Below are 57671 nucleotides of genomic sequence, written 5' to 3' on the forward strand. Positions count from 1 at the left end.
CGGGTGAGAGGCGGAACTCGCGCGGGTGAAGGGCTCGTGCAAGACTCGGGGACATGGAGTACCTGATCGTCGGTGCCGTATGCGCCGCAGGACTTGTCATCCCCGCCGTTCTCGGGATGACGTCGCCGCACCGCCGCCGCCGGTCTTCTCCTCCCGGCCGTTGACGATCGCACGGGAGCGGTGTCCCGTGGGGCCACCGGTTCCTGAGAACTCGCGACCGCTCGATCTCACCGCATCGGTCTGCTGGAGGCGCTTTATGCTCCGGGTGCGTCTCAGAACCCGGGTTCGCTGTCGTCGCGGGGCAGGCCGCGCACCTGCAACTCGTTGAGGGCCTGCGCGAGTTTTCGCGACGAGGCGTCGAGGACGGTGTGATAGCCGAGCCGCTTCGCCTCTGACGCGCGCTGAGCGGCCTGCGTGACGTTGCGGATCTCGCCCGTGAGGGTGAGCTCGCCGATCGCCGCGAGGCGCTTCGACACCTTGCGGTTCTTCACCGCGTTGGCCACCGCGATCGCGATCGCGAGGTCGGCCGCGGGTTCGACCAGGCGCACCCCGCCGACGGTGGAAACGTAGACGTCGCGATCCGAGAGCGTCAGGCCCATTCGGCTCTCGAGCACGGCGAGCACCATCGCGACGCGCGAGGAATCGACGCCGTTGACGATGCGGCGCGGGTTGGGCGCCGTCTGCCGCACGGCGAGGGCCTGGATCTCGACGGGCAGAGCGCGCCGCCCCTCCATCGCGATCGTGACGCACGTGCCGGGTTCGGGCTCACCGTGGCCGAGGAACAGCGCGCTCGGGTCGGCGACCTCGGCGATACCCGTGCCCGTCATGTCGAAGCACCCGACCTCGTCGGTGGGGCCGAAGCGGTTCTTGAGTGCTCGCACGAAGCGGAGCGAGGTCTGCCGGTCGCCCTCGAAGTGGCAGACGACGTCGACCAGGTGCTCGAGGATGCGGGGCCCCGCGATCGACCCGTCTTTCGTGACGTGGCCGACGAGGATGACGGGGAGGCCTCGTTCTTTCGCCACACGGATGAGGGCGGACGCCACCTCGCGCACCTGGGCGGGCTGACCCGCCGCGCCGTCGCTGTGGGCCGACGACACCGTTTGCACGGAGTCGACGATCAGCAGTCCCGGCTCGACCTGGTCGATGTGCCCGAGGATCGTGGCGAGATCGGTCTCGGCCGCGAGGAAGAGCTCGTCGTGCAGGGCCCCGGTGCGCTCGGCGCGCAGCCGTACCTGCGCCGCAGACTCCTCTCCGCTGGCGTAGAGCACGCGCCGACCCGCGCGGGCGCTCTGGGCGGCGACCTCGAGCAGCAGCGTGGACTTGCCGACGCCCGGCTCCCCACTCAGAAGGATTGCCGCGCCCGGCACGATGCCGCCGCCCAGCACCCGGTCGAACTCGCCCACTCCGCTCGTGCGGCGTGGGGCGTCTTGCGTGTCGATCTCGGTGATCCGGCGCGCGGCGCGGGCGGCCCCGGGAGCGACGGGCGTGATCGACCGCACGATCCCGGTCTGTTCCGCGGCCTCGACGACCGTGCCCCACGACTGGCACTCGCCGCAGCGCCCGACCCACTTCAGCGTCGTCCACCCGCACTCGGTGCAGCGGTACGGGGCAGGGGCTGCAGCGGGACGTCGGGATGCCATGTGCTCAGGCTACGCGGGGCCTCCGACATCGCCGCGCCGGGTCGCGGCATGCGGTGGTCGCACGTCCGGCCGGGGTCCCGGCATCCGGGATCTGCCCCGCCGGTGCGCAGCCCGAGGCCACGCATAAACGCGATCCACGCGCATAAACACGTGCAGAACGCGTTTATGCGACTCGATCGCGTTTATGCGTGAGACGGAGGCGATCGACGCACGTACGCCGGGTGGGCCCGCGCTGAACCCACGGGGTCGACCGGTGGTCAGTCGCGGAGCGACCCCGCGACGGTTGTCAGAGCGTCGGCGGAGCGGCGCAGCAGCGTCAGCTCGGCGTCGGAGAACGGCGTGCCCGGGAGGGGAACCGCTCCGCGCGCCGAGACGATCGAGGGCACCGACAGGGCCATGCCGTCGACGCCGTGGAAGCCCTGCAGCACCGTACTGACCGGCAGGATCGCGTGCTCGTCGCGCAGGATGGCCTCGACGATCCGGGCGCTCGACAGGCCGATCGCGTAGTTGGTCGCGCCCTTGCCCTTGATGACCTTGTACGCGGCGTCGCGGACGTCGACGGCGATCGCGTCCAGTTGCTCGCGATCGAAGCGTGTGCCGTCGGGGAGATCGAACTCGGTGATCGGCACGGAGCCGATCGTGGCCGTCGACCACAGCGGAAACTCGGTGTCGCCGTGCTCGCCGACGATCCAGGCGTGCACGCTCGAGGTGGCGACCCCGGCGCGCTGCGCGAGTTTCCAGCGCAGGCGCGAGGTGTCGAGCACGGTGCCCGAGGCGAAGATGCGGCGGCTGGGCAGGCCCGTGGCCTCTTGAGCCAGGACCGTGAGCACGTCGCACGGGTTGGTCACGATCACGTAGATCGCGTGCGGGGCGACGTCGAGCAGCTTCGGCATCATGTCGCGGATGATCGCGGCGTTGGTCGCGGCGAGCTCGGTGCGCGTCTGGCCCGGGTTCTGCTTCGCGCCCGCCGTGATGACGACGACGTGCGAGCCCGCGGCCACCGAGACGTCGCTTCCGCCCGTGATATCGCTCGAACCGGTGAACTGCGTGCCGTGGGCCAGATCGAGCACCTCGGCCTCGACCTTCTCGGCCGCGATGTCGTAGAGCGCGACATGCCGCGCCGACCCGCGGATCAGGGCGGCGTACGCGACGCTCGCGCCCACGCTCCCGGCCCCGACGACCGTCAGCTTCGAGTTCTCGATCACGCTCATGGCTCGATCCTGGCAGCGGGGGAGGGCGGCTTCCAGCGTGGTCGTTCGACGGTGGACGAACGGATGCCAGGGGTCGAGGGCTGCGCCATGCGCGACGTGCGAGGGCGCGGGGCCGGCGGGTTGCGGCGCTCCCGTGCGGTCGCAGTGGTGCGTGCCGAACTCCGGAGTCTTCGGACACCGGCGACCGCGCGTGGCGGTGTCGCGGGAGAGCGACGCCGTTTCTCCGGACTGCGGCGACACCTCCCCGATCCCATCCGGCCATCGACCAGGCAGCCGATTCGCGGCATCCTGAAGTGTGTCGTAAGCTATTCGGCGGTGACGTGTCCGAGCGGCCGAAGGTGCAACACTCGAAATGTTGTGTAGGTTCACCCCTACCGTGGGTTCAAATCCCACCGTCACCGCCACCACGAAGGCCCCGAATCCCGCGGAAGCGCGGGGGTTCGGGGCCTTCGTCTTGGGGGATCAATCGTTTGCGGTAGCCGGACCGAGAAAACCGCCCCGCCATCGTCGACGGCCGCCTCCGCATCTCCGTTAGATAAGGCCTGCGGTGTCCCGGAATTGGTGCCCTGGTGCAGCCGGTGTCGCGGGATTGGTGGAGAGGTTCCTGTCGATGCCCTTGCCGACTGCATGGGAGTGACCGGCGGAAACTCTCCCGGACCGCGCCCGTCGAGTAGCCGCCTTGTTTTGGGGGACTGGCGCAACATGAAAGCGACCGACCTCTGCTGGACACCCCTCGACTACGGTAGCGACGCGCCCATCTTCTGGGACTTCAACGGCGGATGGTGATCTCATGAGTAGACGGCTTACCCAGGCGAATGTCCTCGCGATCGGCTGGGTCAGCCTCTTTGTCGGCGTCAGCATCCCGGCGGCCGCCTCCGTGGCCGCGATCCGACTGTTCCGGAACCTCCCCTGTTTTGCAGGTGTCCAGTGGACGTTCGCGCCGCTCGTGATTGGATGCGAACCCGTCGGCGACCTACGCACGGATTTTGGATGGATTGCCACGGCTGTTTGTCTCGCCGCGATGGTGACCTCGGTCGGTATTGCCGCGACCTCGGTGGCGAGATGGGTCCGCTCCAGGTCGAGGCGTGATGCCCTTTTGTCTCTGCCGTTCGCCGGCACGGTTGCGGCGGTTGTCCTCATCACAGCATTCGTTCTGGCGAGTAACCCGGACGAGGCCACCAGCTCACGCGGCGCGTGGATCACGCTGTCGTCTTTGACAGCGTTCGGTACGGCCATGCTTTTCGGCCTGACCTCAGCGGTCGTCGTACTTCTCGCGTCCGCCCGGGCAACCCGTGTCCCCCGGGCCCGGAGAACGCCGTACGCGATTTCGCACCTCACACTGCCCCTCATGTCGACGCATGGACGACCAATCAGAAGGGGCGGCCCAGCTGCGCCTGGCGGGCCTTTCCGACGCGGAAGCGCTCGCTGATCTGAGATTCGAGTGGATCAGCCGGGAAGGAGCCCGACAAAGGACGAGCACAACAGCTTCACTCGGCGATTCTCGCGATGGTGGCGCGAAGAACAGACGCGGTGCGTGACCGCCCTGGCTGAGGTCGACGGGCAGCTGGTCCGCGCGGCGTGGTTGCTGCTCCACGAGCGCGTCCCGAACCCGTCCCACTTCACTCGCGCTACCGGCGATCTCCAGAGTGTCTACGTGCGACCGCCGTTTCGACGCGCCGGTATGAACCTGCACCTCGAACTCACACTCCCGAGCACTGCGCTCTGATCGCATGAAGAACGTCGGAATAGTCACCGTCTCACCGACGACTCCCTTTCGATCCGACTCACACCTCCCGAACCCTCGTTGCCCTCCGCGCAACCGGGGGTTCGTCCTTCTCGCCGCGGGGTCAGGCGAGTGGCGGGCCGATCACGGCGTCCGTCGCGGCTTTGGTGGGTGCGAGGATGACCGCATCACCGGTGAAGAGAAACGTCTGGCTGTAGCGGCCGTCGATCTTGTACGTCAGGTAGGTCCCGCGCGGGCCGTCCTCTGTGAACCAGGCGCTGTCGTTGGCCGTGTACAGAGCGACCAAATCGTTCCAGTCCTTTTCCGACGCCGGTGACCAGTCGTAGGAGTCGTCGGAACCCTGGCTGGACACGCAGTCAGCCCCCCGCGCCAGCACGGGCATTGGCGGGAGCTTGATTGCTCCCTCGGGCAACACCCGCGAGACCAGTGTCAGATCGGATGACGGATCCGTGATGTTCCCGCAGGTCGCCGGTATGCGAGTGGAAACGGGAGCGGTCAGACGCTCGTCTGCATGGGCAGAGGTCGTCGGGGGACTGGTGGGCTGCGCGGGGGAGTCGGTCGGGGAAGGCGCTGGCGACGACGCGGTGTCTGCGGCCGGGCGGGATGTCGCCACGCACCCGGTTGCTCCCAGGGCGGTGACGGCCATGAGTGCGAGTGCAGCCACCGAGTTAGTGACCCGAGAAGGAGACGTGCTCACGGGTGTCACCATATCCACGTCGATCCTGAGTTCTCGAACGTCTCCGGTCCACTCCTGTCGAACCCTCGTTGCCCTCTGGGCGGCGGGGGTTCCGCTTTTCCGTCGCCAGCGCCGCAGCTCACCGCTCTCGCGCGGTTGTTCCGATCGCGATCGAGGGTGGGGTGTCGAGATGTCGGGTGTCTGAGTCAGTTGCGCGGGAGAGGCGCAGAGTCGACTACTCGCCCACGCCCCGATTGAGCGAGAAACGCTTGATCGTCCCTAAGCGCGAGCAGTGTGTAATCGGTGCCGAAAGTGTCGAGCGTGCGCTCGATCAGCTCCCGGGGATAGGGCGGCAACAGCCCGTCGGCGTGCGGGATCACAACCTGATCGACCAGACCGAGACCATCGAACGTCGTCAACGCGGGGCCATCGGCGGGGTCATCCATGAGCGACGCCGGGGTTAAGTCGGGACCGGCGACCATTGCCCCTGCGCTGACGCCGACGTACGGCAGGCCAGCTCGCACGTGACCGGTCAGGACCTCCCCATTCCCCGTCGTCTGTAGCGCCTCCAGTAGAGCGAAAGTGCTCCCGCTCGCCACGTACACAGCGTCGAGGTCGGACAACACCCGATCGAGCTCGTCCGAGCCCATGCCGCGCACGGTGATTCGACTCAGCTCGTGGCCGAGGCGTGCGAGCGCGTCACGCTCGGCCGCGACGAAGGGCGCGTCGGCGAAGAGCGCTTGTGCGTCGTCCACGTACCCGATTCGGAGCGGACGTTGCGGGGTTCCGACCGCTTCTTCGAGGAAGGCTGAGAGGGCTCCGATGTGCCACGAGAGCAAAAGGATGTTCACACAATCAGACTAAGCAGGACCCCCGACATGACCGACCGGCGCCGCAGCTCGATGCTCTCTCGAGGTCGTTCCGATACGCCGCCGACACCAGCTCCCAGCCGCCCCATCGGCACCATGCGCAGGGCCTGCGACCTGTGCCGTGCAGGCAGCGTCACCGGCACCAACCACAACACGATCGCCACCGTCGCCGTAACGCACGTCCCAACGCCACGATCACCCACCGCCGTGAACACCCACGGCGACGTCAAGCCCGCTGGCGAAGGCCCCCACCATCAAACGTCATCGCACACGCGGCCATATGGCCACTGGACGTCGCTGTCACGACGTCAAACTGCCGCACCAGAGCTCGTGCGGCGCAAGACCGAACGGTTTCATGTCCCTTCGCATCGTCAGTCCGGCGTCGTCGAGGGTCGATGCCTCAGCGCGCGGAGACCTTCTTATTGAGCGTCCCGAGCAGACTCATGCCACCTAACCGTGCTTCTGCTGATCAATGTATTTCTTTGCCGCCGCGAGGTACCGATCCTTTTCTGCTTTTTCATCATTCAGGGTGACTTGGTTCGCTGAGATAAGTGGAACCTGGAAAGAAGCGACAATATCTCCTGCCGTCTGGGTGACGCGTAGGTCGTTGTTGCAGCGAGCCTCGATGCCCGACAATTGAATGATTCGTTCGGGGGGATCGCCGTTCTCGAGTGCGGTCTGCGACTCAACGGAGATCCAATCGGTCTCGCTATCCATCGCGGTAAGACCGTTTGCCGTCAGGCATTCTGACCACTTGTCGCGGATCGCGCCCCACTCCGCTGTTCGTGTCGCCGCTCGCATCGCGGTGGTGCCGAGCTTCTGGGCCAAGCTGTCGAACATCGCGTCCTGGGTAGGAACGAAGTCGGCCGAATCGGGGTCGCTCTCGGCCTCTGCGTTGCACGCAGCAACCTCCTGTGACCATCTCTCACCCCCGGCGTCTTCGTCTGCTTGGAACGTTTCGGCTACAGGATCGGGTGGCCGCATCAGTCCCCACGTCTGAGCTCCGGGCTCGAACCAGACGCCGAAGTTCCTGTCATCCAGTGGGGGACCCGGGTCGACGCGGCCTGCGCGGAACGGCATGGAACGCGCGTTCATGCAGGTTTCGATGCGCAGGAACAGGGCTTGATTGAGTACGCCGATGTCGGATGCTGACGCGGACAGATCGTACTGAGAGAGCGGAAAGACGATGTGCCCGGTGCGCTCGTCCAGGCTTACCTGAGCCGTCGTGTCGCGTTCCAGGCTGGTGGGCGACCCGCCCTGTGGGGTTGGGGTGCACGCGACAATCACGCACCCCAACCCCACAAGAGCAAGCCCTTTGAAGAGCTGCTTCATCGGTTGCTTACGGCTTGACGGCGCTGATGCGGTCGCTCCAGGTCTCGCCGAAGTTCAGGCCGGTGTTCACGGCGCGCAGATCGTTGTAGCTGCCGTTGAGGCGGACGGTGCGGCCGGCGCACCCGTTGTTCTCGCAGTAGGTGGCCCACCCCGTGTTGCGGATCGAAGACGCCTTGTCGGAGTAGGTGAGGTTGCCATTGCTGAGGGTCTCGAGGTACTTGCCGTAGTTGATGTCATCGTAGAACTGCGCGGCAGATGCTGCTTGCGCACTCGTCATCAGCAGGCCAACCCCCAGGCCAGCTGTGACAACGATCTTGGTCAATTTCTTCATCGCGATTTCCTATTCTTCGGACATAGCGAGGCGAGCCCCCACACATGCTGAGTGTTTCGCAGGAGGTCATTGTGTGCAATAGCTGATTGATTTTGATAGTTGTTGCGATGCATGCTTTGAAAAGCATCAAATGTATGAGGGTGGATCTGTTGATCAGACCCTCGAACACGGGGCTGCGTGGTCACCCATTCGGTGACGATCGGCGGGTCGTGGAGGGTATCGCTTACCGGTTCCGGACCGGTATCCCGTGGCGTGATCTGCCGCGCGAACAGTTCGGCCCATGGCAGACGGTGTGGAAGAGACATCGCCGGTATGCCGGCGATGGCACCTGGGATCGCGTGCTGACACGGATCCTCGCTGAGGCCGATTCTGCCGGGAAGATTGACTGGGCGGTGTCGATCGACGCGACGATCGCGCGTGCGCGCCAGCACGCGACGAACACGACCCGTCCCGAGCAAGACACAGGGGGCGGGATCGACTCACAAGAATCTGCCCTGGCACGAGGTTGAACCGCCTGGTCATGGCATCGGCCGCTCCCGCGGCGGGCAGACCACGAAGATCCATCAGGCCGTTGACGGACATGGCCGACCGCTTGCGATGATCGTCACCGGCGGGCAGCGCAATGACGGTGCGGTGCTGGGTGCGGTGCTGGCGGAGATCCACGTTCCCCGACTTGGTCGTGGCCGGCCACGCACCCGCCCGGATGCCGTACTCGCTGACCGCGCGTACGCGACCGGCGTGATCCGCAATGAACTGCGCCATCGCGGGATCAAGGCCGTGATCCCCGACAAACGCGACCAAGCTGCCGCCCGCAAACGGCGAGGCAGCAAAGGCGGGAGACCAACCGGCCTCGATGTCGAGGCCTACAAGGGTCGCAACGTCGTCGAGCGGTTCTTCGCCCTCGCCAAGCAATGGCGCGGCATCGCCACACGGTTCGACAAACTCGCGATCACTTACCGTGCTGGGATTGCTCTCTGCGCCGTCCTGACCTGGCTACGTTCATAACGATTGATCACGCTACGGCGAGTACGCGGTGAGGAATCCATCCTTCACGTCCGTCAGCGTTCCGGCACCAGGACCAGCCGCTTTCTGAGTCATCCACGAGGACATCGACGTCTTCTCCCAACCTGGCCGGTAGCTCGGTGGTGTCGTATCCGAGACGAACAGTGCCGACCGAGCCGTCGATATCGAGGTGACGCGCCGGCACCCATCCCGTGCCCTGGGCCGCTGTCACGAACACGAAAGCGGGCCATTCCGTGTCCCGGTCTCCTATCTGAACGGCGTCGCCGGGAACGATCACGAGTGGGGCCCGATCTGGAATCTCATGATCGGCGGTCAACACACATCTCACAGCGTCAATCCTCCCATCAGAGCCGACCCACGCAGCCTATGGGAGACACGCCCTAGCACCTCGACAAGATTGGGTGTCAATAGTGTGAAGGGGGAGAATGACATGAAGTTTTCGCTTCGTCATAGGGCTGACCAGCGGTGACGCGGCGGTAACCGTTTCACTTCTCAGGGCGCGATTCGACCACGGTGCGCTGAGCTGCAACCGGCACGTCCGGGCGTGCGACTCGATCCGCCCGAAGCTGGTGCGTCACACGGTGCTCCGGGAAGACGCGAAGATGGCGGCTCCGAGGGGGCACGCTGTTCTCGGGAGGGGGCTTCTTCGAAGCGGACCGTCACTCGTCGACGAAATGGATGGCCAGATCATCACGTTGCGACAGCGCCCCGAGGCGCCCGGAAGCCGACCGCGAAACCGCCAGGATCTGTAGGCCGTCCAATGCCTCCAGTGGACGGTAATCCTCGACGGGGGTGCCGGCCACGCCCACGGTGACCAGACCCTCGAGGGACCGGAGCGGGCTGAGGTCGGCGACCTTCGTCCCGTTCAGCCACAGCTTCTGGAGGCGTCGGAGTGGACGGAGCGGTTCGATGTCCACGACCGGCGTGTCGCCGAGTTCGAGAACCGTGAGCGCTCGCAGCCCCGATAGCGGGCGGAGGTCAGCCACGCGTGTATCGCTCAACCACAGCTCTTCCAGAGCCCCAAGGCCTGCGAGTGGACGGAGATCGACGACATCCGTGCCGTCCAGTCCCAGGTGTCGGAGAGCGCGAAAGCGCTCGATGCCATCCAGCATCGTCACCTCATCGACGACGATCTCACTCACGCTCCCCGCACCCGCTCCCGGGGGTAATTGGCGCAGATGCTGCCGCACCGCAGCCCGGAGCCCCGCGTCCCTTAGCGATTCCACCTCATCGATCACCCGATCATCCTCCCGCGCCCGCCGGCGGACAGCGACCGGTGGGAACGGCGACGCCCTCGCACGTGTCCCCCAAATGGGGGACAAGGGTGATAGCTTTGACGACGGCTTCACCGTCCGGACCTGCCCCCAATGCACCCCATCCGGGCGGTGAGGTCTCGAACGAAGACGTGGGCGCGGCGCGATCCCGCGCGTGGGTCGACATCGCCGCGGGAACGCGCGTGACGCGACAGCCGTGGTGTGCGGGACGACTCCCCATCTCGGTCGTCATCTCCCGCGCCGACGACCTCGATCCGAGCCGTCGCCCGCGGGGCGAATCGCGCCAGTGGTTCGATGCGCCACCACACGTCTCATCGTGGTGTCCACGGGATGGGCGGGCCGCGCCACCGCCGCGGCACGCAGGGGGGCGTGTTCCGCGGGTTCACCGTCAGGGTATTCTCGAGAGGCGGTCTGCGACCTCCTCGCCGGGACGGGACGCGACAGGCCACCCTTCGGAGAACCACCCCGCCAGGAGAACAGATGGACCGGCTCGTCTATCAAGAGCGACGCATCTCCGACACCGAAAACCGGATGCCCTCGCCCCTTCGCTTCATCGAACGAGTGATGGACGACGCCAGCGGTGCCCGTGGGCTCCCTCTTGGTCCGGCCGGCGTATGACCGATCCTCAACGCCCGACGCAGGCGACGATCGCCGAGTGGGCCGCGCGCTTCGTGGCCAGGGGCGTTCCCGCGCTCGGCGAACCGCTCGTGCTTCCCCAGGACGATGACGAGAACGGCGACGCGTTCATCGTCCTCATCCACCTGCGGCACGCGCCCGCTGCCATCTACCTCCAGCTCGACGAAAGCGGGCGGTGGGTGGCCACCCTCACCGAGCGCCCCAGCGATCTCACGGGCACGTCCCTCGACCTCATCGCCCTCGGCGCCGAAGTCGAAGCGGCGGGTCAGCTGTGCGCCTACCTGCAGGAACGGACCGACGCTCACCTGGCGCCGTCCCCCTGATCGTCGGACCGCGTCGCTGCGCTGCGGACCTCGCCGATACCGCTGATCCCGTCGCGCGCCCGGGCAGGCGCCCGCGGTGCCTCGCGCGGACGCAACCGGAGCGCGTCGACGGCAGCTCGTTACGGAGCCGTGCCGACGACCCGATAGTAGGGCTGGACCCTCCGCGTCACCCCGATGGTGCGCGAAGCCGCTGACCCGCGACGTCCACGCCCCCGTTCCGATCGGAGCTGCAGCATGACCGTCCCCGCCGCCCACGAGTACCGCACCTACCCCGTCGTGACTCTTCCGGTGTTCGACCTCCGAACGGGGGATGTGGTGGTCGGTACGGATTCCGAGGTCGTCGGGATCGATGCCGAGAGCCCGTGGACGCGCCGCATCTCCGAGCGGCATCCCTCGGGGCAGATCACCCGATTCGCCTACGACTGCGCGGACGAGCTCACGGTGTATCGAAAGCCGCCAGCCGAATCCGCCGCCGACTCGGGCGCGGAGAGCGCTCCCGGCACGAGGACCGGGCGCCCCGCCGGCATCCGCTGCCCGCACTGCGGGAACGTGAGCGCCTTCGCGGTCCAGCTCACCGTGAACGTGGTGCTCGACGGCGACCTCGACGTCATCGGCTCCCCGCAGGCCTCGTCCGATCAGTGTTCCGCCCGCCTCACCGGCCCCGGGGACGGGTTCCGCGGAGACGAGCCCGTGCAGTGCCAGCAAGACCGAGGCGGGTGCGGACACCGAGGCAGCGTCGAGCAGTTCCGCGTCCGCGCGGAGGATTCCGCCGTCGAGTAGCCGGCCACGGAGGAGTCCGCCCCGGCCTGGATACGCTCGACCGATGGACGAGGACGCGCCGCCGACAAAGAAGCCGCGGGAGATCCTCCGCCATCCGGCTTTCGCGTTCTTCTGGACCGCGACGACGCTCCGCGCGTTCGGGTCGACGATCGCCGGGGTCGCCTTCCAGGTGCTCATCGTCACGGTGATCGCGGCGACGCCGGCACAGGTCGGCATCCTGAACGCCCTCAGCGTCGTTCCGTACCTGTTCCTCGGCCTGGTCGTGGGCGCGTGGATGGACCGCGGAAGACGGCAGCGGACGCTGGTGGTCACGACGATCGGGCGGGCGCTGGTGCTCGCCGTCGTCCCCATCCTCGTGCTGACGGGCGTGCTCGATTTCTGGTCGGTGGCGGCGATCACCCTCGCGCTCGGCGTGCTCACCCTGTTCGGGGACTCCGCAGCGCAGCCGCTGCTCCCGCGGCTCGTGCCGAGATCGTCGCTCCCGGCAGCGAATGCGCGGCTCGGCCAGAGCCAGACCGTGGCTCAGACGGCGGGGCCGGCGATCGGCGGTGCCCTTCTCGCGATCGTCGGGGCGCCGATCCTGTTCGTGGTCGACGCCGTCATCGCCGCGATCGCCGCGGTGCTGCAGTCGCGGATCTCGGTGTCCGAGGCGAAGGCTCCGCCGCGGGCCGCCGGCCGGCACGTGGGGCATGAGATCGCGCAGGGCATGCGCTACACCTATCGGCATCCGAGGCTGCGTCCGCTCGCGATCTCGATCCACGTGTGGTTCCTCGGCAACAGCATCGTGGCGACGGCATTCGTCGTCTTCGCGCTGCGCGAGCTCGCCCTGCCCGCGTGGGCGTACGGGGTTGCCCTGGCGCTCGGGGGAGTCGGCGGTTTCGTGGGGGCGGTGGTCGCCCCGGGCCTCGGCGTTCGGCTGGGAGCGGGCCGGGCGATCCTGCTCGGACGCGTTCTCGTCGTGCTGCCCTGGGCCGTTCTGGCCTTCGTCCCGCTCAGGCCCGACAGTGGCATCGGGGTGATCCTCGCCGTCGTCGCGGCCGCGCAGTTCGTCTACGGCCTCGCGATGGGGATCGAGGATACGAACGACATCTCTTACCGACAGTCCGTCGCGCCGGATCGCATCCAGGGTCGGATGAACTCGACCATCCGCACCGTGAACCGCAGTGTCTTCTTCGTCGGCGCATTGCTGGCGGGCGTGCTCATGACCTCGCTCGGCCTTCCGGTGACGCTCGGGATCGGTGCGGGGCTGTTCGTCCTCGCCGCGCTGGTCATCGCCCTCTCACCGCTGCGCGGAGCGCGCCACGATAGCTCTTCGCGCAGCTGAGAACCGCGCACGCGCGCTCGGGCGGATCACACCCGCGGCTGCTGCTGCGTGATGCAGTGGATGCCGCCCCCGCGGTCGAAGATGGGGCGCGAGTCGACCGTGATCACGCGACGACCCGGGTAGGCCTGGGCGATGATCTCGCGCGCCCGCGCGTCGGCTGCGTCGTCGCCGAAGCCGCACAACACGACCCCGTCGTTGGTGACGAGGTGGTTGATGTAACTCCAGTCGAGCCACCCCTCGTCATCACGCAGAGCGGAAGGAGCGGGGATGCCGGTGATGGCGACGCTGCGGCCCCGCTCGGCGAACGCGGTCTCGAGCTCGCTCCGTACGAGGCGCGACACCTCGAAGTCGGGGTGGGAGGCGTCCGTCTGCTCGTGGATGAGGACGTGCTCGGGCGAGGCGAAGGTGGCGACGATGTCGACGTGCCCGTTGGTGCCGAGGTCGTCGTAATCGCGGGTCAGGCCGCGCGAGAGCCAGATGGCATCCGTCGCTCCGATCGTTCGGGCCATTTCGGCCTCGACGCGGGTGCGGTCGGCGAAGGGGTTGCGACGGGGGTCGAGCTGCACGGTCTCGGTGAGAAGGACCGTGCCGGTGCCGTCGACGTGGAGCCCGCCGCCCTCGGCGACGAGGAGAGAGTCGACGCGCTCGGCTCCCGCGTGCTCGGCGACGACGCGGGCGATACCGGCGGACTTCTGCCATTCGGCCCAGTCGGGTGCGCCCCATCCGTTGAAGATCCAATCGACGGCGCCGAGGACGCCCGGGCGGTCGGGGTCGACGACGAAGGTGGGCCCCACGTCGCGCATCCAGAACTCGTCGAGCGGGGCTTCGACGATCTCGATGTCGGCGGAGAGCATGCGTCGGGCCCGAGCCATCTCGGTGGGGTCGACGACCATCGTCACCGGCTCGAACTGTTGCACGGCGTGCGCGACGTCGGTCCAGGCCCGGTAACCCTGCTCGCGGAATTCCGCGCCCACTCCGAGGGTGATGCCTTCGCGGGGGAACGCCATCCAGGTGCGCTCGTGCGGGGCGGATTCTGCGGGCATGCGCCACATGGCGTGCTCCTTCCGGGGTCGGGTGGGTCAGTAACCGGTGGTGAGGACGCGATCGAGGGCATCGACGAAGACGTCGACCGAGGCGCGCGTGACGACGAGGGGCGGTTTGATCTTCAGCACGTTCTGGTGATCGCCGGTGGGTTGCATGATCACGCCGAGTTCGAGCAAGCGATCGCAGATCGCCGCGGTCTCGGTGGTCGCGGGTTCGAGCGTCTCGCGGTCGCGCACGAACTCGACGCCCAGATACAGTCCCGAGCCGTGCACGGTGCCGATGAGGTCGTGCTTCTTCCCGAGCTCTTCGAGGCGTCGCTTGAGGTGTGCGCCGACGACCCGCGCGTTCTCTTGCAGACCCTCCTGCTCGATCACGTCGAGCACGGCCATGCCGATCACCGACGACACGGGCGAGCCCCCGGTGGACGAGAAGAAGTACCCGCCGGTGCGATAGCGGTCGGCGATCTCGCGCCGCGTGACCACTGCGCCGAGCGGGTGGCCGCCGCCGATGGACTTCGCCACCGCGACGATGTCGGGCACGGCTCCCTGCTGCTGGAAGCCCCAGAACCATTCACCGAGGCGGCCGTAGCCGACCTGCACCTCGTCGGCGATCGCGAGACCCCCGTGGCGGCGGATCGCGGCGTAGACCGCGCCGAGGTATCCCTCGGGCAGGGCCACCCCGCCGGCGTTGCCGAAGTAGGTCTCGGCGATCATGCCCGCCGGAGGGCGACCGGATGCCGCGAGCTCGTCGATGACCGCGACGGCTTCGGGCGCGTACTTCTCGGCATCCGCCCCCCGGTGCTTCCCCCGGTAGGAGTTCGCCGCGTCGACGGTGTGCACCCAGTCGGGCCGCGTGCTCAGCGCATGAGGGTTGTCGGCGATCGAGGTCGATACGGCATCGCTGGCGTAGGTCCAGCCGTGGTACGCCTCGCGCATCGCGACGATGTCGGGGCGGCCGGTCGCCGCCATCGCGAGGCGGATCGCGAGATCGGTCGCCTCGGATCCGGAGTTGACGAAGAACACGGTGTCGAAGCCCTCGGGCAGGGTCGCGGCGATCCGATCGGCGTAGTCGGTGATCGCTCGGTAATGGAACCGCGAGTTCGTGTTCAGCAGGTGCATCTGCCGGGAGCCCGCCTCGACCACGCGCGGATGGGCGTGGCCGACCGAGGCGACGTTGTTGACCATGTCGAGGTAGACGCGACCGTTCACGTCGATCAGGTGTTCGCGCCACCCGCGCTCGATGCGCGGGGGAGCGGCGTAGTAGTGCTCCTGCACCTCGGCGAGCACCTCGTGGCGGCGTGCGAGCACGTCGTCGTCGACGGGAGTTTCGGCGGGGACGCCGATCGCGGCCCCGGGATCGCCGGCCACCTCGCGCCACGCGGCCGCGAGGGCGGGGGTGGTGCGCGCGGGCGGGATCGCTCCGTCGATCGCGCGGCGCAAGACCAACCGGGTGCGAGCGGGCAGGACCCCGGATGCCGCCGCGGCAGCGCCCGTGATCGTCACGGTCTCGTCGGCCGAGGTCCAGACCAGATCCTCCCCCTCGCGGCGGATGTCGCCGGGGGCGAGCGGGGTCGGCTCGGCGAGCCACACGGTCACCCCGGTCGGCAGCGACGCCGCGGTCGAGGGGAAGGGGGCGCTCGTCCCGGTGAGCTGGGCAGTCCAGGCCGGAAGTGTCACCATCGCCGCTCCCGCATCGAGAGCGTCGAGCGCGGCGTTGTCGAGCGTTCCCGCGTCGAGCCAGGCGCCGCCGTCGTTCAGGGGCGACTCGGTCGTCGCGTCGAGCTCGACGAACGGTACCTCGGGCAGCAGAGGGGCGGCACCCCACGCCCGGGGGTTCGCCGCCGGGCGGCCGAGAGCGGCCCGCGTCGCGGCGGTGATCACGGGCAGTGGCACGGATGCCGCCTGCTCGAGGATGCGGAACTCGCGGTCGAGTGCGACGCTGGCGTACGCGTTCTCGTCGTCGAGGCGCACCTGCGCCCGGCCGCTGAGCACGAGGACCGCCCCGCGGAGGACGACCAGCGGCCAGAGAGCCGTGATCTCGTCATCGGTGAGGTCGCGCACCCGGTCGAAGGCGCGGATGGCGGGCAGGGCGCTCTCGGGCGTCGCGTCGTCGTGATGCAGGATCGACGAGACGGTCACGGCGATCTCGCCCACACGCCACGACACGCACACGTCTCCGAAGTCGATGACCGCGTCGGGCACCGTCTCGCCGGGGGCGCGCAGCACGTTGTCGTCGGTGACGTCGAAGTGTCCGGCCTGGACGGGGAGGGCGTCCCGCACGGTGGCGAGGGCGGCGCGGGCCGCGTCGGCGGCACGCTGGACGATGTCTCGCACCTCGGCATCCGGTTCGAGGGGGAGGAGGGTGTCGATGACGCGCCCGGCGTGGCGGAGATCCCATTGCAGCACCCGGCCGCTCGCGGGGTGGGTGAAATCGGCGAGCGAGAGGCTCACGGCCCCCGAGAGGGAGCCCATCCGCTCGACGACCGCGGGGGAGAGGTAGCCCGAGCCCATGAGCGTGCGTCCGTCGATGTTCTCGATCACCCGCGCGTGGATGCGCCCCTGGCTCGACTCCCACCACGTCGACATCGCACCGTGCGGTCCCTCGACGATGCGGGGGATGCGCAGGTGAGGGGTGCGCTCGGCCACGAGGGCCGCCGCGGCGTCCTGCATCTCGATCTCGGCCTCGCTGAACACGGGATTGCTGAGCTTGAGCACTCCCAGGGGCTCGGAAGAGCCGCGACGGAACACGCGGAAGTTCTGGTCCTGTTGACTGCCGAGTCCCCGCAGGTCGATGTCGACGCCGAACGCGTCGGCGAACAGCCGCCGCACCTCGTCGTCGGAGAGCGTCGGGGTAGGCAGGTCGACCTGGCTGAAGTAGTCGAAGACGGGGGTCGGAGCGGTCTCGGTCACGGTGGCTTCCTCGGGTGATTCGGGTGTCACAGGGGAGAGTCGGATACCGTGGCGACGGCGCCGGCGACGGTCCCACCGGCATCGCGCACGACGACGACGACCAAGGGGCCGTAGGGGGCGACCCATTCGCTCACGGGCTCGCCGGACGGCTCGGGGGAGACCTCGGCGCTCACCCGGCCGTTCTCGAGTCGCGCGGGAACGCGCGCGCCGTCCACGAAGAGGGCGTGATCGACCGCGATGCCTCCGCTGACGGTGGCTGAGACGGTGACGCGCTCGCCGTCGTGTACGACCTCGTCGACGGTGACCGACAGGGAGCCCTCGGCCGCGGGGCGGGGCTCGGCGAACACCGCCTCATCCGGCAGGGCGGGGGTGCGCGGGGGCGTTGTGCGGCGCTCGCCGAGCGCGGTGATCGCCTGGGCCAGCTGCACGAGGCGGGCGTCGCTGTAGGCGGGACCGGCGAGGGTCAGGCCCACCGGCATCCGGGTGTCGGCCATGGTGCCCATCGGAACCGTGACGGTGGGGATGCCGAGGTGACGCGGCACGAGGTTGCCGTTCGAGACCCAGACGCCGTTGCGCCAGGCGAGGTCCGCCGAGGCGGGATTCACGTCGGCGTCGGCGGGGCCGACGTCGGACTGCGTGGGGAAGATGACGGCATCGAAGCCCTCGGCATCCATCCACTCCTCGACGTCGACGCGGCGCGTGTGCTCGAGCCCGCGGAGGCCGTTCTCGAGGCTTGCCACGTCGTGCCAGTCGGGCTCCCACTCCTGCGCGCGCGCGACGTAGTCGCCGATGTCGTACGCGATGTCGTAGTGCCAGACGCCGTAGCGGTCGGGAAGGGCTCCGGGCGGGTGGGGGAAGATCAGGGCCGCTTCGGCATCGGCGAGACGGGGCAGCTTCGCGTCGCCGTTGGTGCGGAGGAACGTGTCCATCGCCCAGACCGCCAGATCGCCGACCTCGTCGTCGAGGAAGGCGCGCGTGACGAATCCGCGGTCGACGAAGTCCTCGTCGCCTTCGTGCAGTTTCTCGTAACGGTCGACCGCGGGGAAGTCCGTCTCGACGACCTCGGCGCCGGCGGCCTCGAGGTCGGCGCGCAGGTCGTTCCACAAGGCCATCACGCTGTCGCGCGTGACGATGGGCGAGGCGTTGTCGGGGTCGCCGTTGACGTAGATGCGCGGCACGGCGAGACGCAGACCCGCGAGCGGCAGCGGCTCGAGCGCGGCGAACGACTCGGGGCGCACCTGTGACGGGAGCGGGAGGTCGATGAACGGCTGCGTGCGCCAGAGGTCGCCCTCGGTCTCGGCGTCGTCGGCGACCACCGCGTCGAGGACGTGCTGCAGGTCGCCGACCGACCTCGTGTGCGGCACCACGACGTCCATCGTCGGCACGAGGGGCCAGTTGCCGCGCACCGAGATCACGCCGCGCGAGGGCGTGTATGCCACGAGGGCGTTGTGCGAGGCGGGAGCCCGGCCCGACGACCACGTCTCTTCGCCGAGCCCGAACGCGCAGAAGCTGGCCGCGGTGGCGGTGCCCGATCCGTTGGAGGAGCCAGAACCGAAGGCGGATGCCAGGTAGTCGCCGTTGTAGGGCGATTCGGCGCGGCCGTAGACGCCGCGCTGCATGCCACCGGCGGCCATGGGCGGCATGTTCGTGAGCCCCAGGAACACGGCGCCGGCTTCGCGCAGGCGCTCGATGGCGAAGGCGTCGTCGCCGGCGATCAGGTCGCGGAAGGCGGGGGACCCGGATGCCACGGGCAGGCCCTCGACGCGGTAGCTGTCCTTCGCGGTGAAGGGGATGCCGTCGAGGGGCCCGAGCGTGCGACCCCGCGCGCGGCGCAGGTCGGAGGCGCGTGCGGCGGTGAACGCGCGGGGGTCGAGCACGGGCACGCTGTTGAGGCGGATGCCGGAGCGGTCGTAGGCCGCGATGCGATTGAGGTAGCGGGCCACGAGCTCGACGCTGGTGAGGTCGCCGGCGTCGAGTGCTGCGCGCAGGCTGTCGATGTCGGCGTCGACGACGGTGAGGGCCTCGGTGGTCATGGCGGTAAACATACACCGTTTGTTTTACGTGTGCGAGAGTGGACTCGGAGCCCGCGCCCGTAGGCTCCCATCGACCGGGGAGGCCGCCATCGCCAGACCGCACACGCCGCTCCTGAGCCGCGATCTGATCGCGCGAACCGCCCTCGCCCTGGTCGACCGCCACGGACCCGACGGGGCGAGCATCCGCCGCGTCGCCGCACGCCTCGGGGTCAACCCCGCGTCTTTGTACAACCATGTCCCCAACCGCGCGGCCATGGTCGAGGACGTCCGCGCCCTCGTGTCGGCGCCCATCGACTCGCAGCCGCTGCGGGAGCTGCCCTGGGAAGACGCGCTCCGCGCCTGGGGACGCTCGTACCGTCGCGCCTTCGCCCGGCATGCCCGTGTCGTTCCGCTGCTGATGACGGAGCGCGCGTCGGCCCCCGTCCTCCTCGCGCAGTACGAGGACTTCGCGGCGGCCGCCGAGGCCGCCGGGTGGACGCTGCGCGATGTCATCCCGCTGCTGACCGCCTTCGAGTCCTTCATCCTCGGCAGCGTCCTCGACATGTCGGGGCCCGCCGTGGTGTTCGACCCCACGGGCCAGGAGGAGGCGTTCCCGCGCTTCTCGGCGGCTTTCGACACCCTCGCCGACGAGGACCCGGAGGACCCCGTGGCCACCCGCGCCTTCGAGCTCGGGCTCGACATGCTGATCGCCTCCGCACGGCCCCGCTGACGCCGAACCCGCATTCGGGCGCAGGGCAAGTCCTGGCTCGAGAGAATCCCGACCTGGGACGATTCCGGGATGGATGCCACCACGGACGAGCCCGCGATCCTCCCTGACCGGCCGAGGTCCGACGCGCGCCGTCCGGTCGCCCTGGTCGTGGGCGTCGTCGCGACCGTGCTCTTCGTGGCGCTGCGACTGGCCGTCGATCTCGACGGGGGAGCGCCGCTGGCGTTCGACCAGTGGTGGGACGACGCGATGGCCGCGCTCGCCGACCCAATCGCGGTCATCGTCGCGTGGATTCCCGCCATCGTGGGCGGCACGATCGGAATGATCGTCATCGGCATCACGACCGCCGTCGTCTTCATCCTGGTCAAGCGCCCGTGGGATGCGCTGAACGTCGCGGCATCCATCGCCCTGGTCGTGCTCATCGGCGCGCCCCTCGCCGCGGTCATCGCACGAGCCCGACCGATGGATTCGCTGGCCGAGACTCAGGCGACCTCGTTCCCCTCGGGCCACACCGCCGTCGCGACGACGATCGCGGTGACACTCGCGCTGATCCTCCGCCGCGGGTGGATCTGGGCGGCAGGCGCCGTCTGGGTGCTGCTGATGATGTGGAGCCGCACCTACCTGCACGCGCACTGGCTCAGCGACGTGACAGCGGGTTTTCTGGAGGGAGTGGCGGTGGCCACCCTCGTGTGGGCGCTGGTGGAGGTGTGGCGTGTGCGCCGCGCGCAACGCCTGGTGGCGGCGTCCGGCTGAGCGCTAGGGTTCCCGGATGACCAGCGCCTCCGCCGCCGCCGACAAAGCCCAGGATTCGACCGCCTTCCGTGTCGCCGCACGCGTCGGCTACGTGGTCCTCGGGCTTCTGCACCTGTTGATCGGGGTGATCGCGGTGTCTCTTGCGACCGGCAGCGGCGGCGACAGCGCCGATCAGAGTGGAGCCCTGCAACAGGTGGCCGAGGCTCCGGCGGGCAAGGTACTGCTCTGGGTCGTCGTCGTCGGGCTCGTCGCGCTTGCCGTCTGGCAGGTCGCAGATGCCGTCGCCGAGCGCGACCCCGACGAGAAGACGCGCTGGGCGCACCGCGCGAAATACGTGGGAACGGCCGTCGCGTACGGGGCGATCGCCGTCACCGGCTTCACGATCGTCTCGGGCGGACACTCGGACTCCTCGCAGTCGTCGCGCACTCTCAGCGCGCAGCTTCTCGCCATGCCCGGGGGCATCGTGCTCCTGGTCGTCGTCGGTCTGGCGGTGGCGGTGATCGGCGTCGCCTTCGTCGTGCGCGGTGTCACGAAGGCCTTCATGAAGAACCTGTCGAGCCCGGGCGGGACGGCGGGGCGTGGCATCCGGACCTTCGGGATGATCGGTTACGTCGCCAAGGGGATCGCGGTGGGCGTCGCCGGGATCCTCTTCATCGTCGCGGCCTTCTCGCACGATCCGAACGCGGCCGGCGGTATCGACTCGGCGCTGCGCTCGCTCGCGAGCCTGCCGTTCGGGCAGGTCGTCCTGTGGCTCGTGGGCGCGGGGCTCGTCGTGTACGGGCTCTTCTGCTTCGCCCGGGCCCGGTACGCCCGCATGTGAGCGCGCTGATCAGGGGGTGACGACGGTCACGCCGGCTTCGGCGAGGGCGGCGGACAGCTCGGGTGACGGCTCGGCGTCGGTGATGAGGTAGTCGGCCTTCTCGAGGGGGCCCACCTGGGCGAACAAGCGTCGGTCGAGCTTCGAGGAGTCGGCCAGGATCGCGGTGCGATCCGCGCGCTGGATCATCTCGCTCATCATGGTCGCGTCGCCGAGGTTGCTGGTCGAGAAGCCGGAGCCGTCGACCGCGCCGACCGCGATGAGGGCGTAGTCGCAGCGGATGTCGACCTCGGGGGTGTGCGAGTTCATCGCCAGGGTCACCGGGCCGGTCGTGGCCTGGGTGATGGTGCGGACCGCGCCGCCGAAGATGTACAGATCGCGGAAGACGCTGGGAGAGATCTCGGCGGGGATGCGCAGGTTGTTCGTCGCGATCGTGAGGTTCCGGTGATTGCGCAGGGCTCGGGCGACCGCCAGCGTCGTGGTGCCGGCGTTGAGCATGAGCACGGATCCGTCTTCGATGAGCTCGACCGCGAGCGCTGCGATGCGCTCTTTCTCGGAGATCTGCATCTGCAGGCGCACGTCGAGGCCGCGGTCGCGGCCGGGGACCGACATCGCGCTCACGGCACCGCCGTGGGTGCGCACGACGATCCCTTCGCGATCCAACTGATCGAGGTCGCGGCGGACCGTGTCGATCGAGACGCCGAAATGCGAGGCGAGGTCGACGACGGTCACCTGGCCCGACTCGGCGACGTAGGCGGCGAGCTCGGCCTTGCGGCCCGCCGGGAGGCGTCGCTTGACCGTGGCGGGGGATGCGTCCATGCCGTCATCTCTAGCACAGCGCCGCACACCGTTCCGCAGAATCTGTGCAAAAACGGCAGAGAACAGCATGAATGCCGTCCTCTATGCAGCGATTCCCGCCGAATCGTGCGCCATTTATCACGAATCTGCATCGACGCCTTGCGAACCCCGGCATATGAGCGCATACTCATGCTGAAAGACGCAAGAAAGCGCAGAACAGCGCGAAATGCGGCAGATCTCAACGAGGAGAAACGATGGACAACAGCGGGCGCCGGCGTCGGAACGCCATCAAGCTCGTCGGTGTCGCAGCAGCGGCCACGACCCTCCTGGCGATGGCGGGGTGCTCGTCGAACAGCTCGGGCACGTCCTCCGACGGGAACGTCACGATCGAGTTCGCCCAATGGTGGGAGCCCGAACTCGGCGACGGACAGTTCCGCGGGCTCATGGACGAGTTCGAGAAGGAGAATCCCGGCATCACGGTCGATCTGGTGAGCGGCCCCTACGCCTCCACCAAGGAGCAGCTCTTCGCCGGGGCGGCCTCCGGCACCATGCCCGACGTCGTCGGTCTGGACGGAGCGTGGGTCAGCGACTTCGCCAAGCAGGGCGTGATCGCCGACCTGTCGAAGCTGATGAGCGACTCCGGCTACGACGACAGCCAGCTCGCCAGCCAGATCAAGGTCGACGGCAGCACCTACATGATCCCCGTGGTCAATTTCGTCTACCCCATGTTCACCAACGACGGGCTCCTCTCGCAGGCCGGGGTCAGCTCTCCGCCCTCGACCCGCACGGAGTTCGCCGATGCGGCCAAGAAGATCACGGCGCTCGGCGGAGACGTGTCGGGTTGGGTGCTCCCGCTCTCGCTCGAGGCTCCCAACGGCGTGCAGAACGACGTCATGTCGTGGGTGTGGGCCTCGGGCGGTTCGATGCTGAAGGACGGCCAGCCCGATCTGACCAACACGGACGTCGCCTCGGCCACCGACTACATCCAGCAGCTCTGGAAGGACGGCGTGATCGCCCCCGGCTCCTTCACCATGAAGGAGCAGGACAAGGTCGAGGAGTTCACCAACGGACGCGTCGGCATGATGATCGACTCGCTCGCGCACATCAACCTGATCCGCCAGTCGAACCCCGACCTGAAATTCTCGATCTCGGCGATCCCCGCGAAGGACGGGTTCACCGGTGAGCGCGGCATCCCCTACGCCTCGTGGGGCATCGGTGTGGCCGAGAACTCTCAGCACAAGGACGCGGCCTTCAAACTCGTGCAGTTCCTCATGGGCAAAGACGTCAACAGCGAGCTGTCGACGATGGCGAAGGCGTTCCCCGGCAACACCGAGAGCGTGCCGACATTCGTCGCGGACGACGAGCTGTTCAAGACGGCGTTCGACATCTACAAGAAGGGCTACCCGGCGAACGAGTTCACGGGTCTCCCCGTCGCCGAGGAGCTCATGCGCCAGTTCGGCACCCAGCTCCAGTCGGCCCTCGACGGCCAGCAGTCGATGAGCGACGCGCTCACGAAGACGCAGGACGAATGGACGTCGGAGTTCTGATCCGACCCCGCACCGGGATGCCGCACCGCCACCGCTCGCGGTGCGGCATCCCGCTCAGCGAAAGCCGCACATCATGACCATGCGCACTCTCACACCCCCCGATACCGAGGTGATCGTCACCGGACGACCCGCCTCCCGCCGCACCCGGCAGCTGCGCAAGGCCGGCGAGGCCTACGCGTTCCTGTCTCCGACGCTGATCCTGCTCTTCGTCCTGATGATCGTCCCGATCGTCATGGTGATCGGGTACTCGTTCCAGGACAACGTCATCCTCAACAAGAGCCCCGAGGTCGTGGGCCTCGACAACTACGTCGCGATCCTCACCGATTCGGGCTTCTGGAAAGCGACGGGCAACACCCTCTTCTTCACCCTCACGAGCGTCGCCGCGCACCTCGTGCTCGGACTCTCATTCGCCCTCCTGCTCAACAGCCGGCTCATCGGTGCGGTCCCCCGGGCCATCTTCCGCGGGCTCTACGTGCTCCCGTGGCTGTTCACGGTCGCCGTCATCGCCGTGCTGTGGCGCATGCTGCTCGCCCCGAACGGCATCGTCAACTTCCTCCTCAACACGAACATCGAGTGGCTCGCCTCGCCGCAACTGGCGCTGGGGACGGTCACCTTCATCAATATCTGGGCCGGCTACCCGTTCTTCATGGTGAGCCTGCTCGCCGGTCTCCAGGGGATCCCGAGCGACCTCTACGAGGCCGCGACCGTTGACGGTGCCAGCCCCGTGCAGCGCTTCTGGAACGTCACCGTCCCTCAGCTGCGTCCCATCATCGTGAGCCTGCTGCTGCTCGACCTCATCTGGACCTCGCAGCAGTTCGCCCTCATCTGGCTGACCACGGGCGGCGGTCCCATCGACGTCACCGAGATGCTCAGCACCTTCACCTACAAGCTCGCATTCGCGAAGTACGACTTCTCGATGGCCTCCACCTCGGCGGTGCTGGTCCTGGCGATGTCGATGATCATCGCGGTGCTCTACGTCCGCCACCAGAAGGCGAGGGACTGACCATGGCCTCGACCACGACCGCACGCCCGCGCGCCACCAGCGCGATCGCGCGCCGCCGGCTCGCCAAGACCGGCGTGCTCATCGGCCTGTTGATCGGCGCGGTCTTCGCCGCCGGTCCCGTGCTGTGGATGCTCTCGAGTTCGTTCAAGTCGAACACGCAGATCTTCGAGCTCCCCCCGCGCCTCATCACCGACACCTTCTCGTTCGACGCGTACATCTCGATCTTCACCAATCCCGAGACGGTGCGCTTCTTCATCAACAGCTATGTCGTGGCGGGGGCCGTGACGATCCTGACGCTGCTCGTCGCGATCCAGGCGGCGTACGCCTTCAGTCGATTCGAGTTCCGCGGCAAGCGCGTCGTCAACGTCATCATCGTCAGCGTCCAGGCGGTCCCGCCGATCACGCTGCTGATCCCGTACTTCGGTCTGATGGTGGGGCTCGGCCTCTACAACACCTATCCGGGCCTCATCTTCACGTACATGGTGTTCACGCTGCCCTACGCGATCATCATGATGACCGGGTACTTCAACACCCTGCCGAAGGAACTCGACGAGGCCGTCCGGGTCGACGGCGCCGGCTCCTTCACCGCCCTGTGGCGGGTGCTCGTGCCCATCTCCATCCCCGGGATCGTCTCGGTGGGCATCTACACGTTCATGATCGCGTGGAACGAGTTCCTCTTCGCCCTCACCCTCACGCGCACCATCGACATGCGCACCGTGCCGATCGGCATCCAGCTGCTCATGGGCCAGCACTCCTACGAGTGGAACCAGATCATGGCGATGAGCATCCTCGGCTCGATCCCGGTGCTGCTGCTCTTCCTCTTCTTCCAACGCTTCTTCATCAGCGGCCTCACGGCCGGCTCGGTGAAGAGCTGACTCCCGCACACCCAACCCCGAACAAGGAGAAATCCGTGCTCTACACCGGCAAGTCCATCCTCGACGTGGCGAACGCCCACCGTTTCGCCATCCCGGCTTTCAACATCAGCGATTGGGCGATGTTCACCGGGATCATGGACATCAGCGAGGAGAAGAACGCTCCGGTCATCATCGCGATCCACCCCGACGAGGTCTCGCACATCACCACCGACCTCCTCCCCGCGATGCACGCCCGCGCGCACCGCTCGAGCGTTCCCGTCGCCATCCACTGGGACCACGGCGGAACGTACGAGCAGATCGTCCAGGCGATCCAGGCCGGCTTCACCTCGGTCATGATCGACGCCTCGCTCGAGCCCTTCGAGCAGAACGTCGCCCTGACGCGGAAGGTCGTCGAGGCCGCTCACGCGGTCGGCGTGCAGGTCGAGGGCGAGCTCGGCACCATCGGCGCGAACGACAGCTACGGAGAGTCGGGCGCGGCCGAGATCATCTACACCAACGTCGACGACGCCGTGCGCTTCGTCGAGCAGACCGGGGTCGACAGCCTCGCCATCGCCATCGGCACCTCGCACGGGCTCTACCCCGCCGAGAAGAACCCCGAGCTCCGCCACGACCTGCTCGAGCAGATCAAGGCGGCGGTCGGCATCCCGCTCGTGCTGCACGGCGGGTCGAGCAACCCCGACGGCGAGCTGAGCCGCGCGGTCGAGCTGGGCGTGAACAAGATCAACATCTCGAGTGACATCAAGGTGGCCTACCACGACCGCATGCGCGAGGTGCTCGGCACCGACCGTCGTCTGCGCGAGCCCAATGCGATCCAGCCCGAGTGCATCGCGGCGATGAAGGTCACGGCCGCCGAGAAGATCGACCTGTTCGGCGCAGCCGGCAAGGCCGACCTGTACTGAGCGGAACGGAGACCAGCGTCATGGGGCAAGACCTCGTCCTCGGACTCGGCGGGACCGTCGACTACGAGATCCGGTGGGATGCCGCGGTGCTCGCGGCCCTGGCCGCGGAGCACGGCATCCGTCTCGACGAGTTGACCACCACGACGCCCATCATCGACGAGCGCGCGCTCGTCGTGACGGTGCTCGCCTTCCTCGCCACGGGTGGGGGAGGCGAGCGCTTCGTGCTGACCTCGGACATCGTGGAACGCTTCGCCGCGCACTTCGACAAGGCCGTCACCCTGGGCGGCACGGGGGTGCGGGCGGGGATCGCCCTCGACCGCATCGGCGTTCCCACGGTGCAGCACCTCGTCAGCATCGACGACACCGTTCGGCGGCTCCTCCCGGCGTCGATGAGGATCGTCTCGTCGGCGACCCGCGACACCCTCGACCCGCACCTGATCGTGCAGTACCCCGAGGGTGCGACCGTGCGGGTCGTCGACGGGGCGGTGACCGCTCCGGCATCCAACCGACTCATCTTCGCCAACGACTCGCCCAACCGCGAGATGGCGATCGCCGACGGACTCGGCGACGCTCTCGAGGGGGCTGCGGCGTTCCTCGTCTCGGGCTTCAACACGATGCAGGATGCCGACCTGCTCGAGGCCCGGCTCGACGACCTGGCCGCGGCCATGCAGCGCCTTCCCGCCGACGCTCTCGTCTACTACGAGGACGCGGGCTTCTACCGCCGTGAGTTCTCGGCGCACGTACGCAGGCGTCTGCTCGAGCGCGTCGACGTGTACGGCATGAACGAAGACGAACTCCAGGAGTACCTGGGGCGGTCCGTCGACCTGCTCTCGCCCGACGACGTCGGGGCGGCGCTCGCCGAGGCGCACCACCTCATCCCGGCGCGGGCGCTGATCGTGCACACGAAGTACTGGGCGCTCGCCGTCGGTCCCTCGGCCGCCCGGCACGCGGCTGGACTCGAGAGCGCCGTGCGCACCGCCGCGACGCGCTACCGGCTCGGCGACGCGTGCACCGCCGCCGACCTCGACGTCACGGCGGGTCTCGGTCGCCACCCCGGGGGAACCGCGGTCGTCGCTGCGCTCCGACGAAGCGGTCGGGCGGTCGGCGTGCCCGCGTATCTCATCGATACCGCCGACCCCACGACGATCGGCCTGGGCGACACGTTCGTCGGCGGATTCCTCGCCGCGGTTCCGGCCGCTGCGCGGTATGCGACGGCGGCGGCTCTGGATCGCGCTCTCGACGCGGTGGGCGGACGGCCGGGCTGAGGCGCTACGGCCCCGACACCTTCATCGCGCCGCCGTGTCGGCATCCGGGTCCGAGAACGGTCCGCACGCGGCGATCACGCGGCGCAGGCTCACCGCGGCCTCCCACGCGTCGAGGGGCTCCTCGTGCGCGTCGAGTGACCGCAGGCTCCCGGTGTAGCGGGTCAGGGACTCTTCCGCCTCGCGCAGCTGATCGGTGGTGGCCACGGGCTCGGGGGGCGTCGTGACCAGTCGCGAGACCGCGTCGATCGCGTCGGCGAGGAGGCGTCGCGCCTCGGCAGGCAGGCGGGCGTCGACGTCGGGGCCGGCGGTGAGTCGCGCCAACGCAGCGGCCAGTTCTCTGGTCGCGTCCGCCGTGCCGGTCAGGGCGTCCAGACGGCGCCGACCGAGGTCGCGCGGAGTCTTCGCGCGGCGGCCGCGCGGGTTGTAGCGGCGGCTCTCGTCGGCGAGGTCGACCTCTTCGCGGACCTCGACGAGGGTGCCCTCGAGGGCTGCGGTCGCCCGGTCGGCGGCCTCCGGGTCGAAGGCGCGACCCGCGATCGACGACGACATGGCCCGCAGCGCCTGGCCCAGGGCGTCGCGGAGCTGACTCAGCCGACCATCGGCCTTCTCCACCCGCAGCGGTGGCACGACCAGCAGGTTCACCACGACCCCCACCACGACGCCGAAGGCCATCGTCACGAGGTACGACACCGAGTACCCGTCGGGGTCGGCGCCGCCCAGCAGCAGCACGAACAGCCCCGCGATCGCCACCCAGTCCCGCCCGACGCCGAGGGCGCGCACGCCCGCGAGCAGTACGCCGATCAGGATGACGGCCGCCACGGCGACGATGCGGGGCAGGCCCGTAGCCACGACGGCGAGGCTGACGAGACCCAGGCCGATTCCGAGCGCGAGACCGACCACGGCCTGCGCACCGCTCGAGGCGGAGCGCGCGACGGTGGGGTACATGCTCACGAGCACGCCGAGCGGTGCGTAGTACGAGTATTCGCTCTGCGCGAGGGGGACGAGAGGGGCGAGATACCAGGCCAGGGCTGCAGCTGCGGCGGTCTTGGCCGCGAGCAGCAGTCGGTCGGCGGTGATCGCGTCGGACCACCATCGCCGAGGATCCAGGGCGGCGGGGGCGATCATGGGCGGGGGGCGCGCGGGCGAGTCGACACCATCCCATGCTCGGCGTCGCCGACCGGGCCGTCGCGGGGGTTGCCCCCACGGGGTCGCCGGGTTAGGGCTCAGCGTCCGGGGCGATACGCGTCCCACAGAACGCGCGCGTGGCGAGCCTTCGCGCGCTCGACACCGTCTTCGTCGTGGCGGGCGGCGCTGATCCACTCCGCAAGGCGACTGGCGATGGCCCCCAGCACCATACTCAGGTCGGCGTGCGCGGCGGGGGGTACCGCGGCCTCGGCCGCCGGCATCCGTCCCTTCGGTGCGAGTTCGTCGTCGACGTGCTGCCGCACGAGGCGAGCGACCCCGACGGCGTGACTGTTGACGACGCAGTGTGCGGCGCCCTCGATCTCCCATCGCCGAGCCGTGCGGGCGCGGGCGACGAGGCGCGAGTGCAGGCGGCGGGGAGAGGGGCGGTCGTATTCGCCTCGGATGAGCAGTAGCGTCGCTCGTCCCTCGCCGATGCGGTCCGAGATGCGATAGCGCAGCATGTGCGGTAGCGCCTCGAAGAAATAGAGGAACCCGCACAGCAGGTAGGCCGACACCGCGAGCAGCGCGATGTGGATCGATTCCCGCGCGGTCGACTGGACGAATCGGACGCCCTGTACGAGAGCCGTGGACTCGGCCTCGTCGACGACCGGGCTCACCAGCACCGCGTGCGAGAGGCCGGGCCGCCGAGCCAGCACCTCGGTGACCACCTGCGTCCCCATCGAGTGCCCGATCAGCACGGGATCGTCGAGTCGGTAGTGGTCGAGCACCCCTTCGACCTGGTCGGCGAAGAAGGCGGCGGTGGGGGACTGCCCGGATGCCGGCACCCCGCCGAATCCCGGAAGATCGAGGGCGTACACCTCGCCCTCCTCGGCGAGCAGGGGCGCGAGGAACTCGAAGTACGTCGAGGCGACGCCGATGCCGGCGATGAGCACGAAAGACCGCCCGGTGCCCGCGTTCGTCGACACGCGCGTCACGCGCGTGCGGGAGGAGCCTTGTCGATACGTCTCAACGTCGACGTCGGCGGGACGCGAAGTTTCGGGCATCGACCCAGGATGCCGTACGTGCCTGGACGACCTGTCAATCCCGGTGCCGGTGTCGCAGGCTCCGCTTAGCCTTCGAGCATGAGCGATACCTCCCGTGAAGAAGAGACCTTGGGTGCCGTCCGCGAAGGCGACAACCCCGCCGAAAAGGATCCGTCCGACTGGGTGACCGGTGACGAGCCGATGACCGCCCCGCAGCGCAGTTACCTCGACACGCTCGCGCGCGAGGCAGGCGAGGAGATCCCTGCCGACCTGACCAAGGCGGAGGCCTCGGAGCAGATCGACCGCCTCCAGAACGAGACCGGTCGCGCAACCGAGTGACCCTCGAGGCGTCCCACCGCCTGCTCGTCAGGACGTGTGGGACGTCTCTGCGTCTGCGGAGATCGCGTCGATGTCCTGCTGTTCTCCGCGGGCGATGTCGTCGAGGAAGTCGGCGACGATGCGTCGCTCCGCGGGACCGAGGCGCTGAGCCGCCGCGGCGGCCGAGACGCTTCGCACCGAGAGGATGCGTCGTGCGGGCGAATCGGCGCTGATCGTCTCACGAACCACGATGGATCGGCGATCGCCCGGGTACGGCTCTCGTTCGACCCATCCGGCGTCGGCGAGTCTGTCGATGAGCGCGGTGGTCGCCGCAGACGAGATGCCCAGCATCGACGCCAGGATCCTCGGCGTCACGGGTTCGTCGTCGGGGGAGCGCTGCAGCAGGAACCGCAGCACCTTGGCGTCGTTGGGACCGATGCCGAGGGAGTACAGCGCGTGCCGCTCGGAGGCGACACCGGAGTCGGTGAGGTCGTTGAGAGCCTTGACCACGTCGTCGGCGGACGTCGCGTCGTTCATCTCTCCTCCTCAGGTGTCTCGATGCCCTAGTGTCTTCGATGCCGATCAAATAGGTAACCGTTGGATCTCCATCGTACCCGTCCCTCACGCGAACCGGCAGGGGGCTGGACGCGGACCGTGGCGTAGGATGCCCAGGTGGAGACAGGGCCCGAGTCGAGCTACTGGTACGGCGCGAGTGACGAGGATCGTCGCCGCCGTGCGGTCGAGGTCCTCCAGGCCTTCCGCGTCTACCGCGCTGCCGAAGTCGCGATGCGTCGGCGTACGCGCGAATCGATGTCGATGGGCGAGAACGAGCTGCTCGTCCTGCGCTACCTCATCCGGGCCGCCGGGCAGAACCGCCAGGTGTCGCCGAGCGAGCTCACTCGGTACCTGGGCGTGTCCACGGCCTCGACGACGGCCATCGTCGACCGTCTCGAGAAGACCGGCCACGTCACGCGTGTTCCGCACCCCACCGATCGGCGGAGCATTTTCATCGTCGCGACCGCCGCGAGCGATGAAGAAGTGCGCGCGACTCTCGGATCGATGCACGCTCGCATGATGGCGGCTGTCGTCGACATGAGCCCCGAAGAGAGCGCGGCGGTGATCGCCTGCCTAGGCCGGCTGCAAGATGCCAACGCGGTCGACATCGATGACCGCACTCTTGCGCACCTGCGCATCGTCGTGATGAACAAGCTTCGACGCTCCGAGTCGTTCATGTTCGACGTCGAGGTCGGCGACGGCAGCGGTCGCCGCAGTTTCTGGATGCACCCCTCGGTGCCGATCCAGTTCCACTTCTACGGCAGCCGTCAGCCTCGTATCAACCGCGTCTGGGTCGAAGACCTGATGCTCGCGGCATCCGGCCCCAACGGCCTGGCGATCACGCCGGAGCCGAGCGAGGACGCCCTCGTCGAAGAGGGCTGAGCGCTAGCTTCTCTCGGCCTCGGCCGTCGGAGAGATGTCCTCGGGGACGAGCATGATGCCGCCCGAGGAGTTCGCGGAGTCGGCCAACCGCTCGATCCACTCCCGGCTGAGCGTGGTCGGTTCGCTGTTGTCGAAGACGAAACGCAGGGGAATCGCCGGGTGCAGCCAGAGGGTGCTGCGTCCGCGCTCCTCGTCGTCGCGGTGCCGCCACGACAGCGTGAAGCTCTCGCCGCGGCGCAGTTTCGTCGAGATGACGACTTTGAGGTGGGCCAGGGCGCGGTCCTCGATGTGGACGGTCGTCCCGCTGCCACCGTAGTGAATGGTCCCCATGATGCCCACGATACGCCAGACCCCGCCGCCGATACGCGGCGAGATGCCAGGTGTCAAGACCGCCGGGCGTGGCGGCGGCGCCTGGCACAGTAGCCATATTTCACGGAAGGAGGGCGCCGTGACCAATCCCCCCGGTCCTCGGCATCCCGAATCGTGGAACGACCCGGACGACCTTCCGGACGTGTTCCAGGGCTTGATCGGAATCGACGTCATCGACGGCGAGCTGGTTCCCCGAGCGACGGCCGAACCACCCCGAGCGTGATGCTCCCAGCGGCCTCGTAGTCGGGTTCGCTACGGTCGAGACCATGCCGGACCCGCTGGAAGAACAGCAGATCACCGTCTCGAGCGCGGCTTTGAGGGCGATGCGCGACGAGTTCCAACGCTTCCTCATGGAGTACCGCTTCGGGCTGGCCGAGGTCGAGACCAAGATCTCGATCCTGCGCGAAGAGTTCCAGGAGATGCACGCGTACAACCCGATCGAGCACGTCTCGAGCCGCGTGAAGTCGCCGGACAGCCTGGTCGACAAGGTTCGTCGCAAGGGCATCGAGACCGACTTCGATTCGATCCGCGCCGGCATCACCGACATCGCCGGCATCCGCGTCACGTGCAGTTTCATCGACGACGCGTACCGGCTCTCCAACCTGTTGACGCGTCAGGACGACATCACCGTGCGCGACGTCAAGGACTACATCGCCCACCCGAAGGCGAACGGCTACAAGAGCCTGCACGTGATCGTGGAGGTGCCGGTCTTCCTGTCGACCGGTCGCGTCGACGTGCCGGTAGAGGTGCAGTTCCGCACGATCGCCATGGACTTCTGGGCGAGTCTCGAACACAAGATCTACTACAAGTACGACCGTCTGGTTCCCGACGATCTGCTCGCCGAGCTCAAGGACGCGGCGGACACCGCCGCCGAGCTCGATACCCGCATGGAGCGGCTGCACCGCGAGATCCGCGGCGCGCACCCCGGAGTGGTCTCGCTCTGACGCGGGCGACACAATGGGGTGATGAGCGACGACGACGCCCGCGTGGACGAGGTCGCCGCCGAACTCCTCCTCGTGCCCCCCTCGCGCTTCACCGCGGCCCGCAACGAACGCGCTGCGGCCGAGAGCAGAACTGTCGGGCGACGAGTCGCGAAGCTGCGCAAACCCACGGTCGCAGCCTGGGCGGTGAACCTCCTCGTGCGCGACGGGCGACTCGGCGAGGCCGTCGACCTCTCGCGCGCCCTACGTGAGGCGCAGGACGATCTGGATGCCGCGGAGCTCGGGCGGCTGGGGCGTCAGCGCCGGGAGCTGGTCGCGGCCCTCGCCCGCCGGGCGGGGGAGCTCTCCGCCGCGGCGGGGGTCCCGCTGAGCGGGGCGATGTCGGACGCCGTCGAGAAGACCGTGAACGCCGCGGTGGTCGACGCCACGGCCGCGGCCGCCGTCCTGACGGGACGCCTCATCTCGGCGATCGACCTCGCCGAGCTGCGGGACGGGGCGCTCGGAGAGGCCGTCGCCGGCTCCGTCCCGGACGGCATCCCGCAGGCCGCGCCTTCCCCCGACGATCTCGCCTCCCGTCGAGCGCGCAAGGACGCGGAACGGGTCGTACGGGAGGCGCAGCGCGTGAAGGCCGACGCCGACCGCGAGTATGCCGCCGCCGATCGGCGTGTGGACGCAGCGCGCGAGTCCGCGACCCGCGCCCGCGAGCGTGCAGAGGGTCTTCGCGCCGACCTGGAGCGCGCGGAGAAGAGCGCTGCCGAAGCGGACGCCGCGCTCACCCGGCGCACGACCGAGCGGACCCGCGCTCGCGCTGCCGTGCGGACGGCGGTCGAGGCCGTCGAGCGGGCCGAAGTCGCGCGTGACGAAGGATCCGACCGATGAGCGACTCCTCTCTCTCCGCGATCCTCGACCACGCCCGCGCACGCCTGTCCGACGTTCCGCGCGAGAGGCTCGGCGAGCTGCAGGAGGGCCGACGGCTCCTCGGCATCCCGAGGGCTGCTCGGATCCCGTCGCGCGGAACGGCCTGGCACCTGGGCGTCCTCCTGCTGACCGAGGACGCCCTTCTCGCGACGGGCGACATCGTGCGCTCGCGTCCGGAGGTTCGACGCGGATTCGCGGCGGAGTCACAGCGCCGCCGCGCGGAGCTCTCGGCCGCGGCGGCGAGGGGCGGCGTGCCGGAGGGCGAGACCGTGCACATCGGATGGCAGGCCATCGACATCGCCGGGGTCGGCGCCGCATCGACACCCGTGGCCGTTCGCGACGGGGAGCTCCTCGTCCGATGGAGTGCGGCCGGAGCATTCATGCCGTTGGGCCGGTACGTCGATGAGCGCATCGAGCTTCTGCGGCATCCACCGGAGCGGGCGTAGACACCGGCGCGCATAGTCGGGGGTGGAGCGGCTGTCAACAGCCGTGATCGCGGCAGTACCCGGAAACGACGCTGGTCTATCGTGAGCGACGTGCAGCAGGTATGGCCAGGATCCAGTTATCCCCTCGGGGCCACTTACGACGGTAACGGGACGAACTTCGCCCTGTTCAGTGAAGGAGCGGAAAAGGTCGAGCTCTGCCTCTTCGAGGAGGACGGAACGGAGACGTGCTTCGAGCTGATCGACGTCGATGCGTTCGTCTGGCACGCGTACCTTCCCAACGTCCAGCCCGGACAGCGGTACGGCTATCGCGTGCACGGCGAGTACGACCCCGCCAACGGCAAGCGCTTCAATCCCGCCAAACTCCTCCTCGATCCCTACGCCAAGGCCGTCGAGGGTCAGGTCGAGTGGGGGCAGCCCGTCTTCAGCTACGAGTTCGGCGACCCCGATTCGTTCAATGACGAGGATTCCGCCGCCCACATGATGAAGGGCGTGGTGATCAACCCGTTCTTCGACTGGTCGGGCGACCGGCAGCCCAAGATCCCCTACGCCGAGTCGTTCATCTACGAGGCGCACGTGCGCGGCCTCACTCAGCTCCACCCCGACGTCCCCGAGGAACTGCGCGGCACCTATGCCGGCATCGCCCACCCCGCGGTCATCGAGCACCTGCAGAAGCTCGGCATCACCGCCATCGAACTCATGCCCGTCCACCAGTTCGTCAACGACTCCACCCTCGAAGAGAAGGGGTTGTCGAACTACTGGGGCTACAACACGATCGCCTTCCTCGCTCCGCAGAACACCTACTCCTCGACCGGCGACCACGGTCAGCAGGTGCAGGAGTTCAAGGCCATGGTCAAGGCTCTGCACGCGGCGGGTATCGAGGTCATCCTCGACGTGGTCTACAACCACACGGCCGAGGGCAACCACATGGGCCCGACCCTCTCGATGCGCGGCATCGACAACGAGGCGTACTACCGCCTCGAAGACGATGACAAGCGCTATTACACGGACTACACCGGCACAGGCAACAGCTTGAACGTGGGCAACCCCCACACGCTGCAGCTCATCATGGACTCGCTGCGCTACTGGGTGCTCGAGATGCACGTGGACGGCTTCCGTTTCGACCTCGCCTCGACCCTCGCCCGCGAGTTCTACGAGGTCGACCGCCTGGCGGCCTTCTTCGAGCTGGTGCAGCAGGACCCGATCGTCTCGCAGGTCAAGCTCATCGCCGAGCCGTGGGACGTCGGTCCCGGCGGCTACCAGGTCGGCAACTTCCCGCCCCAGTGGACCGAGTGGAACGGCAAGTACCGCGACACCGTGCGCGACTTCTGGCGCGGTGAGCCGCAGGCTCTGGGCGAGTTCGCTTCGCGCCTGACCGGCTCGGCCGACCTGTACGAGCACTCGGGGCGCTTCCCCGTGGCATCCATCAACTTCGTCACCGCGCACGACGGATTCACGCTTCGCGACCTGGTGTCGTACAACGAGAAGCACAACGACGCCAACGGCGAAGACAACAACGACGGCGAGTCGCACAACCGGTCGAGCAACATGGGCATCGAGGGGCCCACCGATGACCCCGAGGTGCTCAAGCGCCGAGCGCAGCAGCAGCGCAACTTCATCGCGACGCTGCTGCTCAGCCAGGGCGTGCCGATGCTGCTGCACGGCGACGAGCTCGGCCGCACGCAGGGCGGCAACAACAACGGCTACGCGCAGGACAACGAGATCACGTGGGTGGACTGGTCGAGCATCGACACCCCCCTGGTCGAGTTCACCGCGGCTCTGGCTCGCCTGCGCAAGCAGCACCCGACCTTCCGCCGCAGCCGGTTCTTCGACGGCCGCCCCGTGAAGATGGAGGAAGGGGCGCCGATCCCCGACGTGGTGTGGCTGCGTCCCGACGGCTCGCTCATGCAGCCCGAGGACTGGGACAACGGCTTCGGTCTGGCGGTGGGGGTCTTCCTCAACGGTCAGGGCATCCGCGAGCGCGACCGCCGCGGCGAGTCGATCAGCGACGACCACTTCCTCGTGCTGTTCAACGCCGGCGACGACAGGGTCGACTTCCGCCTCCCCGACTTCGAGTACGCCCCCAAGTGGGACGCCTACGTCGACACCGCGGGCGAGCGCGCGAACACCGAGCCGCTCGACCCGGGGCAGACGCTGCCGCTCGAGCCGAAGTCGCTCATCGTGCTGCGCGAGCACCACCTGCCCGAACCGGAGATCGACCACTCGGTCGCGGCCTCCCTCACGGCGCAGATCCAGGTGATCGGGACCGACGACATGCCCGGCCAGGCACCCAAGCCGGAGCTCTGAGTCCCATGCGGCTTCCGCTCTCGACCTATCGCCTGCAGATCCGCGAATCGTTCACCCTCGACGACGCCACCGAGGTCACGGAGTATCTCCGTGACCTCGGGGTCTCGTGGGCGTATCTTTCGCCGATCCTCGAGGCCACACCCGGGTCCGACCACGGCTACGACGTGGTCGATGTCACGCGCGTCGACCCCGCGCGCGGCGGCGCCGAGGGGCTCTCGCGCTTCGTCGATGCCGCTCGCGCCGCGGAGCTCGGCATCCTCGTCGACATCGTGCCCAACCACATGGGCGTCTCGGAGCCGCGCGCGAACGCGTGGTGGTGGGACGTTTTGCGCCAGGGCCGCGCCTCGGCGCACGCCGCGGCGTTCGACATCGATTGGGAGTTCGGTCACGGCAGGCTGCGCGTTCCGATCCTCGGCGCGGACCTGGCCGACGAGATCGGCGAGATCACGTACGACCCGACACCGGCCGACGACGCCCCCGACGGGCTGATCCGCTACTACGACCACGTCTTCCCCGTCGCGCCGGGAACAGGGACGGATGCCGCGGCGTCGGGCTCGAGCGAGGCCGTCGCCGCTCTGCTCGACGCGCAGAACTTCGAGCTACGGTTCTGGCAGGACGAGGCGGCCGACCTCAACTACCGCCGTTTCTTCGCCGTGACGACCCTGGCGGGCGTCCGCGTCGAGCTGCCCGAGGTGTTCGACGCCACGCACGCCGAGATCCTGCGCTGGGTGCGCGAGGGCCTCGCCGACGGCCTGCGCGTGGATCACCCCGACGGGCTCGTCGACCCCGGCGGGTACCTTGACCGGCTCGCCGTCGCTCTCGAAGAGGCGGGCGAGGGCGAGGTGGGCTACGTGCTCGGCGAGAAGATCCTCGAGCACGGTGAAGCGCTGCCCTCGTGGTGGAAGACCGCGGGGACGACCGGCTACGACGCTCTCGCCGAGATCGACCGCGTCCTCACCGACCCCGCGGGTGAGTCCGCTCTTGACGCTCTCGACGCGCGGCTGCGCTCCGACAGCGACCTTCCCGCCCTCACCGGCTGGCACGATCTCATCCACGACACGAAGCGCAAGATCGCCGACTCCATCCAGGTCTCGGAGATCCGCCGCCTCGTGCGCGGGCTCCCCGCGGTGCTGCGCGAAGAGTTCGAGGTCGAGGTCCTGCAGGACGCTCTGGCCGAGATCCTCGCGTGCTTCCCGGTGTACCGCTCCTACCTCCCCGCCGGCCGCGCTCACCTCGACGCCGCCGCGGGCGACGCCGAGGTGCGTCGTCCCGAGCTGGGCGACGTGATCGAGAAGCTCGTCCCGGTGCTCGCCGACACGAGCCTCGAGGTCGCCTGGCGTTTCCAGCAGACGACCGGCCCCGTGATGGCCAAGGGGGTCGAGGACACGGCGTTCTACCGTTACACGCGGTTGGGTTCGCTCACCGAGGTGGGCGGCGATCCGGGGGAGTTCTCCCTCGACGTGGCGGGCTTCCACACCGCGCAGGCCCTGCGCCACGCATCGTGGCCCACCGCCATGACCACGTTGTCGACGCACGACACCAAGCGCGGAGAGGACACGCGCGCCCGGATCGCGGTGCTGGCCGAGATCCCGGAGACCTGGGCCGCGCGACTCGAGGAGTTCCGCGGCATCGCCTCGACCGGTCATGGTCCTTTCGACGCGCTGCTCTGGCAGGCGATCGTGGGGGCGTGGCCGGCATCCGCCTCCACGCCCGAGGGCCTGAAGGTCTACCGCGAGCGGCTGCACGCGTACGCCGAGAAGGCGGCGCGCGAGGCGAGCGAGATCACCGGCTGGTGGGAGCAGGACGAGGCCTTCGAGGAGCGCATGCACGCGGTCGTCGACGCGGCCACCGGGCCCGCCGCCGAGCGCGTACGCGCCTTCGTCGACGAGATCTCGCCCGCGGGCTGGTCGAACGGCCTCTCGGCCAAGCTTCTGCAGATCATGGGTCCGGGCGTCCCCGACGTCTACCAGGGCTCCGAGCTGTGGGAGCAGTCGCTCGTCGACCCCGACAACCGTCGCGCGGTGGACTTCGCCGAGCGTCGTCGCCTTCTCGCGTCGATCGACGCTCCGGGGGCTCGTCCTCCGGCGGTGGATGCCACGGGGGCGGCCAAGCTGCTCGTGACCTCGCGCGCCCTGCGTCTTCGTCGGGAGCACCCGCTCGAGATCTACCGTCCGCTGGAGGCGGCCGGTGCGGCTGCCGACCACGTCGTCGCCTTCGACCGCGGCGGAGTGTTCGCGGTCGCGACGCGCCTGCCACACGGACTGATGGCCGCGGGCGGCTGGCGCGAAACGGTGGTGCTGCTGCCGGACACGCCTGTCATCGACGTGCTGACCGGTCGCTCGTTCGCGGGGGGCGCCGTGCCGGTGGCCGACCTGCTCGCGGTCTACCCGGTGGCCCTGCTGATCTTCTGACCCCCGTCTCCCGCCGCGTGAGGGGCCACTCCTTGTCGCCTCACGCGGCGCGGGGCGACACTTTTTGACCCCTCACGCGGAAGGAAACCCCCATGAGCATCGAGGTTTGGGCGCCGAAAGCCTCGCGGGTGCGGGTGCGCCGGCTGGACGACAGCGGCGACACGGTCGTCGAAGACATCGAGATGGAAAGCGCCGCCGACGGCTGGTGGACGGCGCCCGTCGACCTCGCCGACGGCGAGCGGTACGGCTTCGTGCTCGGCGACGGCGACGACCTGCGCCCCGACCCGCGTTCGCGGCGTCAGCCCGGCGGCGTGCACGAGGCGTCGGCCTGGTTCGACCCCTCGGTGTACGCCTGGAACGACGCCGCGTGGACGGGCAGGCAGCTCGCCGGCGGGCTGATCTACGAGCTGCACCTCGGCACCTTCACCCCCGAGGGCACCCTGGATGCCGCGATCGGCCGCCTCGACCACCTCGTCGACCTGGGTGTGACGCATGTCGAGCTGCTGCCGGTGAACGGCTTCAACGGCACGTGGAACTGGGGCTACGACGGGGTGCTCTGGTACACCGTGCACGAGGCCTACGGCGGGCCCGAGGCGTACCAGCGTTTCGTCGACGCCGCGCATGCGGCCGGTCTCGCCGTCATCCAGGACGTCGTCTACAACCACCTCGGTCCCTCGGGCAACTACCTGCCCGAGTTCGGCGAATACCTCCGCGAGGGCAGCCGCAACACGTGGGGCGACTCGGTCAACCTCGACGAAGACGCCGTGCGCGCCTACATCGTCGAGAACGCCCTGATGTGGATGCGCGACTACCACGTCGACGGCCTGCGCCTGGATGCCGTGCACGCGCTGCTCGACCACCGCGACCCGCACGTGCTGCAGGAGATCGCCGAACGCACCGACGCCCTGTCGGCTCATCGCGGCATCCCGCTCACCACCATCGCCGAGAGCGACATGAACGACCCGAAGCTGATCCTCCCGCGCGAGGCCGGGGGGTACGGCCTGACCGCGCAGTGGTCGGACGACTGGCATCACACCGCGCACGTGGCCCTGACCGGCGAGACGATCGGCTACTACGAGGATTTCGCCGATCTCGATGCCTTCCGGAAGGTCAGTGAGGGCGGGTTCTTCCACGACGGCACGTACTCGTCCTTCCGCGAGGAGGAGCACGGGAAGCCCATCCCCGAGGACGTGCCGAACTGGCGTCTCGTGACCTTTGCCCAGGACCACGACCAGATCGGCAACCGTGCCGCAGGCGATCGTCTGTCGCAGACACTCGGCTACGACCGACTGGCCGCCGCCGCCGTTCTCACGCTGACCGCGCCCGGCACGCCGATGCTGTTCATGGGCGAGGAGTGGGGCGCCACGACCCCGTGGCAGTTCTTCACCTCGCACCCCGAGCCCGAGCTCGGCAAGGCCACGGCGGAAGGGCGCATCGCCGAGTTCGAGAAGATGGGCTGGGACGAGTCCACCGTCCCCGACCCGCAGGACCCTTCGACCTTCGAGAACTCGAAGCTCGACTGGGACGAGGTCGGCGATGGCGACCACGCCCAACTCCTCGCTCTGTACCGGGAGCTCGCGAAGCTGCGGCGCGAGCGGCCGGAGCTGACCGACCCCTCGCGGGAGGGCCTGTCGGCGAACGCACGAGAAGCCCGGGGCGGGCGCGTGTACGAACTCCGGCGTCGCGACCTCGTCGTGATCGTCAACCTCTCGGAGGTCGAGTCCTCGACGTCGGTGGCATCCGGCGCTCGCGTGCTGCTGGCGACGGCAGAGGGGGTCGTGTTCGACGGCTCCGAGGTGACGGTGCCGGCCGGGGCGAGCGCCATCGTCGGCCCCGCTCTCTGACGCTGCGCCGGACGGCCCCGCCCTCGCACGGGGCGGGGCCGTCTGTCGTTCCCGCGCGGGGTTGACGGCTCCGACGGCGGATGCGAGCGTGGGGTGTACCTCACGAAGGAGCGGAACATGGATGCCGGACTCGTCGCTGCCCTGTCCACCACTGGTCTCGTGGCGATCGCCGCCGCCGTGGTCATCCTCGCCGCGGTCCGACGCTCTGGCGGAGGGTGGGGGACTCCCCGTCACCGTCCCGACAGCGAACTCGGCCGCGCTCGTGAGCAGATCCAGCGGCAGATCGACCTCGGCCGCTCCTAATCCGCCGCCGGGTCAGCCGGACACGGCGAACAGGCCCGCGATGCCGAGCGCGTAGAGAACGAGCACGACGAACGAGTCAACGCCCATCCCGATGATCCGTCGCTGCGGGCGGAAGATCAGCCCGACCACGTACACGAGCGTGAGCAGGACTGCCAGTGCCGTCAGGTAGATGTCGGCGCCGTCGGCCCGCGGGAGGACCGCGGATCCCGAGATGACGGTTGCGAGCAGGAACAGCACGGGCAAGAAGGCGTTGCCGCCGAAGATGTCGCTGATCGCGAGGTTGTCGTCGCCCTGCTTGATCGCCTGAAGACCCGTCGAGATCTCGGGGAGCGATGTCGCGAGGGCGAGAACGGTGGCGCCGAACAGCACCCCGGACAGGCCGATCTGCGACGACGCCGCATCTCCTGCGCGTTCGAGGACGACACCGGCCACCAGCGTCGCGAGAGCGGAGACCGAGAAGATGATCGCCGCCGTCGTCGTGCTCATCTTCGTGCCGCTGTCCGCCTTCGACGGCTTCGGGCTCGCGTTCGGAGCATGACCGTCCTCGTTCCAGGGCAGGTGCTTTCCGGCGCGCTGCACCAGGATCAGCCCGACGACCCACAGGGCGGCGATGAGGACGACGTCGGGGGTCAGCCGCAGCACCTCGAGTCCGTCCGGCAGCTGGCTTCCGGCGATCACCACGGCCAGCACGGCCACCACGACCAGTCCCTCGAGAACGAGAGTGAGCGACGCCGCGCGGTAAGTGAGCGGCTTCACCCCGCGCCCCCGCTTGCCGAAGGCGTCGAGGATGACGAGCACCACGGTCTGCAGGGCGATTCCACCGAGGATGTTGCCGACGGCCACCTCGAGGTTTCCCGAGACCGCGGCCGACACGGTGATGGCGATCTCGGGGAGATTGGTCGCCACGGCCAGCACGATCAGACCACCCAGCGCGCTCCCCAGGTGCAGGCGCGCGTCGAGGACGTCGGTGGCCCTGGACAGGTGGATTCCCGCCACCCACACCACGGCGGCGGCGGCGACGAAGACGACGACGAGCAGGGCGAAGGGGAGGGAGTCCACGCACTGATTGAACTCCCGGAACCCTCGGCATCCGCCCCTCTTGCGGGACGGATGCCGAGGGCCTAGGCGGTCAGTCGACGCTCGGGCGGATGAGGCGCAGCACGTTGACGATCACCGGCGGCAGCAGCACGACCGCGGCGACGATCAGTGCGGTGACGCCGATCGGCGCGCTCTGGGGCTCGCCCGTGAAACGCTCGACGGCCAGCCAGCTGAGACCCCAGGCCAGGGCGAGTGCGGGAGTGAGGCGCCACGAGCTCCGCCACGCGATCGCCAGGCCGATGAGAGCCACCACGATGAGGACGGCGATGCCGATGGCATCCGCGGCGTTCTCCCACTCCTTCGGCACGATGGTCGTCAGCCAGGCGGCAGTGTTCGCGACGGTGGCGAGGGTGACCCAGCCGAGGTGAAGGCCCGTGACGGCGTCGATGAGGACGGAGTCGACGACGCCGCCGCGCGGCTCGCGGGTCGAGACGGCGACGCGAAAGGTCCAGCCGAGGGCGGCGAGCAGGAGCGCGATGACCACGACCGTGAGGAACAGCGTGCCGAAGCGGGCCGCCACGAGCCAGAGACCGTTGAGGGTCATCGTCAGGGCGACGAGCCAGCCGAGGGCACGCTGGCGCGGGCTGGTGCGTTGGCTCGGGAGGGCCTGCCAGATCGCGTATGAGATCAGGCCGAGGTAGATGATCGACCAGATCGAGAAGGCGGGACCTGCGGGCGCGAGATACGAGCCGTCGGTGTTGAGCGCGCCGCCCTGCTGATCCTGCACGGCGGAGTTGCCGAAGGCGCCGGCGCCGATCACGGCGGCGATGAGCATGAACGACACCGCGGAGAGGACGACGATTTGACGAGCGAGGTCGCTGCCCCGCCGCTGAGCTGCTGTGTTCATACCCGGAATACTAGAAAAGCTAGCTAAATGCGGGGGTTGGGCTTGACATCGCGCGACGAACATCCGTCGACGGCGCGCCGTCGAGTGCGCTCCTCATCGGGGCGGCGGGCTCAGGCGGCGACGGCGCGCGCGGCGAAGGAGCGCAGAAGGCGTGTGGGCTGCTCGACGGAGGCGGTGCGCACGTGCGCCGAGACCTCGTCGAACGCGTCGGCGTCGAAGTATCCCGCGTCGCGGTAGACGACCATGCGCGCGACGAACGCGTCGGTCGTGGGCTCGGGATGAAACTGCGTGGCCCACAGCCCGGATCCGGCGCGATAGGCCTGCACGGGGCACGCATCGTTCTCGGCCAGCAGGGTCGCGCCCGGGGGAACGGTCGCCGTGCCCTCCTTATGAGCGGTGAGCGCCTCGAAGCGGGGTTCCAGGATGCCGAACAGCTCATCTTCGCGCCCCGCCTCGGTCAGCGCGATATCGGCGGGTCCCGTGCCCTCGGGATGCAGCAGACTCACCCGCCCGCCGAGAAGGCGCGTGACGACCCCGATCCCGAAGCACGTGAAAAGTGCGTTCGTACGACCCTCGATGGCCGCACCGGCGACACGCTCGAGGTCGCGCTCGAGGCGGCGCTGCTCATCGCTCTTGTGGGGATCGGTGACGTTGAAAGGGCTTCCGCCGACGACCACCGCGGCGTATCGGTCCAGATCCGCGGGGAGCGGCTCGCGGACGAGATCGTGGTGCACGAGATCGTCGTCGCGCACTCCCAGACCGTCGCGGAACGAGGCCCATTCGGCCACGGCCGCCTCACGCTGCGGGCGGACGCAGACGTAGAGCAGGGAACCGGTCATCCCGAAATTCTACGCGGGCGCCTTCTCGTGCGGTCAGGGGGTGACACGGAGTGAAACGTGGGTGCGCCGGCCCCCTCAGCGCGAGGATCGCGCGGTGCGACCGCGCACGATACCCACGAAGACCTCGACATCGGGGGTCGTGCGATCGCGGAGCCACGCGAGCGCAACGGTCGATCGCGGACCGTCCCGCAGGACGCGGTACTCGACGTCGCGACGTTGGTGAGCCCGCGCGAGCGACATCGGCACGATTACGACACCGACCCCCGCGGCCACCGTCGCGATGGCTTCGGCGGTATCCGCCGGAGTGGCGAACGCCGGGGCGACGGCATCCGGTATCGACAGGTGGAAGACGTCGTCGGCGGCGGCGATGACGACCTCGCCCCGCAGGTCGGAGAGCTCGAGCTCGTCCGCGGCCGTCAGATGGGAGTCGGCCGACATCACCACGACGGGCTCCTCCTCGTAGAGGGGGATCACGTGCACGTCGTCGGACTCCTCGACGGGCAGCCGAACGAGAGCCGCATCGACGTCGTCGAGCGCCTCGAGCTGGGTCGCGACGACGAGCTCCCGCAACTCGAGAGGGACATGCGGCATCCGCTCGCGCCACAGGCCGATCCACTTTCCGGGGGTCGCCCCGGGGATGGCCCCGAGCACGAAGTCGCGCGGCACCTCGCGTGGCGGGGCCGCTCGCTCCGCCGGAGGCTTCGGCTTCGTCGTGCGCGCCCGCCCCGACGCGGCGGGCTTTGCACCGCCCGCACGCCGAGGTGCGCCACTGCGCCCGCGGGACCCACTGCCTTTCGCCATGGCTCCAGGCTAACCGCGGCACTAACGTGGGATGCATGATCGGCATCCTGGCACTCGTCTTCGCGGGACTCGCGGCCCTCCTGCACGTATACATCTTCGTGCTCGAGAGCGTGCGTTGGACACAGCCGAAGACATGGAAGGTGTTCGGGATCGCCGATCAGCAGACGGCGGATGCCACACGCCCGATGGCGTACAACCAGGGCTTCTACAACCTGTTCCTCGCGGTCGGCGCGATCGTCGGCATCGTCTTCTGGGTGGTGAACGGCATCGGCGACGTCGCGGGTCGCACCCTGTTGATCTTCTCGCTCGGCTCGATGCTCGCCGCTGCCCTCGTGCTCATCACCTCGGGGGCGAAGTACCTGCGTCCGGCCAGCATCCAGGGCACGCTGCCCTTGATCGGACTGATTCTGGCGATCTTCGCCTGACGCCGCGCGGCGACGCGAAAACCCGCACGCTTCGAAGAGTCGTGCGGGTCGTGGATGCCGCGGCGAACGCGCGTCAGGCTGCCAGCCGCAGTCCCCGACGGTCGGTCGCCACGGCCTCGCCGTCATTGATGATCTCGTCGTCGCCGATGAGCGAGCCCATCGCGATGCGCGCGTTGTGGCCGACCTGCGTGCGGACGCCGATGTGAGCGCCGGCGCCGATGACCGCCCCCGCGCAGATGTGCGCGTGCGGCTCGATGTGCGCCTCCGGGCCGATCACGGCGTCTGATTCGATCCAGGCACCGCGGCCGACACGAACACCCGCGGCGATCTGCACGCCGGGCTCGACGTAGGCGCCGTTCTCGACCAGCGCCGACGGGTGGACCTTCGCGCCGTGCGCGACGAGTCCGCGACCGTTGACGTGCTTGCGGTAACGCAGCGTCTCGCCGTGGTCGTTTTCGATGTCGATGTAGTTCTTTCCCACGATCCCCTCCGGTCGGTCATCGGGTTGAGCCGACATGTATCACAACGGGTCGGGAACGGTGTTCATTCCCTCGAATGCTTCTTCGTCGCCGGTACCGTGATCGGTTTCCTCGATGTCGAGGAAAGGGCGACGCGCGGGGTGCGACGTGGAGTCGTCCCCCTGTTCTCGCACGCTCGGAAGAAGGAGCCGGACGGGTTGACACGGGGCGCGAAGAGGGTCCGTCCTCTGCGGTGTCCCGCGTGGTCCCCCGCGGAGCAGCGGTTCGCGCAAGAGCCCCGGCCTCCGTCGGCCGCGTGCACGCCGTGTCAGCCGGGCTGGCAGGTGGGGCACCAGTAGACGTTGCGCTCACTCGTGGCGGAAGCGCCGAGGGACGTCGCGCGGATGGGTGTCCCGCAGCGGCGGCACGGGGCCCCCTCTCGCCCGTAGACCCAGAACCGACGCCCGGGCCGGCTGTCACCGGTGAAGGTGCGTTCGGGGCGCGGAAGGTTGGCGCGAATCATCCGCTCGCCGAGCGCGATGGTCGCCTGAGCGTCGATATCGGTGGCGGGAGTGGTCGGAGCGATGCCTCGGACGAAGAGCAGCTCGTTCGCGTAGACGTTGCCGAAGCCGGCGACATTGCGTTGGTCGAGCAACGCGACGTGCGCTGCTCTCTCGTCGGCGGAGACGCGGCGGACGGCTTCGGCTTCGTCCCAGTCGTCGGCGAGGAGGTCGGGGCCCAGGTGCCCGATCACGGTGTGCTCGTCGCTCGTGCGCAGGACCTCGACCATGGCCAGATCGAAGCCGACGGCGTCGGCGCCCGCGACGCCGACGATCGCGCGCGCCTTGAACGCCTGGCGCCGCCAGCGTTCACCCGGACGGTAGACGTCCCACCGGCCCTCCATCTTCAGATGCGAGTGCAGGGTGTAGCCGCCGATGCGGTGCAGGAGGTGTTTGCCCCGGGCGGCGACCTCGTGCACCGTCTCGCCGCGCAGGTCGGCGGTGGCGCTCCCCGGCACACGGATGTCGAACCGTGTGACCACCTTGCCGGCGAGGGCCGCCGACAGCTTCGCGGCGGCACGGTAGACGGTATCGCCTTCAGGCACGGGCGGCCTCGCGCAGGGTGTCGCCGGCGGTGAGTTTGCGAAGCGTCAGACCCTTGGGCGATTCGACGAACCCGCCCTCGCGAAGAGCGCGGCCCACCGCGGTGCCGTAGACGAACTCGCCGTTGACCTGCTCGACGGTGAGGGTCTCGAGACGCCTCTTCTTGGCGGTCTCGGCGAGGTGGCGCGCCGCCGCCTGCAGCACCGCCTCGTCGTCGGTGAACGCGAGTGCGCTGCGACCGCCACGTTCGAGGTAAAGCGTGAGTTCACCGTCGACGAGCACGACGAGTCCGCCGGCCTTGCGGCCCGGCCGATGAGTGACCCCCTCGATCGCGGGCCAGCCGAGCGCGGCGCCGTAGGGGTTGGCGGGGTCGGTGGCGGCGAGCGTCACCGTGCGCAGGGGCGGCGGGTCGGCGACCGCCGCGAATTCGCGCAGCCGGTCCACGGTCGCCGAGGCCGCGAACTGTGCGGCGCCGAGCTTCTCGATCACGTACCCGCGTCGGCAGTGGCCGGCCTCTTCGAAGCCGGCGAGGATGCGGTACACCTGGGCGAAGCCGCCCGGCACGCCCTCTGACTGCACGGCGCCACGCGTGACGACGCCGTACCGGTCGAGAAGGAGGCTCGCCGTGGCCGTCGCACGGGTGGCGGGGTCCTGTTCGCGCTCGGGGAGGAGCGACCATCGTCCGCCCAGGGAGGGCGGACGCGGTGTCGAGGAAGAGCGTGGCATGGTGGCGCCGCGGTACATCCGAGCGCGAGGTGCGCGACGGGCGACACGGTGCGACTGGCCACTGCCGCTCAGCAGGGTGCGGACCGGGGCGAAGGTGTCGTTGGTGACCCGGCCCGCCCAGGTCAGCGCCCACAGGGCGTCGTTGACGGACTGCTCGTTCTCGGCACCGGCGAGCTGTTTCAGCTGCGTGGCGAAGTAGGCGCCTCCGCCCTCGAGAGCGGCGATGATGCGCGCCTCGAGAGAATCGGGCGCGGGATCGTCGGTGTCTTCGGGGTCTTGCAGGGTGAACGGCGCCGCCTCGGCCGGGTGCAGAGCGATCCATCCGTCGCGACCGGGAAGGGTGCCATGGCCCGACCAGACCACTTCTCCGGTGGCGGTGAGTTCATCGAGCAGCGCCGGGGAGTAGTCGAGCACCCGGGACGGCAGGACGAGCGATTCCCACGCGCTCGCCGGAATGGGAACGCCCGCGAGCTGCTCGATCACGGCGAGCACCCCGTCGATGCCCTCGAGCGGACGGCCCACGTGCTGCCACACGGGAAGGAACCGCGCGTACGCGGCCGGAGGGACCGGCTCGACGCTGCCGCGGATGGCCGCCAGTGAGCGCATGCGCAGACGGCGGAGAACCTCGACGTCGCACCATTCCGTCTCGTCGCCGCGGCTGCCGCCCGACGCCTCGGGAAGGAAGAACCCGCTCGCGAGGCGCCCCTGAGACTCCAGGCGCTGCAGCGTGAGCCGTGCGACCGCCACGCCGACGCCCAGGCGTTCTGCCACGGCATCGGTCGCGAACGGCGCGTGCGTGCGGGCGAAGCGGGCGACGAGATCGCCGAGGGGATCGGGGAAGGGTTCGAGGAACGCGTGGGGGATCCCGACGGGGAGAGCGGCGCCCAGAGCGTCGCGCAGGCGACCGGCGTCTTCGATTCCGGCCGTTCGTGAGATACCCGCGATGGTCACGCGAATCGCGCGTCGGTCATCGACGAGGGCGGCGAGGTGCTGCTCGGCGTCGACCAGCGCGTCGCCGTCGGTGTCGAGCCTCGCCGCCACCTCGGTCGCGTCGAGGGGTCCGAGGATGCGCAGCAGGTCGGCCACTCCCTCGACGCCGCGGGCTCGGCGGTCGGGATCCAGGCGCTGCGCTTCGCGCTCGAACTGGGCGATGACGTCGGGGTCGAGCAACTCGCGCATCTCGACCTTGCCCAAGAGCTCGCTGAGCAGTGCAGGGTCGACCGACAGCGCCGCCGCTCGACGCTCGGCGAGCGGCGAGTCGCCCTCGTACATGAAGGCGCCGACGTAACCGAACAGCAGATCCCGCGCGTACGGCGACGGCTGCGACGTCGTGATCTCGACGAGGCGGATCTTGCGCTCTCCGATCTGCCGCGTGAGGCGCAGAAGAGCGGGGAGGTCGTAGACGTCTTGGAGGACCTCGCGGAGCGTCTCGAGGATGATCGGGAACGCCGGATGCCGTTTGGCGACCTCGAGCAGTTGCGCCGAGCGCTGGCGCTGCTGCCAGAGCGGAGAGCGGCGGTTGGGATTCAGTCGGGGAAGGAGCAGGGCGCGCGCGGCGCATTCCCGGAAGCGTGAAGCGAACAGCGAGGAGCCGCCGACCTCGTCGGTGACGATCTGCTCGAGCTCGTCGGGTTCGAAGACGAAGAGGTCGGCTCCGGGCGGCTCCGCCGCCGCATCCGGAACCCGAGCGATGATTCCGTCGTCGCTCGCGACCGCCGCGCCCTCGACACCGAGACGTTCGCGGATGCGCGCGTTGACCGCGAGCGCCCACGGCGAGTGCACCTGCATGCCGTACGGGGAGTGCAGGATGATGCGCCAGTCGCCGACCTCGTCGCGGCTGCGCTCGACGGTGAGGGTGCGGTCGGTCGGGAGGGTCCCCGTCGCTTCGCGCTGCTCGGCGAGGTACGCGAGAAGGTTGGTGATGGCGTTGTCGTCGAGCCCCGATTCGCGCAGGCGCTCCTCGGCCGTGCCGCGGTCGGCGGCGGCGAGGTCGCGGGAGAACTTGCCGAGGGCCTCGCCCAGTTCGGCGGGGCGTCCGATGCCGTCGCCGTGCCAGAACGGCAGCTTGCCGGGCTGCCCGAAGGCGGGCAGCACGTTGACACGGTCGTGAGTGATCTCGACGATGCGCCAGCTGGTGGTACCGAGAGTGAAGACGTCGTTGACGCGGGACTCGTACACCATTTCTTCGTCGAGCTCGCCGACGCGGGCGTTCTGCGATTCTCCCGCCACGAAGACACCGAACAGACCGCGATCGGGGATGGTGCCGCCGCTGGTGACCGCGACACGCTGTGCGCCCGGCCGCCCGGTCAGCGTGCCCGCGTCGCGATCCCACACCAGACGCGGCCGCAGCTCGGCGAACTCGTCGGAGGGATAGCGACCGGCCAGCAGGTCGAGGGTGGCCTCGTAGGCGGAGCGCGGAAGCGAACGGAACGGCGCGCTGCGCTTGACCGTCTCGAACCACTCCTCGACGTCGATGGACCCGAGGGCCGAGGCGGCGACGGTCTGCTGGGCGAGGATGTCGAGGGGATTCTGCGGCACCGAGATGGCCTCGATACGCCCCGCCAACATGCGCTCGGTGACGACGGCGGTGTGCAGGACGTCACTGCGGTGCTTGGGGAAGAGCGCGGCTCGGCTGACCTCGCCGACCTGGTGGCCGGCGCGGCCGACGCGCTGCAGACCGGATGCCGCGCTGGGCGGCGACTCCACCTGGATGACCAGGTCGACGGACCCCATGTCGATACCGAGCTCGAGGCTGCTCGTGGCGACGACGCAGCGCAGGGTGCCAGACTTCAGCTCGTCTTCGACCTGAGCGCGCTGCTCCTTGGACACGGAGCCGTGGTGGGCCTTCGCAAGGATGGCGGCGACACCCTCAGAAGAACCCGCCTGCGCCATCGTGGCCGCGGGCACCGTGGGTTCGGGGACGTCGATGCCCTGCCGTTCGGCGTAGATCTCGTTCAGGCGACCAGTAAGGCGCTCGGCGAGGCGGCGCGAGTTGGCGAAGACGATGGTCGAGCGTCGCTCGAGGATGCGGTCGACGATCGCCTCTTCGACGTGCGGCCACACCGAGCCCGACACCTCGGTGCTCTCGGGGCGGTCGGAGAACCATTCGCCGTCACCCGCCTCGTCGGGGGCAGGAGACCCCGGTGGAGGAGGCGGATTGAGCATGTCGTCGACCGGGACCACGACGGAGAGGTCGAAGGCCTTGGTGGCCTTGGGAGCGACGATGTCGACCGGCTGCGCGCCGCCCAGGAACCGCGCCACCTCGTCGATCGGCCGGACCGTCGCCGAGAGGCCGATGCGCTGTGCGGGCTTGTCGAGCAGGGCGTCGAGACGCTCGAGGCTCACCGCCAGGTGAGCACCGCGCTTGGTCGCCGCGACAGCGTGCACCTCGTCGATGATGACGGTGTGCACGCCGCGCAGGGTCTCGGCCGCCTGGCTCGTGAGCATGAGGTACAGCGACTCGGGCGTCGTGATGAGGATGTCGGGCGGGGCCGTTACGAGCTTGCGGCGGTCGCCCGAGCTCGTGTCTCCCGAGCGCACTCCCACGGTCACCGAGGGCACTTCGATGCCGAGGCGGCGAGCGGACTGACCGATACCGACGAGGGGCGAGCGGAGGTTGCGCTCCACGTCGACGCCGAGAGCCTTCAGCGGAGAGATGTAGAGGATGCGGGTGTCGGTGGGGATCGCCTTGGGGGCTTTCGGCGCCGAACGCCGGCCGCGCGGCGAGGGAGCGGCATCCGGGACCTGGGGGCCCTTCTCGCGGAACACCCGGTCGATCGCGAAGAGGAACGCCGACAGCGTCTTGCCCGAACCGGTCGGGGCGACCACGAGGGCGTTGCGGCCCGACGAGACGGACTCCCAGGCCCCCTTCTGCGCGTTGGTGGGCGCCGAGAAGGCGCCACGGAACCAGTCCTGCGTCGCAGGACCGAATCTCTCCAGCACGTCGGCCATGCCGACATCCTCTCCCGGACCTCCGACATCGGGTCGGGGTTGACGTTCGCTCGCCGCGGAACGTCCTCGTCGTACGTGGTTTCCGTCGGCCGGTCCGACTGCCGAGAGATCGGGCGATCATTCGGGGAGCTCTCGCAGCCGTCCCTCTCGCAGCTCGAGCCGCAGATCGAGATCGAGTCGCGACAGGAACGCATCGTCGTGACTGACCACCACCACAGCGCCCCGGTACGCGCGCACCGCGGCGACCACCGCGTCGACGGTGTCGAGGTCGAGGTTGTTCGTCGGTTCGTCGAGCACGAGCAGCTGGGGCGGCGGGTCGGCCAGCAGCAGTCGGGCCAACGCCACGCGGAACCTCTCGCCCCCCGACAGCGACGACACCGCCCGCGTCACCGTGTCTCCCCGCAGGAGGAACCGTGCCAAGCGGTCGCGCACCTCTCCGGAAGGCGCGGCGGGTGACGCAGCCCGGACGTTCTCGAGCGCGGACGCGTCATCGTCGAGGCCGTCGAGGCGCTGGGGCAGGTAGCCGACCCGGTCCACGTACACGCGGCCATGGAGGGATGCCGGGTCATCGGTGCCGTGGACGAGGCGCTCGAGCAGTGTTGTCTTGCCGGCGCCGTTGGGGCCGACGAGGGCGAGGCGTTCGCGTCCCGTGACGATCCACTCGCGCTCGCCGTCCCCCACCGCGAGGACCCGACGCGCGGCGGCGTTGTCCGGATCGGGCAGGTCGACGCGCACCACGTCGTCGTCGCGAACGCGTGCGGAGGCCTCCGTGAGGGCCGAGCGCGCTGAATCCTCCTTTCCCTGCATCTGCGTGCGCAGACGCCCCGCGCTGATCTGTGCGGCGTTCGCGCGCATCCCCGCGAACATCTTGGGAACGCGTTTCTCGATCTCGGCCTTGTGCGCGACGCGGGTGCGGGTGGCGAGCTTGTCCTGCGCCTGGATGCGCTCGCGCCGCTCGCGGCGGAACGCCTGGGCGGCGTCGCGTTCGGCGCGCAGGGCGGCCTCCTGCTCCGCGTCTCGATGCGCTCGCCACGCGCTGTACGGTCCGCCGACGACGCTCAGGGAGTGGGCGTACAGCTCGGCGGTGGCATCCATCAGCTCGAGAAGGCCGATGTCGTGGCTGACGACGACGAGCGCGCCCGGCCAGGAGCGCACGAGCTCGCCGACGCGCGCACGCGCCTCGCGGTCGAGGTCGTTCGTGGGCTCGTCGAGCAGAGTCACGGCCGCACGGGAGGAGCGCAGGCCGAGGAGCGCGGCGAGCGCGGCCTCGCCGCCCGACAACTGCCCGACCGTCCGATCGAGCGCTTGCGCCGGAAGGCCCGCGTCGGCCAGCAGTGCCTCCGCTCTCGCTTCGACGTCCCAGTCGTCGCCGACGGCGTCGAAATGTCGCGGATCGACGTCGCCGGCCTCGATGGCGCGCAGCGCACGGAGGGGCTCCTCCACTCCGAGGAGGGAGGCGACGGAACGGGCGGGGTCGACGGCGAGGCGTTGCGGCAGGATCGCAACCGGTCCGGAGGTCGACACCTGCCCGGACGTGGGGGCGATCAGCCCGGCGGCGACGCGCAGCAACGTCGACTTGCCGGCGCCGTTGCGGCCGACAAGGCCCGTGCGGCCGACACCGATCGAGCCCGACACGTCGTCGAGCGCGACGCTGCCGTCCGGCCAGACCAGGCGGACACGGTCGAAAAGGAGGGAGGAACGAGGGGAGGACACGAGAGGACTCCGATGGCGCGGGATGCGCGGACACCGGACCCGTCCGCGTCAGCGGAGGGCGGCCGAGGAAACGGCGGGTCGACGGGTCAGCGCGCGGACAGGGGCGCGGAAGCGTCGACGTTCTTCACCGGAGGAGACCTCGTTCTCGGGGGCGGGGGAGTGACCACGATAGTCGACGGGCGTCCCCTGCGGTACCCCGCCTCAGGTGACGGCGGCCCCGACCTGGTCGGCCAGACGCGCGTCGAGGAACGCCCGAACGTCGTCGAGTTCGTCTTGCGAGATGGAGTGGGTCAGCCCGGGGTACACGCGTCCGCTCAGTTCGCTGTGACCGGGCAGCCACTGCGACGTGAGGTCGACCAACGGTGCGGGTATGACGTCGTCGGCTGCGCCGCGGCCCCAGAACACCGGTGGCCGGCGCTGAGCGAGAACGGCATCGCCCGGGAGCTCGCCGCCCGCCGCGTAGCCGGCGAGGACGACGGCGAAAGACACCGCGTCGGGATCGACGCGCAGGGTCTGCAGCGCGACAGCGCCGCCCTGAGAGAACCCGAGCAGGCCCACGCGCGCCGAGCCGACGGCATCCTGCACCCAGGCGAGAACCGCCTGAGCGGCGAGCGTGACGGCCGCCGGGTCGCGCCCGTCGAGTCCCTCGATCGGGTACCACGAGGCGCCGGGAGTGGGCCACGGCGGCGCGAGCGGAGCCCGCACGCTCGCGACGACGAAGGAATCGGGCAGATACGGCACCAGGCCGAACAGGTCGTGTTCGTCTGACCCGTAGCCGTGCAGCAGCACCAGCACCGGCCGGTCGCCCCGCTCGGCAGGCGACACGGACCACCGCACGACGGACGGATCGAGGGAGGGGTGGCTCATATCGCCATTGTTGCAAAGGCCTCCGACATCGCGGCGGGATCGGACCGCGGCGCTCTCCGCCGGGTGCGGTGCGGGTGCGGTGCGGGAGCGGGTGCGAGTGCGGGAGGGGAGGAGATTCCGGGAGCGGAGGGTTCTCCGCCGCACGTGGATCCTCCCGAGACCGGATTTCCTCCCGAGAGCAGGGGGCATCGCGGCGAGGCGGAGGGGAGGGAATACCGGGAGTGGAGGATTCGCGACCGCGCAGGACCTCCGAGGACGGAATCTCCTCCCGCGAGCGGCGGAGAACACGACCGGCACGTGGACCGTCCGCGCGGGACACGCGGCACGCGGGGCGGACGGTTGATATACAGGGAGCATGCCCGTGCGCACTCCCGATCCCGAACCCGACGACAACGGCGACGAGCGCGAGTCGCTCTCGGCGTCTTTCTCCGGCGCGCAGAAGGGTCCGAACCCGAACCCGGGCTGGCTCAGCGAGGTCGAGCTCGCCGAGGCGCGACGCCGTCTTCCCATGCTCTACGTCGAAGCCCTGCCCGTTCGCACCGACGGCATGGGCGCGGTGACCCAGGTCGGCATCCTGCTCCGGGCCACGCCCCTCGGCGAGATGACCCGCACGCTCGTCTCGGGCCGGGTCCGCTACGGCGAGACCGTGCGCGACGCGCTGTTCCGTCACCTCGAGAACGACCTCGGCCCCATGGCCTTCCCGCTGCTGCCGCCCTCGCCGACGCCGTTCACGGTGGCGGAGTACTTCCCGCTTCCCGGTGTCAGCGCCTTCCACGACGACCGGCAGCATGCCGTCGCCCTCGCCTTCGTGGTCCCGGTGACCGGTACCTGCGAGCCGCGTCAAGATGCGCTCGAGGTCACGTGGCTGTCTCCCGAGGAGGCGGCATCCGATGCCCTCTCCGACGAGATGGAGGGCGGCCGCGGCACGCTCATCCGTCAAGCGCTGGCCTCGGTGGGTGCACTGCGCTGAGGCTCCTTCCCCGCGGGGTCGATAGCGGATTCATCCCCCGCACCGTTGCCGCTGTCGGTGGCCCTGTCTAGGGTCGAGGAATGGCGCATCCTTCCCCGGAACCCCTGTCCCTCCCGCACGATCTCGACGGGTGGAAGAGCTTCGCGGCCGATCGTCCCGCCGAACGCCTCCAGCGTGTGGCGGCGATCGACGCGCGACTCGTCGACGAACCCGAGCTGTCTCTGCAGGAGCGCCTCGCCCTGTGGAACGAGGCCGACATCGCGCTCGCCGAGGCCGCGGCTCCCTCGCACCTGATCAGCGAATCGCACCCGGATGCCGAGGTGCGCGACGCCGCCGAGAAGCAGGCGCAGGCCGTCGACGCGGTGCAGTCGCGGCGCGTTCTCGACCGAGGGCTGTGGGAGGTCTTCGCGGATGCCGACCCGTCGGGCCTCGCGCCCGATGAGCGGCGCTTCCTCGAGCAGGTGCGTCGCGACTTCCGTCGGGGCGGCGTGAATCTCCCCGATGCCGAGCGCGAGCGCGTCCGCGCACTCACCGATCGCGACACCGAGCTCTCGCTGGTCTTCTCTCGCAATATCCGGGAGGGCCGGCGAGAGGTGCGCGTCCCCGCGGCGTCGCTCGACGGCCTGCCCGCGGATTTCCTCGCCGAACACCCCTCCGACGCCGAGGGGATGGTCACCCTCACGACCGAGTACACCGACCTCATGCCGGTTCGGGAATACGCGCGGAATCGCGGGGTCCGGCACGAGCTCATGGGGGTGTACAACGACCTCGCGTGGCCGGTGAACGAGCCCGTCCTCGCCGAGCTGCTCGCGGTGCGCGCGGAGCGGGCCACCCTCCTGGGTTACGGCGACTGGGCCGATTACGAGACCGAGACGCGCATGATCGGTTCGAGCGCGGCCGTGCGCGCGTTCCTCGACCGCGTCGCCGACGCGGTCGCCCCGGCGGCGGCCGACGAATACGATCGCGTGCTCGCGCGCCTGCGTCGCGACGACCCCGACGCCGACGCGGTGACGATCGCCGACTTCTGGTACGTCCTCGGCGCCCTCAAGCGCGAAGAATACGACGTCGACGCGCAGCTCGTCCGGTCGTACTTCCGCTTCGATCGCGTGCTCGAGGGCGTGCTCAACACCACCGGACGCCTGCTCGACGTGCGGTACATCCCGGTCGACGCGCCCTCGTGGCACGATGACGTCCGCACCTACGACGTGGTCCGCGGCGACGATCGACTCGGGCGCATCCACCTCGACCTGCACCCGCGCGACGGCAAGTACAACCACGCGGCGTGCTTCGGGCTGGCCCCGGGCATCGCCGGTCGGTCGATGCCCGAGTCCGTGCTGCTCTGCAACTTCTCGCGAGGACTTTTGGAGCACGACGAGGTCGTGACCTTCTTCCACGAGTTCGGTCACCTCGTGCACGACATCCTCGGCGGTCACCAGAGGTGGGCGCGTTGGACGGGCGTCGCGACCGAGTGGGACTTCGTCGAGGCCCCGAGCCAGCTCCTCGAAGAGTGGGCGTGGGATGCCGAGGCGCTTGCGTCCTTCGCCGTGAACGACGCCGGGGAGCCGATCCCCGCCGATCTCGTCGCCCGCATGCGCACTGCCGACGCCTTCGGCCGGGGCCTCGAGGTCACGCGTCAGCTCGGCCACGCGACGACCTCGTATCGTCTGCACGTGGACCGGCCGGACGACCTCGCCACCGCCGTCGACGGGTACTACCGGGCCGCCAGCCCGATCGCCCCTCTCGAGGGGGCGCACTCGTACGCCGGTTTCGGTCATCTCACCGGGTACGGCGCGTGCTACTACACGTATCAGTGGAGTCTCGTGATCGCCCGCGATCTTCTCTCCGCGTTCGGCGACGACCTGTTCGACGTCGAGACGGCCACCCGCTACCGGCGCGAGATCCTCGAGCCCGGCGGAACGCGCGACGCCCGCGACCTTGTGAAGTCGTTCCTCGGTCGTGAGTCGACGTTCGACGCGTACCGCGACTGGCTCGCCGGAGCCTGACGACGACGAAGGGCCGCGGCATCCCGATCCGGATGCCGCGGCCCTCTCGACCCGCGCAGGGTCAGGCGGTCGTCTCTCGTGCGATCGCGGCGACGAACGCGTCGATGTCGGCCTCGGTCGTGTCGAACGAGCACATCCATCGCACCTCGCGGCGCAGCTCGTCCCAGTCGTAGAAGCGGAAGCTCTGTCGAAGCCGGTCGGCGACCCCGGCGGGCAGCGTCGCGAAGACGCCGTTCGCCTGCGTGGGCTGGGTGAACTCGACGCCGTGGATCGACCCGTCCGCGAGACCGGTCTCGATGCCGGCGCGCAGGCGCTGCGCCATGGCGTTGGAGTGCCGGGCGTTGCGCAGCCACAGGTCGTTCTCGAGCAACGCGACCAGCTGTGCCGAGACGAAGCGCATCTTGCTGGACAGCTGCATGTCGAGCTTGCGCAGGTAGGTCAGGCCGGTGGACGCCTCGGGATCGAGCACGACGATGGCCTCGCCGATCATGGCGCCGTTCTTGGTGCCGCCGAAGCTCAGGACATCGACGCCCGCATCGCGGGTGAAGGCGCGCAAGGGCACGTCGAGGGCGGCGGCGGCGTTGGCGATGCGCGCACCG

At 69.3% G+C, this 57671-nt stretch carries 51 protein-coding genes, 1 tRNA gene and 1 pseudogene (1 of these 53 cut by a window edge); 27 read left to right on the forward strand and 26 right to left on the reverse strand.

All coding sequences use genetic code 11. The features are described from left to right. Positions 1–272: 272 nt before the first annotated feature. Both radA and MTE01_RS07110 read right to left on the reverse strand, forming a co-directional pair. Complete coding sequence (gene radA / locus MTE01_RS07105; protein WP_103206849.1) at positions 273–1640, reverse strand: DNA repair protein RadA; 1368 nt, start codon at positions 1638–1640, stop codon at positions 273–275. 257 nt (positions 1641–1897) lie between these two features. Continuing rightward, entirely contained in the window at positions 1898–2851 is a 954-nt protein-coding gene (locus MTE01_RS07110; protein WP_103207099.1) for an L-lactate dehydrogenase, read from the reverse strand. A 314-nt stretch (positions 2852–3165) separates the two neighbouring features. Here MTE01_RS07110 and MTE01_RS07115 point away from each other — a divergent pair. Both MTE01_RS07115 and MTE01_RS07120 read left to right on the forward strand, forming a co-directional pair. Further along, positions 3166–3255 (forward strand) — tRNA-Ser (locus MTE01_RS07115). A gap of 1130 nt (positions 3256–4385) precedes the next feature. Beyond that, positions 4386–4577, forward strand: a complete 192-nt coding sequence (locus tag MTE01_RS07120) for a hypothetical protein (RefSeq protein ID WP_141376545.1) — start codon at positions 4386–4388, stop codon at positions 4575–4577. A 121-nt stretch (positions 4578–4698) separates the two neighbouring features. On the opposite strand, the gene MTE01_RS07125 is transcribed toward MTE01_RS07120, so the two are convergent. The 4 genes from MTE01_RS07125 to MTE01_RS07140 form a co-directional block, all read right to left on the reverse strand. After that, positions 4699–4947: a hypothetical protein gene (locus MTE01_RS07125; RefSeq protein ID WP_170210641.1), complete on the reverse strand. Its 249-nt coding sequence runs from the start codon at positions 4945–4947 to the stop codon at positions 4699–4701. Positions 4948–5477: 530 nt separating this feature from the next. Then, positions 5478–6026 (reverse strand): Type 1 glutamine amidotransferase-like domain-containing protein, encoded by a 549-nt coding sequence (locus MTE01_RS07130; RefSeq protein WP_218026337.1) that lies wholly within the window; start codon positions 6024–6026, stop codon positions 5478–5480. A 564-nt stretch (positions 6027–6590) separates the two neighbouring features. Beyond that, complete coding sequence (locus MTE01_RS07135; protein WP_141376551.1) at positions 6591–7472, reverse strand: hypothetical protein; 882 nt, start codon at positions 7470–7472, stop codon at positions 6591–6593. 7 nt (positions 7473–7479) lie between these two features. Beyond that, positions 7480–7749: a hypothetical protein gene (locus MTE01_RS07140; RefSeq protein WP_170210642.1), complete on the reverse strand. Its 270-nt coding sequence runs from the start codon at positions 7747–7749 to the stop codon at positions 7480–7482. A 161-nt stretch (positions 7750–7910) separates the two neighbouring features. On the opposite strand from MTE01_RS07140, the gene MTE01_RS07145 reads away from it, so the two are divergent. Beyond that, positions 7911–8808 (forward strand): IS5 family transposase gene (locus MTE01_RS07145; RefSeq protein WP_174799657.1). Its coding sequence is split into 2 segments (ribosomal slippage): positions 7911–8267 and positions 8269–8808, totalling 897 coding nucleotides; the frame shifts between segments, so codons are not numbered across the junction. Between the two features lie 7 nt (positions 8809–8815). Here MTE01_RS07145 and MTE01_RS17460 read toward each other — a convergent pair. Next, positions 8816–9154, reverse strand: a complete 339-nt coding sequence (locus tag MTE01_RS17460; RefSeq protein WP_141376555.1) for an SH3 domain-containing protein — start codon at positions 9152–9154, stop codon at positions 8816–8818. A gap of 331 nt (positions 9155–9485) precedes the next feature. Next, positions 9486–10064 carry a leucine-rich repeat domain-containing protein gene (locus MTE01_RS07155; RefSeq protein ID WP_141376557.1) on the reverse strand — a complete coding sequence of 193 codons (579 nt, stop codon included), beginning with the start codon at positions 10062–10064 and terminating at the stop codon, positions 9486–9488. A 650-nt stretch (positions 10065–10714) separates the two neighbouring features. Here MTE01_RS07155 and MTE01_RS07160 point away from each other — a divergent pair. From MTE01_RS07160 to MTE01_RS07170, 3 genes are all read left to right on the forward strand, one after another. Beyond that, entirely contained in the window at positions 10715–11059 is a 345-nt protein-coding gene (locus tag MTE01_RS07160; protein WP_141376559.1) for a hypothetical protein, read from the forward strand. A 234-nt stretch (positions 11060–11293) separates the two neighbouring features. Then, positions 11294–11839 (forward strand): hypothetical protein, encoded by a 546-nt coding sequence (locus MTE01_RS07165; protein WP_116238713.1) that lies wholly within the window; start codon positions 11294–11296, stop codon positions 11837–11839. A gap of 43 nt (positions 11840–11882) precedes the next feature. Further along, positions 11883–13163 (forward strand): MFS transporter, encoded by a 1281-nt coding sequence (locus MTE01_RS07170; RefSeq protein ID WP_141376561.1) that lies wholly within the window; start codon positions 11883–11885, stop codon positions 13161–13163. 26 nt (positions 13164–13189) lie between these two features. Here the strand turns inward: MTE01_RS07170 and MTE01_RS07175 are convergent, their stop codons facing one another. From MTE01_RS07175 to MTE01_RS07185, 3 genes and pseudogenes are all read right to left on the reverse strand, one after another. Further along, positions 13190–14215, reverse strand: a complete 1026-nt coding sequence (locus tag MTE01_RS07175; protein WP_246078053.1) for an agmatine deiminase family protein — start codon at positions 14213–14215, stop codon at positions 13190–13192. Between the two features lie 27 nt (positions 14216–14242). Beyond that, entirely contained in the window at positions 14243–17116 is a 2874-nt protein-coding gene (locus tag MTE01_RS07180) for an aminotransferase (RefSeq protein ID WP_246078055.1), read from the reverse strand. 359 nt (positions 17117–17475) lie between these two features. Further along, positions 17476–19149, reverse strand: a pseudogene (locus MTE01_RS07185) (amidase); the annotation flags it as partial. Positions 19150–19177: 28 nt separating this feature from the next. On the opposite strand from MTE01_RS07185, the gene MTE01_RS07190 reads away from it, so the two are divergent. The 3 genes from MTE01_RS07190 to MTE01_RS07200 all read left to right on the forward strand — a co-directional run bounded on the left by MTE01_RS07190 (position 19178) and on the right by MTE01_RS07200 (position 21428). Continuing rightward, a complete protein-coding gene (locus tag MTE01_RS07190) occupies positions 19178–19858 on the forward strand; it encodes a TetR/AcrR family transcriptional regulator (RefSeq protein ID WP_170210643.1) in 681 nt (226 codons plus the stop codon). Between the two features lie 69 nt (positions 19859–19927). After that, positions 19928–20608, forward strand: coding sequence for a phosphatase PAP2 family protein (locus tag MTE01_RS07195; RefSeq protein WP_141376567.1), 681 nt, complete (start codon positions 19928–19930; stop codon positions 20606–20608). A gap of 16 nt (positions 20609–20624) precedes the next feature. Further along, on the forward strand, positions 20625–21428 hold the full coding sequence (locus tag MTE01_RS07200; protein WP_116238708.1) for a DUF1206 domain-containing protein: 804 nt from the start codon (positions 20625–20627) through the stop codon (positions 21426–21428). A 9-nt stretch (positions 21429–21437) separates the two neighbouring features. On the opposite strand, the gene MTE01_RS07205 is transcribed toward MTE01_RS07200, so the two are convergent. Then, entirely contained in the window at positions 21438–22244 is an 807-nt protein-coding gene (locus MTE01_RS07205) for a DeoR/GlpR family DNA-binding transcription regulator (protein ID WP_103206840.1), read from the reverse strand. A gap of 233 nt (positions 22245–22477) precedes the next feature. Here MTE01_RS07205 and MTE01_RS07210 point away from each other — a divergent pair, with 233 nt between their 5' ends. From MTE01_RS07210 to MTE01_RS07230, 5 genes are all read left to right on the forward strand, one after another. After that, on the forward strand, positions 22478–23770 hold the full coding sequence (locus MTE01_RS07210) for an ABC transporter substrate-binding protein (protein ID WP_141376569.1): 1293 nt from the start codon (positions 22478–22480) through the stop codon (positions 23768–23770). 73 nt (positions 23771–23843) lie between these two features. Then, a complete protein-coding gene (locus MTE01_RS07215; RefSeq protein WP_103206838.1) occupies positions 23844–24773 on the forward strand; it encodes a carbohydrate ABC transporter permease in 930 nt (309 codons plus the stop codon). 2 nt (positions 24774–24775) lie between these two features. After that, entirely contained in the window at positions 24776–25648 is an 873-nt protein-coding gene (locus MTE01_RS07220) for a carbohydrate ABC transporter permease (RefSeq protein WP_116238707.1), read from the forward strand. A gap of 35 nt (positions 25649–25683) precedes the next feature. Then, complete coding sequence (locus MTE01_RS07225) at positions 25684–26547, forward strand: ketose-bisphosphate aldolase (RefSeq protein WP_103206836.1); 864 nt, start codon at positions 25684–25686, stop codon at positions 26545–26547. 20 nt (positions 26548–26567) lie between these two features. Then, positions 26568–27812 carry an ADP-dependent glucokinase/phosphofructokinase gene (locus MTE01_RS07230; protein ID WP_141376571.1) on the forward strand — a complete coding sequence of 415 codons (1245 nt, stop codon included), beginning with the start codon at positions 26568–26570 and terminating at the stop codon, positions 27810–27812. A gap of 21 nt (positions 27813–27833) precedes the next feature. Here MTE01_RS07230 and MTE01_RS07235 read toward each other — a convergent pair whose 3' ends face one another. Both MTE01_RS07235 and MTE01_RS07240 read right to left on the reverse strand, forming a co-directional pair. Beyond that, positions 27834–28937 (reverse strand): FUSC family protein, encoded by a 1104-nt coding sequence (locus MTE01_RS07235; protein ID WP_116238705.1) that lies wholly within the window; start codon positions 28935–28937, stop codon positions 27834–27836. Positions 28938–29035: 98 nt separating this feature from the next. Next, on the reverse strand, positions 29036–30001 hold the full coding sequence (locus MTE01_RS07240) for an alpha/beta fold hydrolase (RefSeq protein WP_141376573.1): 966 nt from the start codon (positions 29999–30001) through the stop codon (positions 29036–29038). Positions 30002–30079: 78 nt separating this feature from the next. Here MTE01_RS07240 and MTE01_RS07245 point away from each other — a divergent pair, with 78 nt between their 5' ends. Next, entirely contained in the window at positions 30080–30319 is a 240-nt protein-coding gene (locus MTE01_RS07245; protein ID WP_115915964.1) for a DUF3072 domain-containing protein, read from the forward strand. A gap of 27 nt (positions 30320–30346) precedes the next feature. Here MTE01_RS07245 and MTE01_RS07250 read toward each other — a convergent pair whose 3' ends face one another. Next, positions 30347–30835: a MarR family winged helix-turn-helix transcriptional regulator gene (locus MTE01_RS07250; protein WP_103206831.1), complete on the reverse strand. Its 489-nt coding sequence runs from the start codon at positions 30833–30835 to the stop codon at positions 30347–30349. A gap of 135 nt (positions 30836–30970) precedes the next feature. Here MTE01_RS07250 and MTE01_RS17330 point away from each other — a divergent pair, with 135 nt between their 5' ends. Next, positions 30971–31735, forward strand: a complete 765-nt coding sequence (locus MTE01_RS17330; protein WP_141376575.1) for a MarR family winged helix-turn-helix transcriptional regulator — start codon at positions 30971–30973, stop codon at positions 31733–31735. A 3-nt stretch (positions 31736–31738) separates the two neighbouring features. Here MTE01_RS17330 and MTE01_RS07260 read toward each other — a convergent pair whose 3' ends face one another. Continuing rightward, positions 31739–32065: a DUF7882 family protein gene (locus tag MTE01_RS07260; RefSeq protein ID WP_103206827.1), complete on the reverse strand. Its 327-nt coding sequence runs from the start codon at positions 32063–32065 to the stop codon at positions 31739–31741. A gap of 118 nt (positions 32066–32183) precedes the next feature. On the opposite strand from MTE01_RS07260, the gene MTE01_RS17000 reads away from it, so the two are divergent. From MTE01_RS17000 to MTE01_RS07295, 8 genes are all read left to right on the forward strand, one after another. Beyond that, positions 32184–32327: a hypothetical protein gene (locus tag MTE01_RS17000; protein ID WP_170210644.1), complete on the forward strand. Its 144-nt coding sequence runs from the start codon at positions 32184–32186 to the stop codon at positions 32325–32327. 43 nt (positions 32328–32370) lie between these two features. Beyond that, a complete protein-coding gene (locus tag MTE01_RS07265) occupies positions 32371–33048 on the forward strand; it encodes a GTP pyrophosphokinase (protein WP_103206826.1) in 678 nt (225 codons plus the stop codon). 21 nt (positions 33049–33069) lie between these two features. Then, positions 33070–33924: a transposase gene (locus MTE01_RS07270; RefSeq protein WP_103207097.1), complete on the forward strand. Its 855-nt coding sequence runs from the start codon at positions 33070–33072 to the stop codon at positions 33922–33924. Next, a complete protein-coding gene (locus MTE01_RS07275; protein ID WP_141376577.1) occupies positions 33921–34409 on the forward strand; it encodes a glutaminase in 489 nt (162 codons plus the stop codon). Before MTE01_RS07270 ends, MTE01_RS07275 begins: the two co-directional genes overlap by 4 nt. An 81-nt stretch (positions 34410–34490) precedes the next feature. Next, positions 34491–36713, forward strand: a complete 2223-nt coding sequence (gene glgX / locus MTE01_RS07280; RefSeq protein ID WP_246078057.1) for a glycogen debranching protein GlgX — start codon at positions 34491–34493, stop codon at positions 36711–36713. Positions 36714–36718: 5 nt separating this feature from the next. Next, positions 36719–39124: a malto-oligosyltrehalose synthase gene (gene treY / locus MTE01_RS07285; RefSeq protein WP_141376579.1), complete on the forward strand. Its 2406-nt coding sequence runs from the start codon at positions 36719–36721 to the stop codon at positions 39122–39124. Between the two features lie 92 nt (positions 39125–39216). Further along, a complete protein-coding gene (treZ, locus tag MTE01_RS07290) occupies positions 39217–40968 on the forward strand; it encodes a malto-oligosyltrehalose trehalohydrolase (protein ID WP_141376582.1) in 1752 nt (583 codons plus the stop codon). Between the two features lie 117 nt (positions 40969–41085). Continuing rightward, positions 41086–41271, forward strand: coding sequence for a hypothetical protein (locus MTE01_RS07295; protein ID WP_103206822.1), 186 nt, complete (start codon positions 41086–41088; stop codon positions 41269–41271). 12 nt (positions 41272–41283) lie between these two features. Here MTE01_RS07295 and MTE01_RS07300 read toward each other — a convergent pair whose 3' ends face one another. The 4 genes from MTE01_RS07300 to MTE01_RS07315 all read right to left on the reverse strand — a co-directional run bounded on the left by MTE01_RS07300 (position 41284) and on the right by MTE01_RS07315 (position 44721). Further along, positions 41284–42330: a sodium:calcium antiporter gene (locus MTE01_RS07300; RefSeq protein ID WP_141376584.1), complete on the reverse strand. Its 1047-nt coding sequence runs from the start codon at positions 42328–42330 to the stop codon at positions 41284–41286. A gap of 70 nt (positions 42331–42400) precedes the next feature. Further along, positions 42401–43216, reverse strand: coding sequence for a TspO/MBR family protein (locus MTE01_RS07305; protein ID WP_141376586.1), 816 nt, complete (start codon positions 43214–43216; stop codon positions 42401–42403). 110 nt (positions 43217–43326) lie between these two features. Further along, positions 43327–44055: a glutamine amidotransferase-related protein gene (locus tag MTE01_RS07310; protein WP_141376588.1), complete on the reverse strand. Its 729-nt coding sequence runs from the start codon at positions 44053–44055 to the stop codon at positions 43327–43329. Between the two features lie 75 nt (positions 44056–44130). Continuing rightward, complete coding sequence (locus tag MTE01_RS07315; protein WP_246078059.1) at positions 44131–44721, reverse strand: LysR substrate-binding domain-containing protein; 591 nt, start codon at positions 44719–44721, stop codon at positions 44131–44133. 170 nt (positions 44722–44891) lie between these two features. On the opposite strand from MTE01_RS07315, the gene MTE01_RS07320 reads away from it, so the two are divergent. Beyond that, a complete protein-coding gene (locus tag MTE01_RS07320) occupies positions 44892–45281 on the forward strand; it encodes a DUF1304 domain-containing protein (protein WP_116238696.1) in 390 nt (129 codons plus the stop codon). A gap of 73 nt (positions 45282–45354) precedes the next feature. On the opposite strand, the gene MTE01_RS07325 is transcribed toward MTE01_RS07320, so the two are convergent. From MTE01_RS07325 to MTE01_RS07345, 5 genes are all read right to left on the reverse strand, one after another. Further along, positions 45355–45798, reverse strand: a complete 444-nt coding sequence (locus tag MTE01_RS07325; RefSeq protein ID WP_246078072.1) for a transferase — start codon at positions 45796–45798, stop codon at positions 45355–45357. 269 nt (positions 45799–46067) lie between these two features. Beyond that, the gene (locus MTE01_RS07330; RefSeq protein ID WP_103206816.1) at positions 46068–46844 is read right to left on the reverse strand and encodes a DNA-formamidopyrimidine glycosylase family protein; all 777 of its coding nucleotides are present in this window, start codon (positions 46842–46844) and stop codon (positions 46068–46070) included. Further along, complete coding sequence (locus tag MTE01_RS07335) at positions 46837–51519, reverse strand: ATP-dependent helicase (protein WP_141376590.1); 4683 nt, start codon at positions 51517–51519, stop codon at positions 46837–46839. Before MTE01_RS07335 ends, MTE01_RS07330 begins: the two co-directional genes overlap by 8 nt. Positions 51520–51636: 117 nt before the next feature. Beyond that, positions 51637–53232 (reverse strand): ATP-binding cassette domain-containing protein, encoded by a 1596-nt coding sequence (locus MTE01_RS07340; RefSeq protein WP_141376592.1) that lies wholly within the window; start codon positions 53230–53232, stop codon positions 51637–51639. 201 nt (positions 53233–53433) lie between these two features. Further along, positions 53434–54099 carry an alpha/beta hydrolase gene (locus tag MTE01_RS07345; RefSeq protein ID WP_116238692.1) on the reverse strand — a complete coding sequence of 222 codons (666 nt, stop codon included), beginning with the start codon at positions 54097–54099 and terminating at the stop codon, positions 53434–53436. Between the two features lie 355 nt (positions 54100–54454). Here MTE01_RS07345 and MTE01_RS07350 point away from each other — a divergent pair, with 355 nt between their 5' ends. Further along, entirely contained in the window at positions 54455–55069 is a 615-nt protein-coding gene (locus tag MTE01_RS07350; RefSeq protein WP_103206812.1) for an NUDIX hydrolase family protein, read from the forward strand. An 80-nt stretch (positions 55070–55149) separates the two neighbouring features. Next, positions 55150–57072, forward strand: coding sequence for a M3 family metallopeptidase (locus MTE01_RS07355; RefSeq protein ID WP_141376594.1), 1923 nt, complete (start codon positions 55150–55152; stop codon positions 57070–57072). A gap of 61 nt (positions 57073–57133) precedes the next feature. Here the strand turns inward: MTE01_RS07355 and MTE01_RS07360 are convergent, their stop codons facing one another. After that, positions 57134–57671, reverse strand: the 3' portion of a protein-coding gene (locus tag MTE01_RS07360; RefSeq protein ID WP_103206810.1) for a threonine aldolase family protein. It continues 530 nt past the right edge of the window; only the last 538 of its 1068 coding nucleotides appear in the window; its start codon lies beyond the right edge, outside the window — the gene reads right to left on this strand; its stop codon occupies positions 57134–57136.

The sequence above is a fragment of the Microbacterium testaceum genome, assembly GCF_006539145.1.
Taxonomy (GTDB): Bacteria; Actinomycetota; Actinomycetes; order Actinomycetales; family Microbacteriaceae; genus Microbacterium; species Microbacterium testaceum.

Excerpts from the sequence above, each read along its gene's own strand:
- MTE01_RS07110 (WP_103207099.1), bottom strand. The coding sequence starts at position 2,851 with ATGAGCGTGATCGAGAACTCGAAGCTGACGGTCGTCGGGGCCGGGAGC.
- MTE01_RS07265 (WP_103206826.1), top strand. The coding sequence starts at position 32,371 with ATGCCGGACCCGCTGGAAGAACAGCAGATCACCGTCTCGAGCGCGGCT.
- MTE01_RS07320 (WP_116238696.1), top strand. The coding sequence starts at position 44,892 with ATGATCGGCATCCTGGCACTCGTCTTCGCGGGACTCGCGGCCCTCCTG.
- radA (WP_103206849.1), bottom strand. The coding sequence starts at position 1,640 with ATGGCATCCCGACGTCCCGCTGCAGCCCCTGCCCCGTACCGCTGCACC.
- MTE01_RS07220 (WP_116238707.1), top strand. The coding sequence starts at position 24,776 with ATGGCCTCGACCACGACCGCACGCCCGCGCGCCACCAGCGCGATCGCG.
- MTE01_RS07230 (WP_141376571.1), top strand. The coding sequence starts at position 26,568 with ATGGGGCAAGACCTCGTCCTCGGACTCGGCGGGACCGTCGACTACGAG.
- MTE01_RS07305 (WP_141376586.1), bottom strand. The coding sequence starts at position 43,216 with ATGAACACAGCAGCTCAGCGGCGGGGCAGCGACCTCGCTCGTCAAATC.
- MTE01_RS07200 (WP_116238708.1), top strand. The coding sequence starts at position 20,625 with ATGACCAGCGCCTCCGCCGCCGCCGACAAAGCCCAGGATTCGACCGCC.
- MTE01_RS07165 (WP_116238713.1), top strand. The coding sequence starts at position 11,294 with ATGACCGTCCCCGCCGCCCACGAGTACCGCACCTACCCCGTCGTGACT.
- MTE01_RS07350 (WP_103206812.1), top strand. The coding sequence starts at position 54,455 with ATGCCCGTGCGCACTCCCGATCCCGAACCCGACGACAACGGCGACGAG.
- MTE01_RS07205 (WP_103206840.1), bottom strand. The coding sequence starts at position 22,244 with ATGGACGCATCCCCCGCCACGGTCAAGCGACGCCTCCCGGCGGGCCGC.
- MTE01_RS07325 (WP_246078072.1), bottom strand. The coding sequence starts at position 45,798 with ATGTCGGCTCAACCCGATGACCGACCGGAGGGGATCGTGGGAAAGAAC.
- MTE01_RS07135 (WP_141376551.1), bottom strand. The coding sequence starts at position 7,472 with ATGAAGCAGCTCTTCAAAGGGCTTGCTCTTGTGGGGTTGGGGTGCGTG.
- MTE01_RS07295 (WP_103206822.1), top strand. The coding sequence starts at position 41,086 with ATGGATGCCGGACTCGTCGCTGCCCTGTCCACCACTGGTCTCGTGGCG.
- treZ (WP_141376582.1), top strand. The coding sequence starts at position 39,217 with ATGAGCATCGAGGTTTGGGCGCCGAAAGCCTCGCGGGTGCGGGTGCGC.
- MTE01_RS07195 (WP_141376567.1), top strand. The coding sequence starts at position 19,928 with ATGGATGCCACCACGGACGAGCCCGCGATCCTCCCTGACCGGCCGAGG.
- MTE01_RS07250 (WP_103206831.1), bottom strand. The coding sequence starts at position 30,835 with ATGAACGACGCGACGTCCGCCGACGACGTGGTCAAGGCTCTCAACGAC.
- MTE01_RS07270 (WP_103207097.1), top strand. The coding sequence starts at position 33,070 with ATGAGCGACGACGACGCCCGCGTGGACGAGGTCGCCGCCGAACTCCTC.
- MTE01_RS07245 (WP_115915964.1), top strand. The coding sequence starts at position 30,080 with ATGAGCGATACCTCCCGTGAAGAAGAGACCTTGGGTGCCGTCCGCGAA.
- MTE01_RS07260 (WP_103206827.1), bottom strand. The coding sequence starts at position 32,065 with ATGGGGACCATTCACTACGGTGGCAGCGGGACGACCGTCCACATCGAG.
- MTE01_RS07235 (WP_116238705.1), bottom strand. The coding sequence starts at position 28,937 with ATGATCGCCCCCGCCGCCCTGGATCCTCGGCGATGGTGGTCCGACGCG.
- MTE01_RS07355 (WP_141376594.1), top strand. The coding sequence starts at position 55,150 with ATGGCGCATCCTTCCCCGGAACCCCTGTCCCTCCCGCACGATCTCGAC.
- MTE01_RS07160 (WP_141376559.1), top strand. The coding sequence starts at position 10,715 with ATGACCGATCCTCAACGCCCGACGCAGGCGACGATCGCCGAGTGGGCC.
- MTE01_RS07140 (WP_170210642.1), bottom strand. The coding sequence starts at position 7,749 with ATGACGAGTGCGCAAGCAGCATCTGCCGCGCAGTTCTACGATGACATC.
- MTE01_RS07345 (WP_116238692.1), bottom strand. The coding sequence starts at position 54,099 with ATGAGCCACCCCTCCCTCGATCCGTCCGTCGTGCGGTGGTCCGTGTCG.
- MTE01_RS07310 (WP_141376588.1), bottom strand. The coding sequence starts at position 44,055 with ATGACCGGTTCCCTGCTCTACGTCTGCGTCCGCCCGCAGCGTGAGGCG.
- MTE01_RS07335 (WP_141376590.1), bottom strand. The coding sequence starts at position 51,519 with ATGGCCGACGTGCTGGAGAGATTCGGTCCTGCGACGCAGGACTGGTTC.
- MTE01_RS07210 (WP_141376569.1), top strand. The coding sequence starts at position 22,478 with ATGGACAACAGCGGGCGCCGGCGTCGGAACGCCATCAAGCTCGTCGGT.
- MTE01_RS07240 (WP_141376573.1), bottom strand. The coding sequence starts at position 30,001 with ATGCCCGAAACTTCGCGTCCCGCCGACGTCGACGTTGAGACGTATCGA.
- MTE01_RS07215 (WP_103206838.1), top strand. The coding sequence starts at position 23,844 with ATGACCATGCGCACTCTCACACCCCCCGATACCGAGGTGATCGTCACC.
- MTE01_RS07275 (WP_141376577.1), top strand. The coding sequence starts at position 33,921 with ATGAGCGACTCCTCTCTCTCCGCGATCCTCGACCACGCCCGCGCACGC.
- treY (WP_141376579.1), top strand. The coding sequence starts at position 36,719 with ATGCGGCTTCCGCTCTCGACCTATCGCCTGCAGATCCGCGAATCGTTC.
- MTE01_RS07170 (WP_141376561.1), top strand. The coding sequence starts at position 11,883 with ATGGACGAGGACGCGCCGCCGACAAAGAAGCCGCGGGAGATCCTCCGC.
- MTE01_RS07175 (WP_246078053.1), bottom strand. The coding sequence starts at position 14,215 with ATGTGGCGCATGCCCGCAGAATCCGCCCCGCACGAGCGCACCTGGATG.